The organism is Pseudoflavonifractor sp. BSD2780061688st1 E11 (genome assembly GCF_005844125.1).
In the GTDB taxonomy this organism is placed as follows: Bacteria; Bacillota; Clostridia; order Lachnospirales; family Lachnospiraceae; genus Sellimonas; species Sellimonas catena.
In genome coordinates this window covers 1-57671 of sequence record NZ_SPHM01000003.1, presented here as the reverse complement: position 1 = coordinate 57671, position 57671 = coordinate 1, and the positions used below count along the sequence as shown (strand labels likewise).

The 57671-nt window shown below is 47.3% G+C and carries 52 protein-coding genes and 1 pseudogene; 45 read left to right on the top strand and 8 right to left on the bottom strand.

What is annotated here, in order from left to right; all coding sequences use genetic code 11:
• The first annotated feature begins 156 nt into the window (after nucleotides 1-156).
• The gene (locus FGQ85_RS02120) at nucleotides 157-750 is read left to right on the top strand and encodes a TetR/AcrR family transcriptional regulator (RefSeq protein WP_087167260.1); all 594 of its coding nucleotides are present in this window, start codon (nucleotides 157-159) and stop codon (nucleotides 748-750) included.
• The gene (locus FGQ85_RS02115; protein WP_087167215.1) at nucleotides 747-1646 is read left to right on the top strand and encodes a DMT family transporter; all 900 of its coding nucleotides are present in this window, start codon (nucleotides 747-749) and stop codon (nucleotides 1644-1646) included. Before FGQ85_RS02120 ends, FGQ85_RS02115 begins: the two co-directional genes overlap by 4 nt.
• Nucleotides 1647-1743: 97 nt before the next feature.
• Here FGQ85_RS02115 and FGQ85_RS02110 read toward each other — a convergent pair whose 3' ends face one another.
• From FGQ85_RS02110 to FGQ85_RS02100, 3 genes are all read right to left on the bottom strand, one after another.
• Complete coding sequence (locus FGQ85_RS02110; protein ID WP_138372523.1) at nucleotides 1744-2301, bottom strand: biotin transporter BioY; 558 nt, start codon at nucleotides 2299-2301, stop codon at nucleotides 1744-1746.
• A 112-nt stretch (nucleotides 2302-2413) separates the two neighbouring features.
• Nucleotides 2414-3058: a DUF6198 family protein gene (locus FGQ85_RS02105; protein WP_138372522.1), complete on the bottom strand. Its 645-nt coding sequence runs from the start codon at nucleotides 3056-3058 to the stop codon at nucleotides 2414-2416.
• Nucleotides 3059-3081: 23 nt separating this feature from the next.
• Nucleotides 3082-3498, bottom strand: a complete 417-nt coding sequence (locus FGQ85_RS02100; protein WP_087167218.1) for a MarR family transcriptional regulator — start codon at nucleotides 3496-3498, stop codon at nucleotides 3082-3084.
• Between the two features lie 180 nt (nucleotides 3499-3678).
• Here FGQ85_RS02100 and FGQ85_RS02095 point away from each other — a divergent pair, with 180 nt between their 5' ends.
• The 10 genes from FGQ85_RS02095 to FGQ85_RS02050 all read left to right on the top strand — a co-directional run bounded on the left by FGQ85_RS02095 (nucleotide 3679) and on the right by FGQ85_RS02050 (nucleotide 16486).
• The gene (locus FGQ85_RS02095; RefSeq protein ID WP_087252670.1) at nucleotides 3679-4359 is read left to right on the top strand and encodes a response regulator transcription factor; all 681 of its coding nucleotides are present in this window, start codon (nucleotides 3679-3681) and stop codon (nucleotides 4357-4359) included.
• Nucleotides 4346-5344, top strand: coding sequence for a sensor histidine kinase (locus tag FGQ85_RS02090; protein WP_087167220.1), 999 nt, complete (start codon nucleotides 4346-4348; stop codon nucleotides 5342-5344). The genes FGQ85_RS02095 and FGQ85_RS02090 overlap by 14 nt, the downstream gene beginning before the upstream one ends.
• Before the next feature lie 121 nt (nucleotides 5345-5465).
• Entirely contained in the window at nucleotides 5466-6233 is a 768-nt protein-coding gene (locus FGQ85_RS02085) for an ABC transporter ATP-binding protein (protein ID WP_138372521.1), read from the top strand.
• On the top strand, nucleotides 6226-8226 hold the full coding sequence (locus FGQ85_RS02080) for an ABC transporter permease (RefSeq protein ID WP_138372520.1): 2001 nt from the start codon (nucleotides 6226-6228) through the stop codon (nucleotides 8224-8226). Before FGQ85_RS02085 ends, FGQ85_RS02080 begins: the two co-directional genes overlap by 8 nt.
• Before the next feature lie 114 nt (nucleotides 8227-8340).
• Nucleotides 8341-10590, top strand: a complete 2250-nt coding sequence (locus tag FGQ85_RS02075) for an alpha-galactosidase (protein WP_138372519.1) — start codon at nucleotides 8341-8343, stop codon at nucleotides 10588-10590.
• Between the two features lie 113 nt (nucleotides 10591-10703).
• Entirely contained in the window at nucleotides 10704-11915 is a 1212-nt protein-coding gene (gene coaBC, locus FGQ85_RS02070; RefSeq protein WP_087252679.1) for a bifunctional phosphopantothenoylcysteine decarboxylase/phosphopantothenate--cysteine ligase CoaBC, read from the top strand.
• Nucleotides 11916-11983: 68 nt separating this feature from the next.
• On the top strand, nucleotides 11984-12655 hold the full coding sequence (locus FGQ85_RS02065) for an ECF transporter S component (protein WP_242958968.1): 672 nt from the start codon (nucleotides 11984-11986) through the stop codon (nucleotides 12653-12655).
• A 3-nt stretch (nucleotides 12656-12658) separates the two neighbouring features.
• On the top strand, nucleotides 12659-13426 hold the full coding sequence (locus tag FGQ85_RS02060; RefSeq protein ID WP_138372518.1) for a type III pantothenate kinase: 768 nt from the start codon (nucleotides 12659-12661) through the stop codon (nucleotides 13424-13426).
• 73 nt (nucleotides 13427-13499) lie between these two features.
• On the top strand, nucleotides 13500-14873 hold the full coding sequence (locus tag FGQ85_RS02055) for an MATE family efflux transporter (protein ID WP_330616824.1): 1374 nt from the start codon (nucleotides 13500-13502) through the stop codon (nucleotides 14871-14873).
• Nucleotides 14874-14896: 23 nt separating this feature from the next.
• Nucleotides 14897-16486: a M1 family metallopeptidase gene (locus FGQ85_RS02050; protein WP_087167230.1), complete on the top strand. Its 1590-nt coding sequence runs from the start codon at nucleotides 14897-14899 to the stop codon at nucleotides 16484-16486.
• A gap of 67 nt (nucleotides 16487-16553) precedes the next feature.
• Here the strand turns inward: FGQ85_RS02050 and FGQ85_RS02045 are convergent, their stop codons facing one another.
• Nucleotides 16554-17933, bottom strand: a complete 1380-nt coding sequence (locus FGQ85_RS02045) for an MATE family efflux transporter (RefSeq protein ID WP_087167231.1) — start codon at nucleotides 17931-17933, stop codon at nucleotides 16554-16556.
• A gap of 259 nt (nucleotides 17934-18192) precedes the next feature.
• Here FGQ85_RS02045 and FGQ85_RS02040 point away from each other — a divergent pair, with 259 nt between their 5' ends.
• The 4 genes from FGQ85_RS02040 (at nucleotide 18193) to FGQ85_RS02025 (ending at nucleotide 23502) form a co-directional block, all read left to right on the top strand.
• On the top strand, nucleotides 18193-20907 hold the full coding sequence (locus FGQ85_RS02040; protein WP_138372517.1) for a TetM/TetW/TetO/TetS family tetracycline resistance ribosomal protection protein: 2715 nt from the start codon (nucleotides 18193-18195) through the stop codon (nucleotides 20905-20907).
• A gap of 329 nt (nucleotides 20908-21236) precedes the next feature.
• Nucleotides 21237-22154 (top strand): Rpn family recombination-promoting nuclease/putative transposase, encoded by a 918-nt coding sequence (locus FGQ85_RS02035; RefSeq protein WP_138372516.1) that lies wholly within the window; start codon nucleotides 21237-21239, stop codon nucleotides 22152-22154.
• Between the two features lie 140 nt (nucleotides 22155-22294).
• Entirely contained in the window at nucleotides 22295-22816 is a 522-nt protein-coding gene (gene msrA / locus FGQ85_RS02030) for a peptide-methionine (S)-S-oxide reductase MsrA (RefSeq protein ID WP_204229577.1), read from the top strand.
• Nucleotides 22810-23502, top strand: a complete 693-nt coding sequence (locus tag FGQ85_RS02025; protein ID WP_138372515.1) for an ARMT1-like domain-containing protein — start codon at nucleotides 22810-22812, stop codon at nucleotides 23500-23502. The genes msrA and FGQ85_RS02025 overlap by 7 nt, the downstream gene beginning before the upstream one ends.
• A 98-nt stretch (nucleotides 23503-23600) precedes the next feature.
• On the opposite strand, the gene FGQ85_RS02020 is transcribed toward FGQ85_RS02025, so the two are convergent.
• Nucleotides 23601-23936: an LPS biosynthesis protein gene (locus tag FGQ85_RS02020; protein WP_087252683.1), complete on the bottom strand. Its 336-nt coding sequence runs from the start codon at nucleotides 23934-23936 to the stop codon at nucleotides 23601-23603.
• A 39-nt stretch (nucleotides 23937-23975) separates the two neighbouring features.
• Nucleotides 23976-26081, bottom strand: a complete 2106-nt coding sequence (locus FGQ85_RS02015) for an ATP-binding domain-containing protein (protein WP_171027858.1) — start codon at nucleotides 26079-26081, stop codon at nucleotides 23976-23978.
• Between the two features lie 127 nt (nucleotides 26082-26208).
• Here FGQ85_RS02015 and FGQ85_RS02010 point away from each other — a divergent pair, with 127 nt between their 5' ends.
• Both FGQ85_RS02010 and FGQ85_RS02005 read left to right on the top strand, forming a co-directional pair.
• The gene (locus FGQ85_RS02010) at nucleotides 26209-26760 is read left to right on the top strand and encodes a sigma-70 family RNA polymerase sigma factor (protein ID WP_243128462.1); all 552 of its coding nucleotides are present in this window, start codon (nucleotides 26209-26211) and stop codon (nucleotides 26758-26760) included.
• Complete coding sequence (locus FGQ85_RS02005) at nucleotides 26720-27250, top strand: hypothetical protein (protein WP_087167237.1); 531 nt, start codon at nucleotides 26720-26722, stop codon at nucleotides 27248-27250. The genes FGQ85_RS02010 and FGQ85_RS02005 overlap by 41 nt, the downstream gene beginning before the upstream one ends.
• 92 nt (nucleotides 27251-27342) lie before the next feature.
• Here the strand turns inward: FGQ85_RS02005 and FGQ85_RS02000 are convergent, their stop codons facing one another.
• Nucleotides 27343-28239, bottom strand: a complete 897-nt coding sequence (locus FGQ85_RS02000; protein ID WP_138372513.1) for an AraC family transcriptional regulator — start codon at nucleotides 28237-28239, stop codon at nucleotides 27343-27345.
• A gap of 293 nt (nucleotides 28240-28532) precedes the next feature.
• Between FGQ85_RS02000 and FGQ85_RS01995 the strand changes: the two genes are divergently transcribed.
• The 8 genes and pseudogenes from FGQ85_RS01995 to FGQ85_RS19070 all read left to right on the top strand — a co-directional run bounded on the left by FGQ85_RS01995 (nucleotide 28533) and on the right by FGQ85_RS19070 (nucleotide 35739).
• Complete coding sequence (locus tag FGQ85_RS01995) at nucleotides 28533-30152, top strand: alpha-glucosidase (protein WP_138372512.1); 1620 nt, start codon at nucleotides 28533-28535, stop codon at nucleotides 30150-30152.
• A 74-nt stretch (nucleotides 30153-30226) separates the two neighbouring features.
• Nucleotides 30227-30844 carry a hypothetical protein gene (locus FGQ85_RS01990; protein WP_087252685.1) on the top strand — a complete coding sequence of 206 codons (618 nt, stop codon included), beginning with the start codon at nucleotides 30227-30229 and terminating at the stop codon, nucleotides 30842-30844.
• Between the two features lie 137 nt (nucleotides 30845-30981).
• The gene (locus tag FGQ85_RS01985) at nucleotides 30982-31500 is read left to right on the top strand and encodes a peptidylprolyl isomerase (protein WP_087168552.1); all 519 of its coding nucleotides are present in this window, start codon (nucleotides 30982-30984) and stop codon (nucleotides 31498-31500) included.
• An 18-nt stretch (nucleotides 31501-31518) separates the two neighbouring features.
• Nucleotides 31519-32196, top strand: a complete 678-nt coding sequence (locus FGQ85_RS01980; RefSeq protein ID WP_138372511.1) for a CatA-like O-acetyltransferase — start codon at nucleotides 31519-31521, stop codon at nucleotides 32194-32196.
• Nucleotides 32197-32317: 121 nt separating this feature from the next.
• Nucleotides 32318-33157, top strand: a pseudogene (locus FGQ85_RS19080) (energy-coupling factor transporter ATPase); the annotation flags it as partial.
• Nucleotides 33158-33205: 48 nt separating this feature from the next.
• Nucleotides 33206-34093 carry an energy-coupling factor transporter ATPase gene (locus FGQ85_RS19075; RefSeq protein ID WP_347563034.1) on the top strand — a complete coding sequence of 296 codons (888 nt, stop codon included), beginning with the start codon at nucleotides 33206-33208 and terminating at the stop codon, nucleotides 34091-34093.
• The gene (locus FGQ85_RS01970) at nucleotides 34090-34914 is read left to right on the top strand and encodes an energy-coupling factor transporter transmembrane component T (RefSeq protein WP_138372509.1); all 825 of its coding nucleotides are present in this window, start codon (nucleotides 34090-34092) and stop codon (nucleotides 34912-34914) included. Before FGQ85_RS19075 ends, FGQ85_RS01970 begins: the two co-directional genes overlap by 4 nt.
• Nucleotides 34915-35094: 180 nt before the next feature.
• Nucleotides 35095-35739: an MmcQ/YjbR family DNA-binding protein gene (locus tag FGQ85_RS19070; RefSeq protein WP_138372508.1), complete on the top strand. Its 645-nt coding sequence runs from the start codon at nucleotides 35095-35097 to the stop codon at nucleotides 35737-35739.
• A gap of 150 nt (nucleotides 35740-35889) precedes the next feature.
• On the opposite strand, the gene FGQ85_RS01960 is transcribed toward FGQ85_RS19070, so the two are convergent.
• Nucleotides 35890-37035, bottom strand: a complete 1146-nt coding sequence (locus FGQ85_RS01960; RefSeq protein ID WP_138372507.1) for a DUF4317 domain-containing protein — start codon at nucleotides 37033-37035, stop codon at nucleotides 35890-35892.
• A gap of 118 nt (nucleotides 37036-37153) precedes the next feature.
• Between FGQ85_RS01960 and truA the strand changes: the two genes are divergently transcribed.
• From truA to FGQ85_RS01865, 19 genes are all read left to right on the top strand, one after another.
• Nucleotides 37154-37933 (top strand): tRNA pseudouridine(38-40) synthase TruA, encoded by a 780-nt coding sequence (truA, locus tag FGQ85_RS01955; protein WP_138372506.1) that lies wholly within the window; start codon nucleotides 37154-37156, stop codon nucleotides 37931-37933.
• A 108-nt stretch (nucleotides 37934-38041) separates the two neighbouring features.
• Entirely contained in the window at nucleotides 38042-39208 is a 1167-nt protein-coding gene (locus FGQ85_RS01950) for an aminotransferase class V-fold PLP-dependent enzyme (RefSeq protein ID WP_138372505.1), read from the top strand.
• Nucleotides 39209-39368: 160 nt separating this feature from the next.
• Nucleotides 39369-40643, top strand: a complete 1275-nt coding sequence (locus tag FGQ85_RS01945; RefSeq protein WP_087252690.1) for a double-cubane-cluster-containing anaerobic reductase — start codon at nucleotides 39369-39371, stop codon at nucleotides 40641-40643.
• Between the two features lie 17 nt (nucleotides 40644-40660).
• A complete protein-coding gene (locus FGQ85_RS01940) occupies nucleotides 40661-40915 on the top strand; it encodes a DUF3343 domain-containing protein (protein WP_087168545.1) in 255 nt (84 codons plus the stop codon).
• A gap of 55 nt (nucleotides 40916-40970) precedes the next feature.
• Nucleotides 40971-41738: an acyl-CoA dehydratase activase gene (locus tag FGQ85_RS01935; protein ID WP_138372504.1), complete on the top strand. Its 768-nt coding sequence runs from the start codon at nucleotides 40971-40973 to the stop codon at nucleotides 41736-41738.
• Nucleotides 41739-41811: 73 nt separating this feature from the next.
• The gene (locus tag FGQ85_RS01930) at nucleotides 41812-42246 is read left to right on the top strand and encodes an RrF2 family transcriptional regulator (protein ID WP_138372503.1); all 435 of its coding nucleotides are present in this window, start codon (nucleotides 41812-41814) and stop codon (nucleotides 42244-42246) included.
• A gap of 263 nt (nucleotides 42247-42509) precedes the next feature.
• Nucleotides 42510-43439 (top strand): cysteine synthase A, encoded by a 930-nt coding sequence (gene cysK, locus FGQ85_RS01925; RefSeq protein ID WP_171027857.1) that lies wholly within the window; start codon nucleotides 42510-42512, stop codon nucleotides 43437-43439.
• A gap of 54 nt (nucleotides 43440-43493) precedes the next feature.
• Entirely contained in the window at nucleotides 43494-44804 is a 1311-nt protein-coding gene (locus FGQ85_RS01920) for an O-acetylhomoserine aminocarboxypropyltransferase/cysteine synthase family protein (RefSeq protein ID WP_138372501.1), read from the top strand.
• Between the two features lie 204 nt (nucleotides 44805-45008).
• On the top strand, nucleotides 45009-46133 hold the full coding sequence (locus tag FGQ85_RS01915; protein ID WP_138372500.1) for a carbohydrate kinase family protein: 1125 nt from the start codon (nucleotides 45009-45011) through the stop codon (nucleotides 46131-46133).
• Between the two features lie 13 nt (nucleotides 46134-46146).
• Nucleotides 46147-46980, top strand: a complete 834-nt coding sequence (locus tag FGQ85_RS01910; RefSeq protein WP_138372499.1) for a class II fructose-bisphosphate aldolase — start codon at nucleotides 46147-46149, stop codon at nucleotides 46978-46980.
• 13 nt (nucleotides 46981-46993) lie between these two features.
• Entirely contained in the window at nucleotides 46994-47674 is a 681-nt protein-coding gene (locus FGQ85_RS01905) for a D-lyxose/D-mannose family sugar isomerase (RefSeq protein ID WP_087168538.1), read from the top strand.
• 208 nt (nucleotides 47675-47882) lie between these two features.
• The gene (locus tag FGQ85_RS01900) at nucleotides 47883-48866 is read left to right on the top strand and encodes a sugar ABC transporter substrate-binding protein (protein WP_087252697.1); all 984 of its coding nucleotides are present in this window, start codon (nucleotides 47883-47885) and stop codon (nucleotides 48864-48866) included.
• A 103-nt stretch (nucleotides 48867-48969) separates the two neighbouring features.
• The gene (locus FGQ85_RS01895) at nucleotides 48970-50430 is read left to right on the top strand and encodes a sugar ABC transporter ATP-binding protein (protein WP_207738684.1); all 1461 of its coding nucleotides are present in this window, start codon (nucleotides 48970-48972) and stop codon (nucleotides 50428-50430) included.
• Between the two features lie 21 nt (nucleotides 50431-50451).
• Nucleotides 50452-51441, top strand: a complete 990-nt coding sequence (locus tag FGQ85_RS01890) for an ABC transporter permease (RefSeq protein ID WP_171027856.1) — start codon at nucleotides 50452-50454, stop codon at nucleotides 51439-51441.
• A gap of 138 nt (nucleotides 51442-51579) precedes the next feature.
• Complete coding sequence (locus tag FGQ85_RS01885) at nucleotides 51580-52506, top strand: sugar ABC transporter substrate-binding protein (RefSeq protein ID WP_138372498.1); 927 nt, start codon at nucleotides 51580-51582, stop codon at nucleotides 52504-52506.
• A 1-nt stretch (nucleotide 52507) separates the two neighbouring features.
• Nucleotides 52508-53809 (top strand): sensor histidine kinase, encoded by a 1302-nt coding sequence (locus FGQ85_RS01880; RefSeq protein ID WP_138372497.1) that lies wholly within the window; start codon nucleotides 52508-52510, stop codon nucleotides 53807-53809.
• Nucleotides 53802-54473 (top strand): response regulator transcription factor, encoded by a 672-nt coding sequence (locus tag FGQ85_RS01875; RefSeq protein ID WP_087168533.1) that lies wholly within the window; start codon nucleotides 53802-53804, stop codon nucleotides 54471-54473. The genes FGQ85_RS01880 and FGQ85_RS01875 overlap by 8 nt, the downstream gene beginning before the upstream one ends.
• A gap of 4 nt (nucleotides 54474-54477) precedes the next feature.
• Nucleotides 54478-55812 (top strand): extracellular solute-binding protein, encoded by a 1335-nt coding sequence (locus FGQ85_RS01870; RefSeq protein ID WP_138372496.1) that lies wholly within the window; start codon nucleotides 54478-54480, stop codon nucleotides 55810-55812.
• A gap of 337 nt (nucleotides 55813-56149) precedes the next feature.
• Nucleotides 56150-57301, top strand: coding sequence for a site-specific integrase (locus FGQ85_RS01865; RefSeq protein ID WP_138372495.1), 1152 nt, complete (start codon nucleotides 56150-56152; stop codon nucleotides 57299-57301).
• Nucleotides 57302-57671 lie beyond the last annotated feature (370 nt).

Genomic DNA, 57671 nt, shown 5'->3' with positions numbered 1-57671 from the left:
TATACTGTAAAAGTACAGAATTGAGACAGCTCAGTTGTCAAAGTACAGCTGAGCTGTTTTTGTTCTACCGGAAAATCAGGACAACATTCCGGCAGAGGAATAGAGGTGCGTGATCCGCACAGATACAATGCAGAAGGAAGGAGCAAAACGGCAGCAATGGAAAAGAAAAAGAAGAGTGTAAAAGACAGAATTGTGTCGGCAGCCTGGGAATTGTTCTATGAGAAAGGATATGACTCGACAACAGTAGATGACATTATCAGACTGTCTGACACATCCAAGGGATCATTCTATTACTATTTTGACGGGAAAGATGCTCTCTTAAACACGTTGTCATCGGTGCTGGATGATCTGTATCTGACTTTGAAAGAAGAGATGGATCCTTACATGGACAGCTTTGAGAAACTGATGTTTTTAAATTACCGTTCTCATACGTTCATGGAAAAGACAATTAAAGTTGATCTGCTTGCGTCTTTGTATTCGACACAGTTGATTTCCAAAGGGGAGAGAAGCCTTCTGGATCAGAACAGGGAATATTATAAGCTGATTGCGTCCGTCATCGAAGAAGGACAAAAGCGGGGGGAAATCAACAGAAGAAAAAGCATTGCGGAGGTTGTGAAGTATTACTCCCTCTGTGAGCGGGCACTTGTCACAGACTGGTGTCTGAATAAGGGAAGTTATTCTCTTGGGGAATACAGTAAGGAATATATGCCGATTATGATGGAAAGTTTCAGAGGAAAACAGTTGTCATGAATCAAATGGAGAAGAGAGAGGCGATGCGAGGCGCGTGCATTGCCGTAATCGGGGGAATTTTCTGGGGACTGGCAGGAGTTTTCGGGCAGTATCTGTTTACGTACAAGGGCCTGAATGCGCGCTGGCTGGTCAGCGTCCGGCTTGTACTGGCCGGGCTTCTTCTGCTTACGACCGTACTGGCAAAGCAGAAAAACGATATGTGGCGGATATGGAAGAAGAAACAGGATGTTTTCTGGCTTGTGCTGTTCGCGATTTTCGGAATGGCGGGATGCCAGCTGACCTACTATTCTGCTGTGGAAATGTCAAATGCCGGGACTGCGACCGTACTGCAATACACAGCTCCGGCCATTATTATGCTTTATACTGCCCTGCGGGCAAAGAAGATGCCGGGGATTCTGGAGATCGGAGCGTTGATTCTTGCGTTGTTTGGAACGTTTGTCCTGGCGACCCACGGGAATATTCATTCTCTGGCCATTTCCAGGGAGGCGCTGGTCTGGGGGCTGACTTCGGCGGTGATGATGGCGGTCTACAATCTGCTGCCGCTGAAACTGATGAAAGAGTACGGGACATTTTGTGTTATCGGCTGGGGCATGCTGCTTGGAGGAATTCTTATGTGCTTGTTTACGAGACCGTGGCATGTGATCGGGACATGGGATCTTCAGGCGGTAGGAGCCATGGCGGTTGTCGTGGTGGTAGGTACCGTGCTGTCGTTCTCGTTTTATATGGAAGGAGTCCGGATGATCGGAGCATCCAGAGCAAGTCTCTTTGCATCGGTAGAACCGGTGACAGCAACGGCAGCGACCGTACTGATGATGCACGCCACATTTACGCTTTCGGACTTTTTCGGAATTCTCTGCATTATGGTGGCAGTACTGATTCTGTCGATACGGAAATAGAACAAAACGATCCCGTGATGATCGAAGACTTTGAAGGTCTTGGTTTTCACGGGATCGTTTTATTTATGAGGTTCAGGTTTCGGTGACGGTTCCCCGGTTATATGAGGGGAAGCCGTCTGCGAAGCTGCGGCCCAAGAAGAAGAGCCAGAATGATTTTCAGAGCATCTCCCGGAAGATATGGGATGACACCGGCAAACAGCCCCTGCACAAAAGTCAGATTCATCTGTTGAGAAAGCCAGATGGTTCCGAAGAGGTAGGTGACCAGGCTTCCGAGAATCAGACCCGTAAGAGCAAAGACAATTCCGCGGTGTCCTTCTCCTTTTTGCAGAAAAACTCCGCCGATCAGGATCAGAAAGAGAAATCCGATCAGATATCCTCCGGTCGGTCCGGCAAGCTTACCGATGCCTCCGGAAAATCCGGAAAAAACCGGGAGACCGCAAAGGCCCAGCAGCATATATACGATGTAGCTTACAAACAGCTGGCGCCATGGCAGGATAAACAGACCGATATAAAGGACCAGATTGGTCAGTGTGACTGGCACCGGACTTACCGGAATGGGAATGGAAAGCGGTGCCAGAATACAGATGACAGCTGTCATCAGTGCTGTAAGTACAAGATAACGGGTTGAAACGGAAGATGTTGATGTATGATTCATGAAAGTTCTCCTTTTCTGTATGTGTAGGATTTTATATGTATAGGAGAAGTATACCGTTAGATACATCAATTGTCAACCAAAATAAAAAGAATGGGTTTACGATTGGAACGGTTCAGGAATTCCGTAACTTTATGGAATGCATCTGACATGCAAGTTTCCGGCCGAACAGGCGGGCAATAAATCCGACCAGCAGGGCGGCTATGATGGTACCTTCCCTGATCCCATCCAGTCTGCGGGCAAACAGAAGGGAGAGAATGCCGGCAATCACTGCGAGTGATACATCAAAAGCCACTTTCGTAGAGCCGAATTCCGTCTTCCACGTAGAAGAAACTGCACGGACAAAAGATTCTCCCGGAAGCATGGCCACATTAGCAAGCACTTCGGTGTAGACACCAAACCCCAGTATGACACATCCGATTAACAGATAAATGACAGAAGCCATATAGGTCTGAGGATGAATGAAGAAGAGCAGTTCCATGGTCAGATCGATAAAGTATCCAAACAGAATGGAGATCGGGATCTGCAGCAGATGTTCTGCCTTAAAATTCCGGCGGAGAATGGCAAGCTGAATCAGAATCAGAAGCAGACTGAAGGCGATTGTGAACTGCCCTAGTGTCAACGGAAAGTTCAGGCTGAGTACATAGGGAATCGACGAAATCGGTGATGTCCCGAGATCTGCCTTTGTAATCAGACTGACTCCCAGTGAATTAATAAAAAGTCCAATTAGAAATACAGCATATCGTTTCAATTTTTCCATGATTTGATGACCTCCTCTGAATATCAAGATACCGTATTCTCATAAATACGCTGAAAGATCCGTAAAAATTTTTCCCTGTCTTCCGATGAAATATCGCGAAATGCCTGCTCTTCCAGATCAGAAAACGCATGATCGACCTGCCGGGACAAAAGGCTGCCCTTTTCGGTCAGAAACACATACAGGCTTCTCCGGTTGCCATGCAGCATGCGGCGCTCAACGAGTCCGGCTTCTTCCATCCGGTTTAATAGTGTAGTAAGTGTGCCCGGCTCGATATGACACCCTTTGGCAATCTCTTTCTGGCTTATGCCGTTATGATCTTTCAGGTAATCAAGAATTTTCGGCTGTCCGATTGTCAGGCCGGTGTCCCTGAGTCTGGAGAGAAGTTCTTTTTGGAAGGTTGAGTGCTCGGCCATAATCAGATAATGAAATGAATAAGGCATTTGAAATAGTCTCCTTTCGTTTTTCGTATACTTACACAAAAAAGTTTTGAATTGAAATAGTTTGAATTCAAATAAAACATACCTATTATATAAGGAACGGGAAAGGATTGTCAAGTCCTGCATTGTAAAGCAGAAGTGGCTATGTTATAGTAAAAACGCACGAAGAAGGGAGGAGAATGTATGAAATACCGTATTCTGCTTGTGGAAGATGATGAGATGATGGTGGAAATCCTGAAGAGAAATCTGGAAAAATGGGGATATCTTGCCCGGGGGATTACTGATTTTCAAAATGTCATGGATGAATTTCAATCATTTGAACCGCAGCTTGTCCTGATGGATATCTCCCTTCCGTTTTATAACGGATATTACTGGTGCGGGGAAATCCGGAAAGTGAGTCAGGTGCCGGTGATTTTTCTGTCCTCCTCCGGCGATGATATGAATCTTGTGATGGCAATTCAACTGGGGGCGGATGATTTTGTCGCAAAACCGTTCCGGATGGATGTATTGACGGCAAAGATTCAGGCCGTGCTCAGGAGGGCATACACATTCGGGGTGTCCAGCCCGGAGGTGTTGGCCCACAAAGGAGTGACCCTGAACCTGGATTCGCAGATACTTGCTTTCGGGGATCAGAAACTGGAACTCGGAAAGAATGAATTCGGGATTCTGCGGACGCTTCTGGAACATCCGGGGAAGATCATAGAGCGGACAGAACTGATCCGAAATCTCTGGGAGACAGAAAGTTATATCGATGACAATACGTTGACTGTAAATGTGACAAGACTTCGGAGAAGGCTGGAAGAGATCGGCCTGAAAGACTATATTCTCACGAAGAAAGGTGTGGGATATTATGTGGAAGAATAACTGCTTTGTCTCGTACCTGCATGCCGCGCGCAGGACAGAAGCTTTCTTTTTCGGAATTTTGATTCTGGAGTGGGCGGTCTATTCCCTCTACGGACTTCCGTGGGGACCGGCCGTCTATACGATGCTTCTTTCCACCGCATTCTTTCTTCTGGTCTGGGGAGCAGGATTTTTTGCTTACAGGAAAAAATGGAGATGGATGAAGCAGCTGGAAGAAACAATAGAGATGGAAAGCGTGGAATTCCCGCGGGCGTGGAACGGGGTGGAAGCGCAGTATCAGGAGATTATCAGGAAGCGGGAGTGGTTCTGGCGGGAACACGAAAGCAGGGAACAGGCAAAGCGGAAACAAGAGGATGCCTACTATACACGCTGGAGCCACCAGATCAAGACGCCGGTATCTGTGATGGGGCTTTTGCTGCAGGAAGAGGAGCCGGACAAGGAGGCCATGCGCCATGAGATGTTACAGATCGAGCAGTATATTGCCATGGCTCTGCACTACCAGAAACTGGAAAAGGGCGGAAACGATTTGCGGTTCAGCCATTACCGGGCCGGGGATCTGGTAAAACAGGCGGTCCGGAATACCTCGGAACTGTTTATACATAAGAAGATTTCCCTTCAGATCGGGGAAAATCTGGATTTTGATGTTCTGACGGACGAGAAGTGGTTTGTGTTTATTCTGGAGCAGATTTTGACGAATGCAGTAAAATATACGAAGCAGGGTGGCGTTTCCGTTTTTCGGGAAGGAGAAGGCACTCTGGTGGTTCGGGATACCGGAATCGGAATTCTGCCGGAGGATCTTCCGCGGGTATTCGAGTGGGGATATACCGGATATAATGGAAGACTCGATAAACGTTCCACCGGCATCGGACTGTCCCTTGTGAAATCCGCAGCCGATCTTCTCGGACATCCGGTCCGGATCACTTCCGAAGCAGGAAAAGGGACGACCGTCCGGATCGATACAAAAAGAGTTCAGCTGGATACGGTGTGACAGAAATCTTACACCGGTGTAAGAATAGAAAGAGAAAGTGTAAGCCCGATCGATGGCATCCACTTTCTTTTTTTCTTATAATAATGGCAGAAAAGAAAAAGAAGAAAGGGAGAGGATGGATATGGCATTACTGGAAGTCAGACATCTGAAAAAAACATATACAAACCGGTTCGGGACCAATCAGGTGCAGGCATTAAGAGATGTATCCTTTACGATAGAAGAAGGAGAATTCACTGCGGTGATGGGGGAATCCGGATCTGGAAAGACGACGCTGTTAAATCTGCTGGCCTCCTTTGACCGGCCGACGGGCGGGGAAATCATTTTAAACGGACTTTCCTTTCAGAATATCCGGGAAAAGGATCTGGCGTCTTACCGGAGAAAAAATCTGGGATTTGTCTTTCAGGACTTTAATCTTCTGGACACTCTTTCTGTCAAAGACAATATTTTTTTGCCGTTGGTATTGGCAGGAGTCAAGCCGGAAGAAATGAAAAAACGGGTGATGCCTCTTGCGAAAGTACTGCGGATTGACGATCTGATGGAAAAATTTCCATATGAAATTTCGGGAGGACAAAAACAGAGAACTGCAATTGCAAGGGCACTGATTACAGAACCGAGGCTCGTGCTTGCGGATGAACCGACCGGGGCACTGGATTCCCGGGCATCTAATGAACTTTTAAACATGTTCGAACAGATTAACCGGGCAGGCCAGACGATTCTCATGGTGACCCACAGTACAAAAGCGGCAAGCCACGCCGGAAGGGTACTCTTTATCAAAGACGGCATCGTATATCATCAGATTTACAGAGGAGATAAGAGCAGGGAGGAGATGTTCAAAAGCATTTCCGAAACATTGACCGTGATGGCGTCGGGAGGGAAAACACATGCGTAATTCCTTATATTTCAAACTGGCACGATCAAACCTCAAAAAGAACCGCCAGATTTATTTTCCGTATACGCTGGCAAATATACTGATTGTCAGCATGTATTATATTTTAAAAAGCATCCGCTCCATGATGCTGAAATACGAGACGACACAAGGATCCAATTCGGATATGATTTTAAATTTCTGCACGATTGTGGCCGTGATTATGGCATGCATTATTCTGTTCTATGTGAACAGCTTTGTCATCCGGCAGAGAAAAAAGGAAATCGGGCTGTACTGCGTTTTGGGCATGGAAAAACGCCATCTGTCCACGATGATGTTCTGGGAAGTCCTGATTACAGCTCTGCGCGGACTTGTTGGCGGCATGATCGCCGGAGCATTGCTCAGCCAGCTTGTCTTCCTGATCTTTTTGTCCATGCTTCGCATTCCGTCAGACCTTCGGTTTGAAATCCCGATCGATGCAGTAGGAAGCACCTGCCGGACCTTCGGAATTCTGTATCTGATTGTTCTGATTTATAATATTTTATCTGTTGTAAGAACGAACCCGATCGAATTTCTGCAGGGGGCAAAAGAAGGGGAAAAAGAACCAAAAGTACGGAAACTGCCGGCAATCCTCGGTGTTGTCCTCCTTGCGGCAGGGTATACATTTGCTATCGGAGCACAGGGAGTCTATGAGACACTCAAAATATTTCTGCCGGCTGTCGTACTGGTGATTGCAGCTACCTACCTGCTGTTTCTTGCGGGAAGCATTGCATTCCTGAAATGGATGAAAAAACAGGAGAGACTTTATTACCGGCCGAGAAATTTTATCACGATTTCAGGAATGATTTACCGAATGAAACAAAATGCCGCAGGACTTGCAACGATCTGTATTTTATCTACAGCCGTGATTGTATCCATCTCCACAAGCTTCAGCCTGTATCTAGGCGAAGAAGACATTCTGGAAAAACGCTTTCCAAGAGATTACATGAGCAGCTGTATCCTTGACGGACAGGAAAGTAATGGTACGGTACTGCAGGAGGCTGTCCAGAAACATGCTGACAGAACCGGTGTCAAGGTAACGGAAGGATTCGGGTACAAGCAGCTGTGGATGGCAGGATTTCAGGAAGCAAACGGAACATTTACACTGTCCGACGGAGAACAGGCAGATGCCTCAAAACTTTATGTATTTGCATTCCTGACACAGGACGATTACAGCAAAAACACAGGAGAAAAACTGGACCTGGCGAAGGGAGAGGCGGCTGTTTATGAAAAAAACAAAAACCAGGTTTCAGAAACGCTGACACTGGATCAATTAAGCTGGAACGTCAGAACCACCGTTGACGATCCCGGCATCTGGAACGAGGCACTTTACCTGTCAGACGCAAACTTCATGGCTGTCATTCTGCCTGATCTGAAATCGATGGAAACAGTCCTGAACGCTTACAATGAACGCTATGCAGACACCAGGGCGGGAAGCAGAGAAATTACCTACGAATACTACTATAATATAGAAGGGACAGATGCAGAGAAAGATACCTTTTTCAAAACATTAAGAGAAAATCTCGTTGAAGACGTAGAGCGCCTGATGACAGTCGACAACATTGACCAGGCAAGGGCACACTATTACGAACAATACGGCACCTTTCTGTTCATTGGAATCTTCCTCTCCATCCTCTTCCTGATCGCAGCATCACTTATCATTTACTACAAACAGATTACAGAAGGATTCGACGACAGAGAACGATACCAGATCATGAAAAAAGTCGGCATGACCAACGACGAAATCCGCTCCACCATCCGAAGACAGATCCTGCAGGTCTTCTTCCTGCCACTTTTGATGGCAGCAATGCACACTGCAGCCGCCTTCCCGGCACTCGTCGATATCATGCGCGCACTGAACCTTATCAACCAGACCATCTTCGCACAATGCACCATAGCCGTCACACTCACCTTCGCGGCCATATACTTTATCATTTACACAATCACCTCACGCACGTACTACCGCATTGTACAGTAAAAATCGTAAATATTGTGTAAACATTTTTGAGAAGGCAGAGGGAATCTTTTCTAGTAAAAGGTTCCCTCTTTTGATAAAATAAAGAAAAATGGGAATAGGAAAAAGGAGAATGAAATGGCGATTCAATTTCACCAAACTTCAAAAGAATTTCATCTTTACAATGAACAGATCAGTTATATTATCAAAGTTCTGGAAAATGGCCAGTTAGGCCATGTATATTTCGGGAAACATCTCACAGACAGGGAAGATTTTGGCTATCTGGTGGAGTATGCAACAAGAGATATGGCTCCGTACCCGTTTGAAGGGAGAAGTAATTTTTCCCTGGAACATCTGAAACAGGAATATCCAACCTTTGGCTCCGGCGATACAAGATATCCGGCTTTTGAACTGGAAAGTGCGGATGGAAGCAGGGTCGCAGATTTTAAATATAAAACACACGAAATTTATTCTGGAAAGAAAGGAATTCAGGGACTCCCGGCTGTCTATGTGGAAGATGACAGCGAGGCTGACACTCTGGAAATTGTTCTGGAAGATACATTCTTAAAGACAGAAATCGTGCTGTCCTACACGATTTTCAATGGACGCCCGGTGATTACAAGGCATGCACGTTTTGCGTGCGGAAATGAGAATGGAATTACGCTTTTAAACTGTATGAGCGGCTGCCTTGACCTGCCGGACAAAGAATATGAGATGGTCGAACTTGCAGGGACATGGAACCGGGAGCGTCATCCGCATACGAGAAAACTGTGTTACGGTACCCAGGGAGTATACAGTATGCGTGGATGCAGCAGCCATCAGTTCAACCCGTTTTTGATGCTGAAGCGAAAAGAGGCAGATGAATTTTCCGGAGAAGTGATTGGGTTCAGTCTTGTCTACAGTGGAGATTTTCTTGCGCAGGTCGAGGTCGACAACTTCGACGTGACAAGAGTGGTAATGGGAATCCATCCAAATGAATTCCGCTGGGAACTGGAAAAGGGCGAATCCTTCCAGACTCCGGAGATGGTGATGGTATACTCTGAACACGGGATGAATGGAATGAGTCAGACCTACCATGAACTGTACCGTACCAGACTTGCAAGAGGAAAGTGGAGAGATCAGGCAAGACCGATCCTGATCAATAACTGGGAAGCAACCTATTTTGACTTTAATGAAGAAAAGATACTGAATATCGCCCGGAAGGCAAAAGAGATTGGTATAGAGCTTTTTGTTCTGGATGACGGATGGTTCGGGAAGCGGAACTGGGACAATGCGTCTCTTGGAGACTGGTATCCGAATCTGGAAAAACTGCCGGAGGGCATTACAGGACTTGCCGGAAAAATCGAAGATCTGGGCATGAAATTCGGTCTGTGGTTTGAGCCGGAGATGACAAACAAGGACAGTGACCTGTTCCGGGAGCATCCGGACTGGCTTCTGGCGGATATCCGGCGGAACTACTGCCACAGCAGAAATCAGTATGTACTGGATTTTTCCAAACCGGAAGTGGTGGATCACATCCACGGACAGATGAGAAAGATCCTGCAAGATGCGCCGGTTTCCTATGTGAAGTGGGATATGAACCGTGCATTTTCCGAGGTATTCTCCAATGGAAATTCCAAAAGTTATCAGGGAAAAGTACGGCATAAATATATTCTTGGAGTATACAGCCTGTATGAACGGCTGATTCAGGAATTTCCGGAGATCCTGTTTGAATCCTGTGCAAGCGGCGGGGCCAGATTTGATCCGGGAATGCTTTATTACGCGCCGCAGGCGTGGACGTCGGATGACACGGATGCGGTAGAACGGATCAAAATTCAGTACGGAACGTCTTATGTATACCCGATCAGCAGCATTGGAAGCCACGTATCCGCTTCTCCGAACCATCAGGTATTCCGGAATACATCTCTGGAAATGCGGGGAAATGTGGCGTACTTTGGAACATTCGGCTATGAGCTGGATATCACAAAGCTTCCGGAGGAAGAGCTGGAACAGATGAAAGAACAGATTGCGTTTATGAAGAAGTATCGGGATCTGATCCAGAAGGGCGTCTTTTACCGGCTCAAGAGTCCGTTCGAGGGCAACCACTCAGCCTGGGAAGTGATTGCGGATGACAGAAGCGAAGGTCTTATGGCCTACTTCCGCGTGATGCAGCCGCCGCAGGGCAAATTTGAACGGATCTGCTTCAAAGGGCTGGATGAAACGGCAGCCTACTCTGTACAGGAATGTTTCGGTGCAAAAATGGACTGCGGTGTACATTACGGGGATGAGCTGATGTATGCAGGATTAAGTGTTTCCGACTGCTCTTCCGGCCTCGCAGGCGTAGCAAGAGAGCAGCAGGGGGACTATTTCTCCAGACTGTTCCATATCAAAAAAACAGATGTCATGTAAATGTACGAAAAAAGAAACAAGGCAAAGAAAGCAAGCCGTAAGAAACGGTTTGCTTTTTTATGTGTTAGAAATTATAATAATACAGGAACATTGGAAAAGAAAGGGGAAAGACTATGCTGAAAGGAAAGACAGTGATACTTGCCGTGACCGGAAGTATCGCGGCCTATAAAATCGCGTCCCTGGCAAGCGCACTGAAAAAGCTTCAGGCAGATGTGCATGTACTGATGACAGAAAATGCAACGAACTTTATCAATCCGATTACATTTGAGACGTTGACTGGCAATAAGTGTCTGATCGATACATTTGACCGGAATTTCCAGTACAGTGTGGAGCATGTGTCTCTGGCAAAACAGGCGGATGTGGTAATGGCGGCACCTGCCAGCGCCAATGTGATCGGAAAGATTGCAAACGGGATCGCGGACGATATGCTGACAACGACTATCATGGCATGCCGGTGCAGGAAGATCATCGTTCCGGCGATGAATACGAATATGTTCCTCAATCCGATTGTGCAGGACAACCTGGACAAGCTCCGCCGTTTCGGGTATGAAGTAGTGGACCCGGCCAGTGGCTATCTGGCGTGCGGGGATACTGGCCAGGGCAAGATGCCGGAGCCGGAGCTTCTGCTGGAATATATCCTGCGTGAGATTCAGTATGAGAAAGATCTTGCGGGGAAGAAGGTACTTATCACAGCAGGACCGACACAGGAATCCATCGATCCGGTGCGTTATATCACCAACCATTCCACCGGGAAGATGGGATATGCCCTTGCAACAGTCTGTATGCGCCGGGGCGCGGACGTCACGCTGGTGACCGGACCGACGGAGACGAAGAAGCCGGAGTTTGTGAACATCCTTACGGTAACCACGGCCCGGGAGATGTTTGAGGCGGTCACCGCTCATGCACCGGAGCAGGACATCATCATCAAGGCAGCCGCGGTGGCGGACTACCGGCCGAAGTACGTCAGCGATGAGAAGGTTAAAAAGAAAGATGGAGCACTTTCCATCGAAATGGAGCGGACCGATGATATTCTCCAGTATCTCGGAGAACATAAAAGAGAGGATCAGTACCTCTGCGGATTTTCCATGGAGACCGAACATATGCTGGAAAATTCACGAAAGAAACTGAAAAAGAAACATCTGGATATGGTCGTGGCGAACAACCTGAAAGTAGAAGGCGCCGGATTCGGCGGCAATACGAATGTGGTGACCATGATCACAGACGATGAGGAAATCTCACTCGAAAAGATGACAAAAGAGGAGACAGCCGTGCACATCGTCGACCGGATCTTAAAAGAACAGAAAAAGAAACAAACAAAAGAATAAGGTAAACAGAAGCTATTCTGTGCCAAACGTATTGTATCTCAGAAGAGAATGATAACAAGGAGGCAATTATGAATCAAAGAGCAGACAGCAGAAACGCAGGCACGTCCATGAGCGTGCGCAGCATGATCCAGGTGGCATTATTCGGAGCAATTATCGTGATTTTGGCATTCACCCCTTTCCTCGGATACATCCCGCTTGGATTTACGAGAGCGACCATCATCCACATCCCGGTGATTATCGGATCCATTCTGATGGGGCCGAAAAAGGGAGCGGTACTTGGATTTGTTTTCGGTGTGACCAGTTTTATCAACAACACGATGAACCCGACGGTGACATCGTTTGTATTCACACCGTTTTATAACCTCGGAGAATTCAGCGGAGGGATCGGCAGCCTGATCATCTGCTTTATCCCGAGAGTTCTGGTCGGAGTGGTTCCATATTATGTATATAAAGGAGTGAAAGCTTTGACCAGAAGTGAGAAAGTATCATCACCGGGACTGATTCTGGCAGGCATGTCCGGAGCACTGGTTAACACGCTGCTTGTGATGAATCTGATTTTTGTATTTTTCCGTGACGCCTATGCAAAGGCAAACGGCGTAGCAGAGAGCACGGTATACACATTTATTCTGTCCGTGATCGGAATCAACGGGGTGCCGGAGGCCATTGTGGCGGCGGTCTTTACCCTTGGAATCGGAAAGATTCTGATGAAGAAAAATATCAGAGACAGACTGGGAGTTTAGAGTATGATTTTAGCGATTGATATAGGAAATACAAATATCGTCATCGGATGTATGGAGGGAAACCGCTGCAGCTTTATCGAGCGGCTCTCCACCGTCCGGACGAAGACGGAACTGGAATATGCGATTGATATTAAAAATGTCCTGGACATCTACCATATCAATCCGCACGAGCTGGAAGGCGGAATCATTTCATCCGTGGTTCCTCAGATTACAAAGTCCTTCCGGCTTGCGGCCGAGAAGATCCTGAAGAAGGAGATTATGATTGTGGGAGCCGGCATCAGGACCGGACTGAATATCCGGATGGACAATCCGGCGTCTCTTGGGGGCGATCTGGTTGTGGACGCGGTGGCCGGTCTTCAGGAATATAAACCTCCGATGCTGATCTTTGACATGGGGACGGCGACAACGGTCAGCGTCATCGATGAGAACCGCTGCTATCAGGGCGGCATGATTTATCCGGGCGTGGGGGTATCACTGGATTCCCTGACGGCAAGGGCGGCACAGCTGTCCGGCATCAGTCTGAAAGCGCCGGAGCATCTGATCGGGAAAAATACGATCGAATGCATGAAGAGCGGGATTATCTACAGCAGTGCAGCGGCCATCGACGGAATCATCGACCGGATGAAAGAAGAGCTTGGCTCCGATGTGACAGTCATTGCTACAGGCGGACTTGCAAAAAAGATCGTGCCCCACTGCAGAAGAGAGGTCATTCTGGATGACGATCTGCTCTTGAAGGGGCTGTCGATTCTGTATCAGAAAAACAAGAAATAAATCAGGGAAGCCGCGGTCAAAAGACCGCGGCAGTATTATGGAATGAGACATCATCAAAAAGGGGGAACGGACTTTGAAGAAAAACAAATATGAAATTGACATGTGCAATGGCTCCATTATGGACAAGCTGGTGACTTTTGCCTTTCCGCTGATGCTGACCAGCATTCTGCAGCTTATGTTTAATGCAGTAGATATCATTGTAGTGGGAAGATTCAGCGGAAGCCAGGCTCTGGCGGCAGTAGGCTCCACGTCCGCACTGATTAATATTTTCACGAACCTGTTTATTGGAATTTCGCTGGGCGCCAACGTACTGGCAGCCCGTTATTATGCGGCCGGGAAAGACCGGGAAATGTCAGAAGCAGTACACACAGCTATTACTCTGGCCCTGATCAGCGGAATCGTTATGGCATTTGTAGGAGTGGCAGCGTCCAGACTTGCGCTTTCCCTGATGGGAACGCCGGACGACGTTATTGACCAGTCGGTACTGTATATGAAGATTTACTTCATGGGCATGCCGTTTTTTATGCTTTACAACTACGGCGCCTCCATCCTCCGGGCTGTGGGAGACACAAGAAGACCGCTGTATTTTCTGATTGCGGCCGGGCTGACCAATGTGGTGCTGGATCTTCTTCTGGTTATCGTAATCCCGCTGGATGTGGCAGGCGTTGCCATCGGTACGGTGGCTTCCCAGATGATTTCCTGTATTCTGGTTATCCGGTGCCTGCATCAGTCCGACGGAAGCTACCAACTGCGGTTTTCCAGACTGACGGTGAAAAAGGAGCATCTTGTGCGGATCCTTCAGGTGGGAATTCCTGCCGGAATCCAGAGTACCGTCATCAACTTTTCCAACGCCCTGCTGCAGTCCTCGGTCAATTCATTCGGATCCACTGCCATGGCAGGGTACACGGCGGCAAACAACATCATCGGATTTTTGTATTCCGCAGTCAATGCAGTAACCCAGGCATGCATGAGCTTTACAAGCCAGAACTACAGTGTCGGTAAGCAAAAACGGATGGACAGGGTTCTTCTGGACTGCATCATTTTGACAGTCAGCGTATCCGCGCTCATGGGAATCGGGGCCTACGTTTTCGGAGGACAGCTTCTTCAGATCTATACGGCAGAGCCGGAAGTCATTCAGTGCGGCCTGGAAGTACTGTCCATCACAACGGTACCTTATTTTCTCTGCGGCATCATGGACCTGTTCCCGGGAGCCCTGCGGGGAATGGGACACTCGGCGGTGCCGATGATCTTATCCGTCATCGGAACGGTGGGAACACGAATCGTCTGGATTTACCTGTTCTTCCCGCACCACAGATCTCTGTACTTTCTGTTCATTTCCTATCCGGCATCCTGGATTCTGACTATCATCATGCAGGCAGTCTGTTTCTATTTTGTGAGGAAACAGTGTAAGCTGGAGATGCATTTAAACAGTGCGGAAGAAGTATAAAGAAATTTTTGGAGAAAAAGTGTATGAAAAAGAATATAAAAAAGTATCTGGCAATCGTTTTGGCGGTGTTATTCCTGGGAGAACAGCTTGCAGGCTGTGTCCAAAGTGAGCAGACGGAACAGGAGACAAAGCTGGAGAGCCGGACGGTTGATGAGATCGAACTGGAGCCGTATGAGGCAGAAGAACTGCCGCCTGCCGGGGAGAGAAAGACATGCAGGGCAGAACAGTATGAAATGGAGATTACACTGGATACCGTCAAGCAGCAGATTCGGGGAAACAGCACCATGACCATCACGAATCAGACAGAAGATACACTCGGACAGATCTGTGTGAGAAACTATGCGGCTTCGATCCTGAAGGAGAAAGGAACGGGAACATCCACCATTTCCAATGCAAGAATCGCAGGTACGGATCAGATGCTTGTGACGGAAACAAAAGAAGATTCCTCAGTCATTTATCTGCAGTTGGGAGAGCGGGAGCTGAAGCCAAAGGATACCATTACCATCTCTCTTGATTTTGTGACTGACATACCAGAACAGAAAGAAAAGTTCGGATACTGGGAAGAAGGAGAGAACCGGGTGTATCAGTTATCATTTTGTTTTCCGGTTACTGCCATGTACGAAAACGGAAAATGGAATGAAAATCCATATGTATTTTCCGGCGAGTCCAACTATCACAGTCCGGCTGTATTTCGCTGTACGTTCACAGCGCCTGAAGAATATACAGTGGCGGCCACCGGAGAGGAGAAGACATCCGGTAAAGTGACGGAGATTTATGCGGAAAGCATCCGGGAACTGGCGGTTGTGGCATCTGACCGTATGAAGAAGGAGTGTGTAGATGCCGAAGGTGTCGAAGTTAATCACTATTATCTGGATTATAAGGGAAACACAGAATATAATAAGTTGTCCTTAATGGCTGCAAGGGATTCAGTACTTTTATTTTCCAGGTTCATCGGTGAGTATCCGTATAAAGAGCTGGACATTGTACAGACGGCGCTTTCAAACGGGATGGAGTTTCCGGGGCTTGTGATGGCCGCAATGCCGGATGTTGAGAACATTCAGAAACTGGATCAGAGTGCCTCCTATACATCGGCCTGCAGTATGATTGCCCATGAAACGGCACATCAGTGGTTCTATGGCGGAGTGGGAAATGACCCGTATGAAGAAGCGTGGCTGGATGAAGGTTTTGCCGAGTACTGCGAGGATGTGCTGTATCAGCAGAGCAGGCTGGCGAGTGCAGTGGAAGCGGTAAAACGGGATCAAGAACGGCTTGGAAGCAGCGAAATCTGGGGAACGATGTCAGACGAGGAATTTCACCGGGATATGGAAAGTCAGATTGAGCAGATCGTGGGAGAGCGCTTTATTATCAACCGCACTTATGAACAGTACCAACAGGAAGTGGATACGTATTCCGAGTATGTCTATACTGGAGGCTCCTGCTTTTTGTATGAACTGCAGAATGCCATGGGTGATGGAAAATTTTTCTCCATGCTCCAGCAGTATTACAGAAACTGGTGTATGAAAGAAGCGAGGACAGAAGATTTTCTGCAGGCAGTCAGAGCATATGATAACTCGGAAGAGGTGAATCAGATCATAACAAAGTATATTGCATAAATACCGGATTTGCGGGAAAGATATGAGAAAAAAGAGGAAAACGGATATAACCGGTTTCCTCTTTTATTTAATGGGAAGAAGCGTATTCTTTTGTATCCTGATAGGTCCGGAAAATGTGCCGGAGCATCAGGATTGCACAGATGCAGAGAATGAATTCCGCTGTACACTGCGCGTAAGCCAGTCCGTAGAGCGGGAAAATCATATTCAGGATAAGAAGTGCCGGAATTTCCAGGATCAGCTTCCGCATGACCGCAAACAGAAGAGCATATCTTCCGAATCCCAGTGCCTGGAAGACACCCACTGCCAGGAAGTCTACGCTGATAAAGCAGATGCCAAGTCCGAATCCATGGAGGAACCGGGTTCCGTATGCGATGATCGCTTCATTGTTCATAAACAGGCTGATGAGCCGTCCGGCATTGATATAATAAAGAACCGTCACTACTGCAAGGACCGGGACGATCAGCTTCAAGGCAAAGAGAATGGTATCTTTCATCCTTCTCCGGTTGCCGGAAGCAAAGTTATAGCTTACAAGCGGCATGATTCCCTGGGAGAATCCCATTGCCACCTGCATCGGAACCATGTAGATCTTGTAGGCGATTCCCATGGCGGCCACGGCGTCCGCCCCGTAGGCGGAAGTAAAATTGTTCAGGACCGTCATCCCGGTCACGTTGAGCAGGTTCTGGATGGAAGCCGGGATGCCGACACCGCAGACCTCCCTGATGATCTGGCGCTTGATCCGGAATTTCTTTGGATTGATGCAGACAAAGGTATTTCCCCGTTTTACATAAAGAAGAACGAAAAAATACAGGCAGGCCACACAGTTGGAAATACAGGTGGCAAGTCCGGCACCTGCCGCACCCATGTGGAAGCCCCACGGAAGAATGAAAATCGGGTCCAGAATCATATTCAGGATACATCCGCTCATCGTCCCGATGCTGGCATGAAGGGCCGCACCTTCCGAGCGGACCAGATAGGCCATGACGACATTCAAAATGGAAGGGGCTGCTCCAAGATAAACTGTCCAGAACATATATCCCTGAGTGGCGGCACGTGTCGTCTCATCCGCCCCGATCAGGGTCAGTAAAGGTCCGTGAAACAGTCCGCACAGCAGACCGAATAGCACTCCGCAGATCAAAGAGCAGTAAAATCCAAAAGCTGAACTTTCCGATACCACCTCATAGTCCTTTCGTCCAAGCGCCCGGCTCATCATGCTGGATGTTCCAACGCCAAACAGGTTGTTGATGGCATTAAACGCAAGCAGCACCGGAGCGGCAAGGGAAACTGCGGCATTTTCCACCGGATTGTTGAGCATTCCCACGAAATAGGTGTCCGCCATGTTGTAGAGCACCATGACAAGAGAACTGAAAATCATGGGAACCGACAGCTTGGCAACCGCCGAGGGGATTGATGCCTTTTCAAACAGCACAATCTTTTCATTTTCTTCCATTTCAAAAACCTCCTCATATCTTTTGTACCTTATCGAAGCAAGGTATTTCATTCCACAAAAAAGAATCCTGTCTGAAGGATTCTCTGCGCACAGCCGCTTCCATTCCCCTGGAAAACGGGTGACATATACCCAGTATATCATACTGAGGGAAAAAGAAAAAGGATTCGGAGGTGAAAAAGCGGGAGAATTCCCTTTATAGACGTCCCCTTTCTGTGTTATGATAGTATCTGTACTATCGAACAGAAAGGGGTATTTTCATATGGAAGATACGTCTGGAAATAAAGACAAACAGATTTGTCTCGGTCTGGTCGCCCATGTGGATTCGGGAAAGACGACGCTGGCCGAGAGTATTTTATATCAGAGCGGACAAATCCGGACGCTTGGAAGAGTCGATCATAAAGATGCGTTTCTGGATACCTACGAGCTGGAAAAGGACCGCGGCATTACGATTTTTTCCAAACAGGCACAGACCGTGATCGGGGACAGGCAGGTGACGCTCCTGGATACGCCGGGCCACGCAGATTTTTCCGCGGAGATGGAACGAACCCTTCAGGTACTGGATTATGCGGTGCTGGTGATCAGCGGGGCGGACGGCGTCCAGGGACAGGTGCGCACCCTCTGGACCCTGCTGGACCGGTATGAGATTCCGGTTTTTCTTTTTGTAAACAAGATGGACCAGCCGGGGACGGACCGGACGGCCCTTCTGCAGGAACTAAAGAAAGAGCTGGACGAGCGGTGTGTGGACTTTGGCAAAGACCAGAGCCGGGAGGAACTGTTGGAAAATATCGCAGTGTGCGAAGAATCTCTTCTGGAATATTATCTGGAGACCGGAGAGATCGAGGATGAGGCGGTAAGGACTCTGATCCGGGAGAGAAAGCTGTTCCCGTGCTGCTTTGGATCTGCATTGAAGATGCAGGGAGTGGAGGAATTCCTTCAGGTATTTGACACCTTTACAACCGCACCATCCTATCTGGATGTCTTCGGGGCAAAGGTCTACAAGATTGCAAGAGATCCGTCCGGGACCCGCCTGACCTATCTGAAAATCACCGGCGGGACACTGAAAGTCAAGGACATTTTAAGGGGCAGAAAACAGCAGGACCCGGAAGAGACCTGGGAGGAAAAGGTTCATCAGATCCGGATTTACTCCGGTGCCTCCTATCAGGCGGTGGAGGAGGCTTCCGCCGGGATGGTCTGCGCCGTGGCGGGACTGGATTCCAGCTGGTCCGGGGAAGGACTTGGAATGGAGGAGGACGCCCAGGTGCCGATGCTGGAGCCGGTGCTCTCCTATCAGATCCTTTTCCCGGACGGGGAGGACGTTCACCTGATGCTTCTGAAACTCCGGCAGCTGGAGGAGGAAGTACCGGAACTGCACATCGTATGGAATGAGCAGGCCGAAGAGATCCATGTCCAGGTGATGGGCGAGGTTCAGATCGAAATCCTGAAAAGCATGATTGAAGAGCGGTTCGGCGTCCGTGCCGAATTTGGCTCCGGAAGCATTGTATACAAGGAAACCATTACGAAGAAAGTAGAAGGGGTGGGCCACTTTGAGCCCCTCCGCCACTATGCGGAAGTCCATCTGATTCTGGAACCGGGTGAGCGGGGCAGCGGACTCGTTCTCGACAATCAGTGCAGCGACGATGTGCTGGATAAGAACTGGCAGCGTCTGATCCTGACCCATCTGGCAGAGCGGAAGCATCCAGGAGTTCTGACCGGATCGGAAATCACCGATCTGAAAATCACCCTGGCATCCGGAAGAGCCCACCAGAAACATACAGAAGGCGGAGACTTCCGGCAGGCGACGTACCGCGCTGTCCGGCAGGGACTGATGAAGGCGGAAAGTATCCTGCTGGAACCGGTCTACGACTTTATTCTGGAAGTCCCGCAGGAATCCATCGGGCGAGCTATGACGGACATCCAGAAGATGGGCGGCTCCTTTGCGCCTCCGGAGCAGGAGATGGACCGCGCCGTCCTGCGCGGCAGCGTTCCCGTATCGGAGCTTCAGGGATACCAGATGGAAGTCATTGCCTATACGAAAGGGCTTGGAAGGATGTCCTGCACTCTGAAAGGGTACGAGCCATGCCACAATGCGGAGGAAATCATCGAGGCGGCAGGATACCGGCCGCAGCTGGATGCGGACAACCCGGCGGGATCCGTATTCTGTGCCCATGGTGCCGGATTTTATGTGGAGTGGGATCAGGTAGAAGACTATATGCATCTGGAAAGCTGCTTGAAAGAAGAAAAGCCCCGGGAAGAAGCGGCCGCACCCCGTTCCTATACCCTGACCTCCAGTTACGGCTGGGGAGACGAAAAAGAACTGGAAGAGATCTTCAACCGTACCTACGGGTCCGGCCAGGAACGAAAATACGGATACCAGAAACAGAAAACCAAAACCCCTTCCAGGGCGCCGAAGACCGTCTACGCGAAAAAGAAGGAGGAGGAAGAATACCTCCTTGTAGACGGCTATAACATTATCTTTGCGTGGGAGGAATTAAAAGAGCTGTCCAAAATCAATATCCAGGCGGCAAGAGATAAACTAATGGATATCCTGAGCAATTATCAGGGGTTCAAAAAGCAGACTCTGATCCTTGTATTTGACGCCTACAAAGTGGAAGGACATCCGGGTGAGGTACAGAAGTACCACAATATCTATGTCGTCTACACAAAAGAAGCTGAGACAGCGGATCAGTATATCGAAAAGACGGTACATAAAATCGGTCGTACCCACCAGGTGACTGTCGCCACATCGGACGGACTGGAGCAGATCATCATCATGGGACAGGGCGCAAGAAGGCTTTCTGCAAAAGGACTGAAGGAAGAAATCGAACAGGCCAGTATCGAGATCAGGGAAACGTATCTGGACCACAAAGACACAAAAGGGAAAACCTATCTCTTCGACCAGCTCTCCGAAGAGATGACCGATTTCATGGAGGAGATCCGGCAGGGAAGGAAAGCCGCCAGAAAAGAAACGCCATAGGTCTATTGAAAAGACGGAACAAGGGACAGCCCGTTCCGTCTTTTCATACATGAACACGTAGAATATTTTAAAAAGTTTAGAAAGAATTCTCCGATTTTTTATGGAGTTATCCAGGTCACTGTGATAAGATAACACTATCTGAAAAGCATTCTGCTTTTCTCATTCAACGGCGTTCGCCGGATTATCCAATCAATCAAACTGAATACGGCAGAGACATCTGTCAGAAAAGAACAGACCTTTTCGGCTTTCACGGATTATGGTACACTGTAGAAAGAAGAACAGTTCCTTATCAGGCAGATGCAAAAGCCATCTCAGAAAGGAGACTGTCTATGAGAACAAATGAAACCAATCAAAAAATCACAAACGGCCAGGAAGAATTTATCATGAAACCCTATGTGGACTGGTGTTTCAAAGAGCTGATGCGCAATCCAAAGACGAGACAGGGATTTATTGCAGTGCTGCTGAAAGTCCCACCAGAAGAAATCGGCGAGACGATTCTGCTGAAAAATGAGCTTTCCCGGCGGTCCGAAGAGGAAAAACAGGGCATTCTGGATGTACACGTCCTTTTGCGGAACGGAATTCAGATCGACATGGAGATGCAGGTTGCCTATGTGGATTACTGGGACGAGCGGCAGATGTTTTATCTGTGCAAGATGTTTGCCGATCAGCTGAAAAAAGGAGAAGGGTATGAGAAACTTCAGAAGTGCATCCAGGTCGGAATCCTGAATTTCACATATTTCCATGATGATGACATCAGTTACCACGTGATCAATTTTCGGGATAACAAGACCATGAAGCTGTACAGCGATAAGATGGAGATTCAGATTCTGGAACTGCCCAAGATACCGGAAGGTTATCAGGATCCGGACGGGATTGTAGCATGGATGAAATTCTTCCGGGGGCCGGACAAAAAGGAGATGGAAGAATTGGCAAAAGAAAATCCATATTTGGAAGAGGCATACGAAGACCTGTTGGAAATGAGCCAGGATGAAGAAAAAAGGCGCGAATATGAAGCGAGGGAACGGGCGATCCGCGACTATGAGCATTTCAAACATGCGGCAGAGCGTGCAGCAGAGCGCGCACTCAAGGAGGGACACGAAAAAGGAATGCGCCAGGGAATTCAGCAGGGAATTCAACAGGGAATTCAACAGACATTAATTGATTTGTATCGGAAGCAGGTGCTGACCGTGGAACAGGCGGCCGTGGAATGTGGAATGACGGTGGAGGAATTCCAAAAACTTCTTTAAAATTGGTTTGGACGGATCAGGAACAGAACGAAGAGTTTATTATACCGGATGTGGTTTTGATGGGGAGTCCGAATACACCTTATCCGCTCTCCTGGAAAAAGCATCAGGAAGAGAACAATTTGCATAAGGAGGACATAAATATGAAAACAATCTATTTTGCTGGAGGGTGCTTCTGGGGAATGGAAGCATTTATGAAAAAGCTGCCGGGTGTTGCAGAGACGACGGCCGGATATGCCAATGGCAGAACGGAGAATCCGACGTATCAGGAGGTCTGCAGCAATACGACAGGGCACGCGGAGACGGTGAAGGTCGTGTATGATCCGGAACAGATTTCCCTGGAACTGTTATTAAAAGCCTTTTTCAAGGTTGTGGATCCGACGGAGCTCAACCGGCAGGGCGGTGACGTTGGGGAACAGTACCGGAACGGCATCTATTATGTGGATGTAGAGGACCGGCCCGTGATTGAGGCGGCAATCGAGAAGGAGAAGCAGAAGTATGCAAATCCGGTTGTGACAGAATGCATGCCCCTTGCCTGCTTTTATGATGCAGAAGAATACCATCAGGATTACCTGGATAAGAATCCGGCCGGCTACTGCCATATCAACCTGCTGGATGCGGACGAATTCATTGCAGAAGAAATGGGAGAGGAAAGTATATGTTAATGCATCATGCGTGTATGCTCAGTAATTTAAATCAGGTGTATCGTGTGATCCGTCTGCTGGATATGGATGAGGAGGAAGAACTTCGCTTGTCGGTGAAGCGCTCAGAAGACCCGCTTTGTGGTGCCCTGCGTCTGGCAGCCGCTGGAAATCAGATTGATTTTGCAGGGAGCAGAGAAGTCCGTTTTGTGATGGAAGAAGTATACCATCGGATGAATGGAATGCTGGCGGTGGATGACAGCGGGCAGCTCTTTAAAGATTTGAAAGATGCAAAAAGTGTGTTGTATATAGGGGATAACTGCGGAGAAATTGTGTTGGATAAACTGTTTATAGAAGAAATCCGGAAGCAGTATCCAGATCTTTCCGTTACATATGGAGTCAGAGGAGAACCGATTGTCAATGATGTGACGATTCTGGATGCCCGCATGACAGGAATGGAAAGAGTGGCAGAGGTGATCGAGAACGGAAGCGGAGCCCTTGGTACGGTACTGTCAGATACTTCTTTGCAATTTCGGAATGTGTTTGAAAAGGTGGATGTTATTATCAGCAAAGGTCAGGGCAATTTTGAAAGTCTCAGTGAATGCACCGACAAGAACATTTACCATTTGATGATGGTAAAATGTGAGAGAATCGCCGGGATTTTGAAGGCTCCAGTTGGAGAATTGATCTGCTGTCATGGAGTCCGGTGACAAAGAGAGCTTATCAAGTCTGTTTCGGACGTCTATTAAAGAATCAGAAAAGATACCCCATACTGCAACTATAACAAAGCTGCAGCATGGGGCTGTTTTTATTTCTGAACTTCTTTCCTCAGCACTTCTTTTGGCGGCTCAATTTCCAGAGCGATCGTGTGCTCGGTGAGCTCGGAAAGTGCCCGGATTTTCTTATTTAGGAGCGGGCGCATGCAATTCGGTACATGTTCCTGATGAGCCCGGTGGATGGCTACACATTCCTTGCAGTTGCCGTGGTAGCGGCAGGCTTTCTGGCAAGGGCAGTGATCCTTGTCCTTATATTCTTCCCGGAATGCGGAGGCAAACTCCTCCTGAAGCCGCAGTCCTTCGGCGCGGTCGCCACGGTGAAAGGCTTCCATTGCTTCTTTTTGTTTTGGATTTCCTTCGATGATCATAGGTATCCCTCCCTGAGTCCTGTTTCCATTTGTACGACCTTATTTTAGCACACTTTCGCTGCCTGTGGAAGTCAAAAGGAGAGGAGTAAGCGGCCGGTCCGTCAGAAGATAGAGTTCGTGGAGGGCACGGGTGATGGCCACATAGAGGAGCTTTGCGTTCTTTGGATGATCCTGATAGTGGTCTTCGTCCGGCTTCCAGAGGATGACACAGTCAAACTCCAGACCTTTGGTCAGAGAGACCGGAAGTACCATGACGCCGTTGTGGAAGCTGTTGTCGTCCTCTTCCAGAGGGATGCCAAGGCCGGATTTCAGCTCTGCGGCCTCTTCCGGCGTCCGGCAGATGACGGCGATGGTTTCAAACTTCTTTTCCCGGACGTGCCGGAGAGTCTCCTGCAGCTGGTAGAAGAGTCCGGAAGGCTCTGCCTGCAGAATGGATACCGGCTGACCATGGCGGATCACCGGATCGATCTGGTAGCCGCCCTGGGAAGCCCGCTGAAGGACCTGCCCTGCAAAGCGGGAAATTTCTATGGTATTCCGGTAACTTTTCAGCAGAAGGTAGAAGCTGTCCTTTGGAGAATCAAACATGGCTTCTTTGAGCTGTTCCCAGTCGTTCATGCCGGTCTCGTAGCGGATGTTCTGGGAGACGTCCCCCATAATGGTAAAGTAACAGTCATGAAGCATCTGCTTGAGGACATAATAGACGGTTTCACCGAAATCCTGAGCCTCATCGATAAAGATCTGGCTGAATACATCCTGATCCTGTTTTTGGAAGATCCGGCGGTAAATGAGGCCAAAGGCGGCCGCATCGTAAACATCGGTTTTCCCTTTTGAAACACCGGCTTTTGTCGCAGAAAAATCAAGAGAGGAATCCTGTTCTTCCAATTCGGTGAGAAATGCAAGGTAAAGTCCCGGAACCGTCCATTTGCGGACGGAAGAGTCAAAATACTTCCGGAATGCCTGGCGTTTGGCTTTCTTAAAATCGGATGACCGCTCGGTGCAGAGAAATTTCAGCCGGGAGAGAATCCGTTCATTTAAGTGTTTCTCGAACTGATAGAGAGAATCTTCCGGGTGATAGCTTTTTGCCTCCAGCATGCTCTCCAGAGAGAGCACTACGCCCAGATCCGGATCCGTGATATCCGAAAGGTTCAGTGCTTCCTCGGTAAGTTCTGTCAGAAACCGGTCCAGTGCCCGGATAAAAGGCAGATGGCTCTTGATTTCCGCCTCCGGATAATCCGGCACGATTTGATACTGCTTTTTCCAGGCTTTCTCCATCAGATACGGGAAGATTTCATCCATCCGCATTTCGTGGATATGGTAGACATCCAGCTCCGGCAGACCGCTCCGGATATAGTGCAGGAGCATGTCGCTGCTTCCGATGATGCAGAACTCGGAGGGCTTGTAGAGATCTTCGTAGTTGTACAGAAGGTACGAGATCCGGTGGAGGGCCACCGTTGTTTTTCCGCTGCCGGCCACACCCTGGACGATGATATTTTTGCTGGGCAGATCCCGGATGATGGTATTCTGCTCCTTCTGGATGGTGGCGATGATATCCCCCAGCACGGCGTCCTTATTCTGAGAAAGATATTTCACCAGCAGGTCGTCATTGGCGGCGATATCATCATCGTAGTAGCCGTGCAGCGTGCCGTCGGAAATGTCGTAGGTCCGTTTCTGGTGGAGATCGATTTCCACATCGCTGGATCCGGGAACGGCGTAATGTCCGTTTCCCAGACTGTTTTCATAGTACACATTGGCCACCGGAGCCCGCCAGTCCACGACAATCACGTCGGTCTGATTTTTCGAAATGCCGTTTTTCCCGATATAGCAGCATTCCGAGGCCTCGTAGGTCAGATCGTCGTAGACAATCCGCCCGAAATACGGCTGATGCAGCGCCGATCTGTTTTTGCGGAGGGTATTTTGCACATGCTCCAGAATATTCTGGCTTGCGACCAGCTGACCGTAGGAATCCCCCTCCCCCTTGCGGACAGCCTGAAACAACGCTGTAACCTCTTTTCGCGAGGCCTGTTCTCTGGCCTCATACAGCCGGATATTTTCCTGAATCACGGAAAGACAGCTTTCCAGATGCAGGAGTTCTTCTTGATAATCCTGATTCATCATGATCATTCCTTTCTTTTCCGGCCATCCCAAACACTGTCTTTCCATTATAGCAGGAGAACGATCGAAAGAAAATCCGAAAAAGTGGGATTTTTCCACTTTTTTTCAGGTATGATAAGTGAAAAGCTTTTCAGAAAATATGTTTCGGCGGAGGAAGACAGTGGACAACGAACGATATAACGAAATTGTGACAACATACAGCCCGATGGTGTACCGGATTGCCCTCCACGACTGCAGAAATCATGCCGATGCAGAGGACGTCATGCAGAATGTATTTCTTCGGCTGTACCGGTTCGCACCGGAATTTCAAAGTGAGGAGCACCTGCGCAGATGGCTGATTCAGGTGACCGTCCGGGAATCCAGGCGACTGTTTGCAAAGCCCTTCCGGAAACGGGAAGCACTTCTGGAAGAACTGCATCCGGGAGCGGACACATTGGTATCCGGAAGTCCGGCGGATCTGACGACAGAGGAGGGAGTTCTGGCGGATGTACTTTTGCTCCCAAGAAAATACAGAGTCGTCATTTATCTTTATTATTACGAAGAATATTCCATCAGAGAGATTGCAGGAATGCTTGGGAAAAAGGAATCCACCATTCAGACTCAGCTTGCGAGGGCGAGGAAGAAGTTAAAGCAGACATGGGAAATGGCGGATGGAAAGGAGAGATTACGTTATGAATCAGACAGACGGGTTCAGAGAAATGGAAATTTATAAAATGGCATGCACCAGGCTCAGGCCGGATCAACATGCAGTGAACAAGGTGATGCAGAGGAAGCGGGCGGCCAGAAGGCCGGCCCGGAGAAAGGCAGTGGTTCTTGCGGCGGCCTGCATTGGAATGTTTGCCTGCTCGATCGTAGGCACAGCGGCGGCCAGACAGTTTCAGGTGGAATTTTTTGCAGACGGGAAAGTCCTTCAGATTGGAGCCGGACTGGAGAAAAAAGGGGATCAGTATGTGATCCATATGGAAGAAGGAACCAGGACCAGCAGAGAAATGACAGAAGCAGAGAAACTTGGCGTGTCTGTGGTACGGCATGAAGATCAGCAGACTATCGGACTGGTTCTTGGGGAAGAAGAGCGGGATATTACGGAGGAAATCCGAAGGGATGGACAGTACGAAACCATCTGGGAGAAGGATGGGAAGACGTACCGCATTCAGGTGACGGACGCAGAACCGGAGCCAAACGTTACCATTACAGAAGAATAAAGAGCCAGGATGGATACAAAAGACGCCGGGAGGCGCCCGATTCGATCCGACAGGATCGCTTTTGAAGGGCAGACTTCCGGCGTCCGGTTTCGTTATTCCACTTGGGTTAAGGCCTCCTTTGGCGTCATATGGTACTTTTTCTTAAAGACCCGATAAAAATAAGAAAGGTTGTGAAATCCACTGGAAAAGGCAGCATCAATGACAGAATACCTGCCGCTTTGCAGCAGCTGCCAGGCCCTTTCCAGGCGGAGCGCATTGATGTACTCCGTACAGGTCATTCCCACATGGGTCTTAAAAAACCGCATAAAATGCGATTCACTGAAACAGCAGATTTCAGCAAGCGTGGAAATAGCAATGGGAGATTCCAGATGGAGATCAATGTAGTCCAGCACCAGCTTCAGCTTCTCACTTTGCTCCCTGGAAGAGACGGACACTGTCTTTTGAAGACGGAACGGCCAGATCCGGTAAAATAACTCCAGAAACAAGGACTTCATCAAAAGCTCATAGCCCTCCTCCTGGGACTCATACAACTTGCTCAGACGGGACATCAGATCCCGCAGATGCGGATTCACAGAATGGCCGGAAGAAAACACATACGGAAACTGCACCTCCCGGTTTGCAAACGGACGAAGATATTTCATACTGCAGAGATCCGAACCACCCGCACCCGGAAAATTCATATGAAACACAAAGGACTCCGAAACCATCCGGCTCTCCGGGAACGAACCCGCAGAATGCAGCACACGCGGCGGCAGCAAAATCACATCCCCCTCCCCAACCGGATAATCACACAAATCAATATGATACACACACGAACCAGACCGGATCCAGGTAAACTCCGCCTCCTCATGCCAGTGCGCCGGCACCAGAGGAAACTCCTCCGACAACACCACATCATACTTCTCAAGCGGAAACAGCCGGTCCCCATGCCGCACACCCTCACGCTTCATCAAAAACGAACGATCACGAAGATCCATATCAGCACACATCCAATACACCTCCCAACCTGTTGAGCACTTATAGGTTTTTTTAGGGCTTATAGGACCTGAAAAGCAGAATCGTACAAAATAGTAAGATAATAATACAAGAAAAAAATAAAAAATGCAAGTATAATACAGTTAACCCTTTTGTTGGGGACGTGTACCGATGCAACGGAACCTGTCCCCAATGAAAAATTTCAGAATAGAGCGAGTTTTTAATATTGTATGAGAAAATGTGACAGTTCTAGGCGGCGATTTGGAGATGCCAGGGTACTGAAAAAAGTCAAAGGAGGAGTTTTGTTATGGCAAGAAAGTGGTGGCAGGATAAGGTAGTATATCAGATTTATCCAAGGAGTTTTCAGGATAGTAACGGGGATGGAATCGGTGATCTTCCGGGTATTATTTCTAGATTGGATTATCTGGCGGATCTTGGAGTGGACGCACTCTGGCTTTCGCCGGTGTGTCAGTCTCCGCAGGACGACAATGGGTACGACATTTCGGACTATCAAAATATTGATCCGATGTTTGGAACACTGGACGACATGGAGCAGTTGATTGCGGAAGCAAAAAAAAGAAATATCAAAATTATTATGGATCTGGTGCTGAACCATTCTTCCGATGAACACCGTTGGTTTCAGGAGGCGAAGAAAAGCAAGGATAATCCGTACCACGACTACTATGTCTGGCGTGATGGTGAGGAAGGAGTGCTCCCGAATGAGATGAAGGCATCCTTTGGCGGTTCGGCCTGGGAATGGGTACCGGAGCTTGGTCAGTATTATTTCCATCAGTTTTCTGTAAAACAGCCTGACTTGAACTGGGAAAATCCAAAGGTCAGACGGGAGATTTACGATATGATTCTTTGGTGGATGGACAAAGGTGTTGGAGGATTCCGTCTGGATGTCATCGATCAGATTGCCAAAGAACCAGATAAGAAAATCACGACAAACGGTCCAAAACTGCATGAATTTCTGCGGGAGTTAAGTAAAGAAACATTCCAGAAGGCAGATCTGATTACGGTCGGTGAAACATGGGGCGCGGACCCGGAACGGGCAAAACGTTACAGCAATCCGGACGGCAGCGAATTTTCCATGGTATTCCAGTTTGAGCACGTGATGCTGGATCAGGAAGAAGGAAAAGAAAAATGGGACCTCAGCCCGCTTCCATTTGTGGAACTGAAGAAAAACTTTGCAAAATGGCAGAAAGAACTGCACGGAAGCGGCTGGAACAGCCTGTTTTGGAACAACCATGACCTTCCAAGAATCGTATCCAGATGGGGAAATGACAAAGAATACCGCGTAGAATCCGCCAAAATGCTTGCAACCATTCTACACGGAATGCAGGGAACTCCATATATTTATCAGGGAGAAGAACTGGGAATGACAAACGTAAGATTCCCGGATATTACCCATTACCGCGATATCGAGACACTCCACATGTACGAGGAGCGGCTCGAAGCAGGATACAAAAAAGAAGATATTATGAAATCCATTTACGCAAAAAGCCGCGATAACGCACGGACACCAATGCAGTGGAACGACAGCACAAACGCAGGATTTACCACAGGAACCCCATGGATCGAAGTCAATCCAAACTACACAGAAATCAATGCAGAAAATGAAACCAAAGATCCAGATTCTATTTACAACTACTATAAAAAGCTGATAAAATTACGGAAGGCAAACGAAATCTTCACAGAAGGAGAATTCCATCTCCTGCTTGAAGAAGACTCACAGATTTTTGCATACACACGCACAACTGAAACAGAAACAATGTGCGTCATCGCAAACTTTACAGCTACACCGGCACCATGCAGACTGATAGAAAAATGGAATAAAACAGAAAAACTGATACATAACTATAACACAGAAAACACAGACGGAATATTACGTCCGTACGAAGCAATAATCTATATTGACAGATAATTAAAAAACAACTGTATTTTGGGGACGTGTTCCGGTGCATCGGAACACGTCCCCGTAAAAGGGTGATGGTAACTATGTTGGAGCTGGATTATTTTGGGATTGATGGTGCTGTTGGAGGGAATCAGGACTGGTTTTCGAATGTAGTGATGCATATTGGTGGCTGTGCAGCAGCGGCGGCTTGTGATACGTGTATTTATTTTGGAAAGAGATTTGGAAATACAGGATGGTATCCGTTTGACATTGAAAATCTGAATAAGGATGACTATGTTGTGTTCAGCCAGATGATGAAGCCGTATATCAAGCCGCGGGTTGGAGGCGTGAAGAATCCGGAGTGGTTTGTGGATGGTTTTTCACGGTATCTTGAGGATCATCCGGATCCGGAAAGGCCGAAACTTCGGATGGAGATTTTGTGGGGCGGAGAGCCGGAAGGAAAAGCGAAGGAGGCTTTGAAGGAGCGGATGGATAGAGGGTATCCGGTGCCGTTTCTGCTTTTACGTCATCAAAACCGGGAGGTGTTTGAGGATTATATCTGGCACTGGTTTATGGTGATAGGCTATGAGGAGACGGAGAAGGATTTTCTGATTCAGACGGCGACTTACGGAGAGAAGAAGGCTTTTTCCTTTCACGAGATCTGGAATACGGGCTGTGAGGAGAAGGGCGGTATGATTTTGTATGAGCTGTCCGAAAAGTAATGGCCGGAATTATGCAGGCCGAACCTTCCGGATTGTATTACAGAAAAGAGGTTGACGTCAGAGTGTGGCGGCTTGCCTGCCGCAGAGGAGTGTGTTACAATCGTTTTAGCCTAATAAAGATAAAGGAGAGAAATGATATGGCAAATCCAGTAGTTACGTTTGAGATGGAGAACGGGGATATCATCAAGGCGGAGTTATATCCGGAAATTGCCCCGAATACAGTTCGAAATTTTGTGTCTCTTGCAGGAAAGGGATTTTATGATGGATTGATTTTCCACAGAGTTATCCGTGGATTTATGATTCAGGGAGGATGCCCGAATGGTACAGGTATGGGCGGCCCTGGTTATTCCATTAAGGGTGAGTTTGCGCAGAATGGTGTGACAAATGATCTGAAGCATACGCCGGGTGTGCTTTCCATGGCACGTGCGATGCATCCGGATTCTGCGGGAAGCCAGTTTTTTATTATGCATGAAGCGGCTCCGCATCTGGACGGCGCTTACGCAGCATTTGGAAAGGTGACAGAGGGAATGGACGTGGTCAATAAGATTGCTGAGACAGCGACAGACTACAGTGACCGTCCGCTGGAAACCCAGAGAATGAAAAAAGTTACGGTGGAGACATTCGGCGAAGAATATCCGGAACCGGAAACGATCTAGGTTAAAAGGAACAGGAAGATGAAAAAGAAAATCGACTATGAAAACTGGAATCGAAAAGAGATTTATGAATTGTTTCACGGCTATCTTTTTTATCTGACAGTTGAGATTGATATTACGGAATTCCTGGAGACGATTCATAAACATCAATGGAAATTTTATCCTTCTATCTGTTATTGTATTACCAAGACAGTCAATTTGGATGAAAGATACCGGTATGCAAAAGTGGACGGTCAAGTCTGTGTATGGGATCATGTGAATACTCATTATACTTTGATGCGCAAGAACACGGATCATCTTTTTACACATCAACGGACAGGATACCAGGAGGATTTCCAGAAGTTCTATGAGGCGTTTTTAAAGGATAAGAAAGAAGCGGAAAAATGCAGCAGCCTGTATGCCTATCAGCAAAAGGCGATGGATGACGTGCATATTTCCACGATGCCGAATACTGTTTACACGAGTCTTTCGTACGCCAAGCCGAATTCTTTTACAAAGTATGGAACGGACAATGTCAGTTACATTCCTTTTGTGATGATTGGAAAGTATCATGAGGAAAACGGACGGATGAAAATGCCTGTAACAGTAGAGTTTCACCATGCGGTAAATGACGGGTGGCATGCAGAGAATTTTTTCCGGCTGCTAGAAGAGTGCTGCAGAGGTTTTCAGCAAGAAAAGGAAGACGAAATGCACGATTAGAGAGAGATGTGAGCTGTTGCTGGTTCTGGCGGCAGCTCTTTTTCCATTTTACTAATGACCGGGAATGTGGTACACTATACGAAATATGGTGAAAAATGAAGAAGTAAGAGGTTGACTGCAGATGAGTATGGTAAAAACCGACAAGCTTGTATTTGAATATGAGAAACGAGACGAGGAAGGAAATGTCATCGGGAAGCAGCGGGCCATTGATGAGGTAGATCTGGAGATTGAAAAGGGGCAGTTTATTGCCATTTTGGGACACAATGGTTCCGGAAAATCCACGTTTGCAAAGCATATCAATGCGCTTTTAATTCCGGGAGGCGGCACGATGTGGGTCGGCGGCCGGGATACCAAAGATGAGGATGAGCTGTGGAACATCCGCCAGAGTGCGGGGATGGTGTTCCAGAATCCAGACAATCAGATCATTGCCACGGTGGTGGAAGAGGATGTTGGATTCGGCCCGGAGAATCTGGGGGTGCCGTCAAAGGAGATCTGGAAAAGAGTAGAGGATGCGCTGGAAAAAGTAGGTATGCTGGAATATCGTTACAGTTCGCCGAACAAGCTTTCCGGCGGACAGAAGCAGCGGGTGGCAATTGCAGGTGTGGTTGCCATGCGGCCGGAGTGTATTGTGCTGGATGAGCCGACGGCGATGCTGGATCCGAATGGCCGGAAGGAAGTGATCCGGACGGTCCGGGATCTGCAGCGGCAGGAGAAGGTGACGGTCATTTTGATCACCCATTATATGGAAGAGGTGACGGATGCCGACTATATTTATGTAATGGATAAAGGGAAAGTCGTCATGCAGGGAAATCCAACGCAGATCTTCTCGCAGGTGGATCTGTTAAAGCATTACCGCCTGGATGTGCCGCAGGCGACAGCAGTGGCGGATGCGCTGATTAAAAAAGGATTTCCGGTTTCCGCGGGAACGCTGACGAGACAGAAGCTTTGTCAGGAGGTTTGTGTCCTTGCAAAGGAGAGAGGAGTTCTTCAGAATTCCCTGCCGCCGGAAGTGGTCAAAGATCACGCGCGTACCCGACCGGACGGGGAGCCGATTTTAAGTCTTCGCGGGCTGAATTATGTCTACAGTCCGGGAACTGCCTACGAAAAGCAGGCCATGAAGGATGTCAATCTGGATATCTGGCAGGGCGAATTTATCGGCATCATCGGACATACCGGATCCGGGAAATCTACGCTGATCCAGCATCTGGACGGTCTGATCCGTGCTACCAGCGGAGAATTGTATTTTGACGGTGAAAATATTTATAAAGAGGGTTACTCTATGAAAGCTCTCCGGCAGCAGGTGGGACTGGTGTTCCAGTATCCGGAGCATCAGCTCTTTGAAGCGGATGTATTGAGCGATGTCTGCTTCGGCCCGAAAAATCAGGGGCTTTCCGAGGAGGAATGTAAGAAGAGAGCAAAAGAGGCACTGGAGATGGTTGGTTTTCCAGAGTCTTTATACAATGCATCTCCGTTCGATCTTTCCGGAGGACAAAAGAGAAGGGCGGCCATTGCAGGTGTCCTTGCCATGCGCCCGAAGGTGCTGGTACTGGACGAGCCGACAGCGGGACTGGACCCGAAAGGACGGGATGACATTCTGGATCAGATTGCACTGCTCCAGAAGACCACCCATATGACAGTAATTCTGGTTTCCCACAGTATGGAGGACGTTGCCAAATATGTGGACCGGATCATTGTCATGAATCACGGAGAAAAGATTTTTGATGACACACCGAAACAGGTTTTCCTACATTATAAACGGCTGGAGGAAGTGGGACTTGCCGCACCGGAAGTGACATATCTTATGCACGAACTGCGTGAAGCAGGCGTCCCGGTTTCCACAGATATCACCCTTGTGGAGGAAGCAGCCGATGAAATAGAAAGGGTATTAAAACAATGATACGAGATATTACAATAGGCCAGTATTATCCGGCGAAGAGCCCTGTTCATAAACTGGACCCGCGTGTAAAGATTGTCAGTACACTGTTGTATCTGATTTCGCTATTTTTATTCCGGAGTATTCCGGGCTATCTGATTGCCACGATCTTTCTCTTTGGATGCATCAAATTGTCCAAAGTTCCGGTAAAATATATTCTCAAAGGATTGAAGCCGATCTTCATTCTGCTGCTGATTACGATTCTCTTCAATCTGTTTTTGACAACCGGTGGCAGAACTCTGGTTCACATCTGGATGTTCCGGGTGACGGAAGAAGGGCTTCGGACAGCAGTTTACATGGCAATCCGTCTGATTTATCTGATCATGGGCGCATCTTTGATGACGTTCACGACAACGCCGACGGCACTGACCGATGCCATCGAAAGTCTCTTGCGTCTGCTGAATCATCTGCATGTGCCGGTACATGAAATCGCAATGATGATGTCCATTGCACTTCGGTTCATTCCGATTCTTCTGGAGGAGACAGACAAGATTATGAAAGCCCAGATCGCAAGGGGAGCGGATCTGGACAGCGGAAATATTATCCAGAAGGCCAAGGCCATGATTCCGATTCTCGTGCCGCTGTTCGTTTCAGCGTTCCGGAGAGCCAATGACCTTGCCATGGCAATGGAGTCCAGGTGCTATCGTGGCGGCGAAGGCAGAACAAAGATGAAGCCGCTTGTCTACAGTAGTCAGGATATCCGCGCGTATGTGATCGTAATCGTATACATGGTCGTTGCGGTGGGAGCAGGAAGATTTCTTCCGTTTCATATCTGGATTTTTTAATGGAAAAGAAAGCACTCTCAGTGGAAGTGTGCAAAACAAGAATAAAACTTATATATCAGAAAAAGAATCTTTTTACCGGCAAAACGGTAAAACAGATTCTTTTTTTTGATACAATGGAAACATGATAGACAGGTGTCATGTTTTGTGTGCTATAGTCAAGGAAAAAGAGGAGGAGACAAGATGAGATATGAGTGGATGGATGCGTACTTGTTAAAAAAGCGGGGCGTGACGAAAGATTATCAGCCGGTCTGGAACTGGATCCGATACCATGTGGGCGGAAAAATGTTTGCAGCCATCTGTCTGGATCAGGAGAAGCGCCCTTATTATATTAATCTGAAGCTGGAACCGGTAAAAGGTGAGGTATTCCGAAGCCAGTACGAAGACATTTTGCCGGGATACTATTCCGACAAAATCAACTGGAACTCGATCCGCCCGGACGGGGAGGTGCCGGATGACCTGATGAAAGACATGCTGGATGAGTCGTACCGCCTGGTACTGGAAGGATTCAGCCGGAAACGGCAGCGGGAAATTCTGGGTATCACCTGTTGTGGTGCAGACTGCCATGCGTGCAGCTGTTATGGCTCCATCTGCCGGGGATGCAATGAGCTTTCCGGAAAAGTATTCCACGCTCCGGAAGGAAAGGCCTGCCCGATTTACCGGTGCGCCGTTTACAAAAAGTACCGTACCAGCTGTGCCGGATGTGAGGATCTGCCGTGTGAAATCTGGAGGACAACAAAGGACCCGGAATTGGATGAGGCAGAATTTGAAGCTGATATCCGTCAGAGGATGGAGAATCTGAAAAGAGCATACGAAGATGGCATTTGATTATAAGAAAGAATGCAAAAAATTCTACCTTCCGACAGACGATCAGGAAAGCAGAAGAACGCTTAAACCAGTAAAAAGGCGCCGGTCCTGCCAAGGCAGAAGGGAATTTCTGACCTCAGCAGAACTGGCACCTTTGTTATGTATGTGTCTTTATTCGGAAATAGATCCGGACGGTCGGTTGGAAACCGGAATGCCGTTGACTTCCACACTGTCACTGAGCTGAATGACAAGGTATGGGATGCCGTCAATCAATTTTGTTTCCACCAGATCAGTCCGGTCCGGATTTACCTTGATGACCACATCCGGAGTCTTGACCTCGAAGGTTCGGGTGTTGGCCACGTTGGACGCCAGAAGAGACGGCGTGTCCCCGGCAGCAGCATCAAATTCCCGGTCAAACTGTTCCAGATTTTCCTCCCTGGCGCCGCTTCGCTCCAGAAGTTTCTTCACATCCGTCTTGTCCAGACGCAGCGGCTCCGGCTCATCTTTATGCTCTTCAATCATCTCCGTAAGGTTATCATGCAGTGTCTTGACGGTGTCAAAATTGCAAGAATCCCCAAGGGTATCACTGACCAGATACTGGAAGGTGGATTTCTGATCCCCTGCAGGCATCGGCACATGACAGCCAAGGACATTGTCAATCAGATCATCCTGAAATTCTTTTGCGTTTTTCGAATAATACAGAAGACTGTGGATGTCCGTGGAGCGGTCGTTAAAGGCCGGGAACAAAAATCCGATATCCGGCATTTCCACGATCCAGTCACGGATCCGGTCCTCAATATGATTGGTCTCCGAATTATAGCAGAGCCCTGCCTTGGAAAGCTTCACCGGGCAGATGCTGCAAAGGAGAAATTCATATACTTCGTCTGAAGCATCAAACATTTCTTCCCCGTCGGAAGATTTCCCGGGCACATCGTAGTTTGCGTGAATCAGAATAATATAATAATTTTCCCCATAGTTATAAAAATCGATAATTTTCTGGTAAAACTCATCCAGAAGCGAATCGTCCTGAAGCTTACTGTCCCGAAGTCTCAGAAGAAACTCCTGGGTGCCGCCGGAAGTTTCCTGCTCCAGCGGGAACTCCATATCCATCAGATTTTTCCCGATTCCTCCGGAAAGCGTCTTCTTAAACAGATCAAAATATTTAAACATTTCCTCCTCCGGGAGAGAAAGGAACGCATCTTTTGATTTCGTCTTTATCGTCTTTTCCCCGTCTACATAACAGCCACAGATCCGCGTAATGGCACAGTTGGCAGGAGAAAACTGCTTTTTAATTTCTGCGATTTCTTTTTTATTCATGTTCGTTCACCTCGCAGATTATCTTATCATGGATGAAGAAAATGTACAAGAAAAAGGCAGATTCTTTGGCCGCGGTGTGTTAAAATGAAGAAAGCAAACAGACGAAGGGGATCAGAACGTGAAACGAATCAAACTGACCGTCGCATACGACGGCACCAACTACTGCGGCTGGCAGGTACAGCCAAACGGAATCACAATTGAAGAAGTACTGAATAAAAAACTCAGCAAACTTACCGGAGAAGATATTCACATCATCGGAGCAAGCAGAACCGACTCCGGCGTCCACGCCCTTGGAAATGTGGCAGTTTTTGATACAACAAGTACAATTCCACCGGAACGGTTTGCCTATGCCATCAACCAGAGACTGCCCGAGGACATTGTAGTCACACAGTCCGAGGAAGTTCCTATGGATTGGCACCCAAGGTATCAGGACTGCATAAAATACTACGAATACCACATTCTCAACAGATCACTCCCGGATCCGCTGAAACGCCTGACCACAAGCCACGTCTCCTTCCCGCTGGATGAAGCTAGAATGCAGGAGGCGGCCAATTACCTCATCGGTACACACGATTTCAAAAGCTTCTGCAATATCCGCACAAACACGGACGACACCGTACGCACCATTTACAGTCTCGACGTTGTCCGGGACGGAGAAGAAATCACCATCTACATCAGCGGAAACGGCTTCCTCTACAACATGGTACGCATCATCGCCGGCACACTCATCCGCGTCGGCCGGGGATTCTATCAGCCAGAACAAGTCAAAGAAATCCTCGAAACAAAAGAACGAACTGAAGCCGGCGTCACCGCACCACCACAAGGCCTCAGACTTGCAAAAATACAATATTCATCGGGGACGTGTTCCGATTCAAAGGTACACGACGTAAATGAGTAAAAAATGGCCTTCAGCCCAGTAAAATCAAGGGCTGGAGCCAATTGTCAGATAATTTTCACTGGGGACGTGTTCCGGTGCATCGGAACACGTCCCCGGAAAGGAGGAGCGATGGGGAAGATCTATTTTGATAATGGAAGTACGTCGTTTCCGAAGGCGCCGGGTGTGGCTCGTGCGATGGCGGAGTTTCTGGAGCGGGGTGCGTTTAATATTAATCGTGGCGGCTACGAGGGGGCTTATGAGCTGGCGGGCCGGGTGCTGGATACGCGTGAGATGCTTGCGAAGCTGTTTCATGCGGAAAGTTCCAGACAGGTGATTTTTACCCCGGGAATCACATGGTCTTTGAACATGTTTTTAAATGGATTTTTGAGGGAGAGGGATCATGTGGTGGTCTCCGGCATGGAGCATAATGGTGTGATGCGTCCGCTGGAACAGCTGAGGAAGACGAAGGGAATTTCTTATGATGTGGCAAGGACGTCGTCAGAGGGCGAGGTGACAGCTGAGGCCGTGGAGGAGAAGATCGGTCCGAAGACAAGGCTGGTGCTTGTGCTGCATGCTTCCAATGTGTGCGGAACGGTGCTTCCGATTGAAGAGATCGGGGAGGTCTGCAAACGGCATGATGTCTTTTTTGCGGTGGATACGGCTCAGAGTGCGGGGGCACTTTCCATTGACATGCAGAAGGCAAACATCGATTTTCTGGGATTTACCGGGCATAAGGGGCTCAAAGGCCCGCAGGGGATCGGCGGCTTTTTGATTTCGCCGGAGCTGGATGCCTGTGTCCGGCCGGTGATTCTCGGCGGAACGGGAAGTCATTCGGATCTGCTGTCCCAGCCGGAAGAACTGCCGGATAAGTACGAGAGCGGAACGATGAATCTTCCGGGAATCATCGGGCTCCATGCGGCTCTTTCCTATCTGGAAGAAACGGGAATCGATGTGATCCGCAGGAAAAAGGAACAGCTGACCGCCCGGTTTCTGGATGGAGTCAGAGAGATCCCGGGTGTGCGTGTGATCGGAAAGCAGACGATGGAGCACCGGATGGCGGTGGTCTCTCTTGATTTTCCAGAAATGGATAATGCGATCGCGGCATTTCTTCTGGAACAGGAGTACGGGATTATGACGCGGGTCGGCCTGCACTGTGCGCCGCTGGCCCATCAGAGTCTTGGAACTTTTCCAAAAGGAACGGTGCGGTTTTCGTTCAGTGAGGAAAATACGGAAGAAGAAATTTCCAGAGGAATCGAAGCGGTCAAGCGGATTACTGAAAATAGAGATTATCTATAAACAATTATAATTATGTGAAAAAACGATAGAATAATCTGCCGGGCGAAATTGAAGCAGTTCCGGAAACATGTTACCCTTAACGTAAGAGAATCATTGACAGACAAAAGGCGCGGCTTACCAGCAGCCGTGTCTTTGTTTCGTGACAAAGGAGGAAAAAGAAATGGCAGATTATCATCAGATGTGGAAAGATCTTGGAATGGACGTAGAGACCCACGATCAGCTCTGCGAAGTGCTTCCGCAGGCGTTTGGAGATGTGTATCTTTCTCAGGAAAACAGACCGGAAGGAATGGATTATTATAATTTTGTTGTTGCGGAAATTCACGGCGTTCGTCCGGCAGAACTGATTGAGCATCAGAAAAAAGGCGGAAAAGTGTTTGGAACATTTTGCGTCTATGTACCGGATGAAATTGTGTTTGCGGCAGACGCAATTGCAACGGGACTGTGCGGTGGTTCCCAGTTCTGGGTTCCGGGCGGTGAGAAGGTGCTGCCGACCAATACCTGTCCGCTGATCAAGGCATCCGTAGGGGCAAGACTGGACCGGACCTGTCCGTTCTTCCGGATTGCGGACATGTATGTCGGTGAGACGACCTGCGACGGAAAGAAGAAAGCATGGGAAATTCTGGCGGAAGATGTGCCGGTCCATGTCATGGATCTTCCGCAGATGAAGCGGGAAAAGGACATCAAAGCATGGGCAGATGAGATCCGTATTTTCCGGGGCGTAGTTGAAGAGATGACAGGCAATCAGGTGACGGCAGAATCTCTGCACAATGCCATTGTTCTGATCAATAATAAGAGACGGGCACTTTCCAGACTGTATGATTTAAGAAAAAATGAAAAACTTCCGATCAGCGGAAAGGATGCCCTTTTGATTTCCCAGATTGCATTCTATGATGATCCGACCCGGTTTACCGAGATGACAAACAAGCTTTGCGATGAGCTGGATCAGAGAGTCAAAGACGGCGTCAGCGTATTCCCGGAAGGAACAAAGAGAATCATGCTGACAGGTACTCCGCTTGCGATTCCGAACTGGAAGCTTCACAACCTGGTAGAAACAAGCGGCGGTGCGGTAGTCTGTGAAGAAATGTGTACAGGTACCCGGTACTTTGAACGTCTTGTGGACGAAGCAGAGGGAACGGTGGATGAGCAGATCGACCATCTGGCAGAGCGGTATATGGGCATCAACTGTGCATGCTTTACACCGAACTCCGCACGAATCGACGATATTATCCGTCTTGCAAAAGAATACAAGGTAGACGGAATTATTGACGTGAACCTGAAATTCTGCAGCCTGTATGACTGTGAAGGCTACCATGTAGAAAAAGCGCTGAAAGAGGCAGGTATCCCGGTACTTGGCATTGAAACGGATTATACGGACAGTGACGCGCAGCAGCTTCGTACCAGAATCAGCGCATTTATTGAAATGTTAAACAGCTAAAGAAAGCTGGTGCAGGAATGATTTCATATTATGTGCTTTTTCCCAATCACGATAATGGGATGCGGCTTTACCGGGAAATGAAAGAAAACGGCCTGAAATGTACGATTGCTCCGACTCCGCGCGAGGCGAGCAAGTGCTGCGGCATTTCACTTCTTGTAAAAAAAGAAGATCTGGATCAGATCAGGCAGATTGTGAAAGAAAAACAGATTGAAATTCTTCAGATTGCAGAAATCAAAAAGGATATCGATCCCAACAGGGACCGGTATTGCTGAAAAACAGGCGGGGACGCAAATAAGCGTCCCCAAATCATGGTGGAGGGAATGAAACATGAATTACGTAGGAATCGACATCGGATCAACTGCTTCCAAGGTTGTGGTAAGAGGGGATGCAAATGCGCATTTCGTACTTCCGACCGGATGGAGCAGTAAGGAGACGACGAAGAAGATAAAAGAACATTTAAAAGAGCTGGGAGCAGACGTGGAAAACGACGACACCCGCGTTGTTGCTACCGGATACGGCCGTGTGGCTGTGGATTTTGCAGATCATGTGATCACAGAGATCACATGCCATGCAAGAGGAGGACGGGAACTGGCACACGGAGACTGTGCAGTCATTGATGTGGGCGGACAGGACACGAAAGTCATCATGGTGGAACAGGGCATGGTCGTGGACTTCCTGATGAATGACAAATGTTCGGCGGGAACCGGGAAATTTCTGGAGATTATGGCTAACCGTCTGGGCGTGACCATCGACGAACTGTTTGAGATGGCTGCAGCAGGGGAGGTCCTCCCGATCAGTTCCCTGTGCACGGTATTCGCTGAATCCGAGGTCATTAACTACATTGGTGAAGGGCAGAAACGGGAAAATATCGCTGCCGGAGTCGTAGATTCGGTGGCTGCAAAAGTAGCCCAGCTGGCACAGAGAAAGGACCTTCCTGATCACATCATCCTGACCGGAGGACTGAGCCACAGCATCTATTTCACAGATATTCTCAGTAAAAAAATCGGCAAAAAAGTAGAACCGACGGAAAATGGACGCTACGCAGGCGCACTCGGCGCATCTTATCTGGCGGAAGAAAAAAAGAAAAGAGTATAAAGATCACGGGTCTGTACTTGACGAATTCCCTCGACAACAGGTATGATAACAGAGAAGATTGGGAGGGAATTGCATGAAAATTTCAACAAAAGGAAGATATGCACTCAGGCTGATGCTGGATCTGGCTCTCCATGATCAGGAAAAACCAATCCGGCTCAAAGGCGTAGCCGCACGGCAGGGAATTTCTGTCAAATATCTGGAAAGCATTGCAGGGGTACTCGCAAAAGCAGGGTACATCCGAAGCCTTCGGGGAGCACAGGGCGGCTATTTTCTCAAATACAGTGCAGAACAATATAAAGTCGGCGACATTCTGAGACTGACAGAAGGAAGCATGGCACCGGTAGACTGCCTCGAAACAGAAGAAAACCACTGCCCGCGCGCAGAAACGTGCACCACACTCCGTCTCTGGAAAGAACTCGACACCGCAGTCAAAAGCGTAATCGATCACTACACACTCGCCGATCTCGTAACATGGGAAAAACAAAAAGGAAACGAATACATTATCTAACAGAAAGAAACAAAGCCCACGACGACAAGCAAAGTCCAAGGTGGGAAAAATAAAACAGAAGATACAGAAGATAAATAAGGCAAAAGGAAAAGGGGACAAATGTCCTCTTTTTCTTTTGCCTATCCCCATAAAAACAACAAAAACCCCTTGACAAAGAGAAACATATCTCATATAATTCCTATAAAATTTATAGGAAATCAACTCATTGGGGACAGGTTCCGATGCATCGGAACACGTCCCCGAAATAGAAAGAAGGGATTTACATGACTGTTTTTAGTAGTGTTTTGGATATGGTTGGTGGTACTCCGCTTCTTGAGGCGGGAAATCTTGAGAGGGAGTTTGGTCTGAAGGCGAAGATCCTGATGAAGCTTGAGTATTTGAATCCGGCTGGAAGTGTGAAGGATCGGATTGCGAGGGCGATGATTCTGGATGCCAGAGAGAAAGGGCTTTTGAAGGAGGGGGCTACGTTAATTGAGCCGACTTCTGGAAATACGGGCATTGGTCTTGCTTCGATGGCGGCGTCTCTTGGATATCGGCTGATTTTGACAATGCCGGAGACAATGAGTGTTGAGCGGAGAAATATCCTGAAGGCGTACGGGGCTGAGATTGTTTTGACAGATGGTGCCCGTGGAATGACAGGGGCAATTGAGAAAGCAAAGGAGCTTGCGCAGGAGATTTCGGACAGTTTTATTCCGGGGCAGTTTGAGAATCCGGTGAATCCAAAGGCACACATTGAGACTACAGGGCCTGAGATCTGGGAGGATACGCAAGGACAGGTTGATATTTTTGTAGCAGGTGTTGGAACAGGCGGAACCATCACAGGTGTGGGTACCTATCTGAAAGAGAAAAATCCGAATGTGAAGATTGTGGCGATGGAGCCTTCGGATTCGCCGGTGCTTTCCGGAGGAAAGCCGGGCCCGCACAAACTGCAGGGAATCGGTGCGGGATTCATCCCGGATACGCTGGATACGGAAATTTATGATGAGATTCTTACCATCGGTTCAGAGGAAGCGTTTTCCGGTGCGCGCCAGATTGCGCAGAAGGAAGGCGTTCTGGTGGGAATTTCTTCCGGTGCGGCTTTTGCGGCGGCAGTGAAGCTTGCGAAACGGCCGGAAAATGAAGGAAAGATGATTGTTGTCCTGCTTCCGGATTCAGGAGACCGGTACTACTCCACTCCGTTGTTTACTGCATAGAGAATCCGAATAACAGGCCAGAAAATAAAAAAGCAGCGAAAGGAAAGACAGAGTATGGAAAAAAATTTGACAAGAGACAAAAGAAACCTGAAATTTGAAACATTGCAGCTTCATGTTGGACAGGAGCAGGCGGATCCGGCTACAGACGCAAGGGCAGTGCCGATTTACCAGACAACCTCCTACGTGTTTCATGACTGCCGGGATGCAGAGGATCGTTTCAGCCTGAAAGCAGAAGGAAATATTTACGGCCGTCTGACCAATCCGACCCAGGCAGTGTTTGAGCAGAGAATGGCTGCTCTGGAAGGCGGTTCGGCAGCGCTTGCGGTTGCATCCGGTGCGGCAGCGATCTGCTATACGTTTCAGGGCCTTGCCGGACAGGGGGATCACATCGTGGCGGCAAAAAATATTTACGGCGGAACATACAATCTGCTGGCCCATACTCTGCCGGAATATGGAATCACAACGACATTTGTAGATCCATTTCAAACAGGAGCGTTTGAAGATGCGATTCAGGAAAATACAAAGGCCGTTTTTATTGAAACTCTGGGAAATCCAAACTCGGACATCACGGATATTAAGGCGGCGGCAGAGGCGGCTCATGCCCATGGGATTCCGCTTGTGATTGACAATACGTTCGGAACGCCGTATCTGATTCGGCCGATTGAACACGGAGCAAATATTGTAGTTCATTCGGCGACAAAATTTATCGGAGGCCACGGGACAAGCCTTGGCGGAATTATCGTGGAGAGCGGAGCATTTGACTGGGAAGCATCCGGAAAATTCCCGTCTCTGACAGAGCCAAACGCAAGTTATCATGGCGTGGTATTTTCCAAAGCCGCGCCGCAGGCGGCGTTTATCACAAAACTTCGTGCTATTGTTCTGCGTGATATGGGAGCAGCAATTTCTCCATTTAACGCCTTTTTACTGCTTCAGGGACTGGAAACCTTGTCTCTCCGTGTGGAACGTCATGTGGAGAATGCCCTGCAGGTTGTACGGTATCTGAATCAGCATCCGATGGTGGAATGTGTCCATCATCCTGCTGTGACGGAAGAGGAAGATCAGAAACAGTTGTATAAAGCCTACTTCCCGAAAGGCGGCGCTTCGATCTTCACTTTTGAAATCAAAGGCGGCGCAGAAGAAGCAAGGAAATTTATCGACAGCCTGGAAATTTTCTCCCTCCTTGCAAATGTGGCGGATGTGAAATCACTGGCAATCCATCCGGCTTCCACAACACATTCACAGCTGAATGAGGAAGAATTAAAAGAACAGGGTATCCGTCCGAATACCATCCGTCTTTCCATTGGAACGGAGCATATTGATGATATTATCGAAGATCTGGAGACGGCATTTGAGAGAATAAAATAGGAAAATAAGTATAGGAAGAGTTTTGGACAAGAAAGTTCGGAACTCTTCTTTTTGTATTCAAACAGCAGGATGAAAATTGTGAAAAATGTATATTACAAATGTCACAACTTGAATGATAATTGTAATAAGCTTACAAAAGCGAATTGACTTTTAGTATTCCAATGATATGATAAAGATAGTATTCAGACGGAAAAGGAGGGCTTTATGAAAAAGAAAAAAATCATGGTAGCAGGACATATTTCCCTCGATATTACTCCAGAATTCCACAATTCCGGAACACAAAAATTTTCGGAAATTCTAAGACAGGGGAAGCTTGTCAATGTGGGGCCTGCCCAGATGACATTGGGAGGTGCGGTTTCCAATACCGGACTTGCTTTGCAGAAGCTGGGGGCGGATGTGATTCTGACAGCAAAAATCGGGACAGATCTTTTCGGGGATATCATGATGAAAAAGCTGGAGGAGTACGGATGCCCGATGCATTTGATCCGGGATGAAGAGGGAGCCACTTCTTATACGATTGTGCTTGCTCCAAAAGGAAGCGACAGGGCATTTCTGCATGATCCAGGCAGTAATCACACGTTCTGTGCAGACGACCTGGACTGGGAGGAAGTAAAAAAGGTGGATTATTTTCACTTTGGGTATCCGACTTTGATGCGCCGGTTTTATGAAAATGATGGGGCAGGACTGGTAAAGCTGTATAAAGCGGTAAAGTCCGCAGGTCTTACTTCTTCTTTGGACCTCGCAGCTGTTGACCCGGAATCCGAATCGGGACAGTGTGACTGGGAAAGTATCTTAAAACAAGTGCTTCCATATGTGGACTTTTTCGTCCCGAGTATCGAAGAGCTTGCTTATATGGTGGATCGTGAAAAATATCAGGAATGGCAGGAAAGAGCAGAAGGCGAGGATATTGTATCGATTCTTTCTCTTAGCAAAGATGTCCGGCCTCTAGCTGAGAAAGTACTGTCCTATGGATGCGGTGCTGTCTTGTTAAAATGCGGTGCGGCAGGTATGTACTTAAAGACTTCGGGAAAAGAGAGAATGAGGAACGTGGATGCTGACTTGGAAGGCTGGGAAAATACAGAACTTTTTGAAGACAGCTTCGTCCCTGAACGGATTTTGTCCGGAACCGGAGCGGGCGACACCAGTATTTCGGCATTTCTGTATGCTGCCATGCAGGGATGTACACCAAAAGAAAGTATTGAATATGCCGCGGCGACCGGTGCGTGCTGCGTATCAACATACGATACGATCAGCGGCTTAAAGTCTTTCGCGGAATTAAGGGAAAAGATACAAAATGGCTGGAAAAAGCAGAAGATTATGAAAGAATAGGAGGAAAATAACAATGATTGTATCCATGAAAACCGTCTTAGACATAGCGGATGCAGAAAATATGGCGATTGGGGCCTTCAATGTTACAGAACTGGAAGGAATCCAGGCAGTATTAGGGGCAGCAGAAGAGCTGGGACAACCGGTAATTCTTCAATTTGCTCCGGTACATGAAGAGTATATCTCTTTGAAAACGATCGGACCGATTATGGTATTGATGGCTGACAAGGCAAAAGTACCGGTATGCGTTCATCTGGATCACTGCGACAATTTTGATATGATCCGGGAGGCGCTGGATATGGGATTTTCCTCTGTCATGTATGACGGATCCATGCTGCCGTATGAGAAAAACTGTGCATATACGAAAGCTGCAGTGGAAATCGCCCAAATGTACGGTGCGTCTGTGGAGGCTGAAATCGGCGCAATGAACAGTGAAGATGGAAAGGCACAGAATGACTGCTATACAGATCCGAAAGAGGCGGGAAATTTTGTCAAAGCGACTGGCATCGATGCGCTTGCATGTTCCTTCGGAACCGTCCACGGCTTATATACAGCGGAACCGAAGCTGGATTTTGACCGGATTGAGAAAATCCGGGAGACGATTGGAATTCCGATTGTCATGCACGGCGGAAGCGGAGTCAGCGATGAGGATTTCAGAAAATGCATTGACCGGGGTGTAAGAAAAATAAATTATTATACTTATCGCGCAAAAGCAGGCGGTGAATATGTAAAACAGAAATGCATGGAAACAGATGGACCGGTATTTTTCCATGATATCACATGCTGGGCAAGAGACTGCATGAAAGAGGATGTTCTTCATGCCATGCGTGTTTTTTCCGGATGCAAATAGGAGGGATAAAGAAATGAAACGTTCCGAAATTAATCAGGCATTAAAAAATATGGAAGAGATGATCAGAAAATGCGGTTTCCATCTTCCGCCATTCTGTGACTTTACACCGGATGAATGGAAAGAAAAAGGACATGAATATGATGAAATCCGTGATAATATGCTGGGATGGGATATCACAGACTATGGCCTTGGAAATTTCAAGAAGATCGGATTTTCTCTGATCACTCTCAGAAATGGAAATACGCATATGGATAAATATAAAAAAACATATGCGGAAAAGCTTCTTTATCTGGAAGAAGATCAGTCCGCAACGATGCATTTCCACTGGACAAAAATGGAAGACATCATAAACCGTGGAGGTGGAAATGTTCTGATCCGTGTTTATAATTCCAAAGAGGATGGATCTTTTGATGATACCGATGTTACCATCCATAGTGACGGAAGGGAATATACCGTTCCGGCGGGAACACAGATCAGGCTGACCCCGGGCGAAAGCATTACGGTATATCCGTATATGTACCATGACTTTGAAGTGGAGAAAGGAAGCGGGGCAGTTCTGTTAGGAGAAGTTTCCATGTGCAATGACGATAACACGGATAATCGTTTCTACGAGCCGATGGGAAGATTCCCGGAGATCGAAGAGGATGAAGCTCCTTACCGGCTGCTGTGCAATGAATATCCGCCGGCACCGTAAAAATACAGACAAATCAGCGCTGTGCAAAGCAGACAACCTGGAAAGATGTCTGACGCACAGCGCTATTTTTGTCGAGAATATATTACATTTGTCATTTAAAACATTGCAAATGTCATGTGGAAATCGTTACATTGTACACCTGCACAAAAAATCACGTTTTGCTATGATGAATCTATCAAAAATACACAAAGCAAAAGGAGGAAAGATTATGAAAAGAAAAGTGTTAAGTGTATTGCTTGTGGCAGCGATGGCAGGAACCATGTTAATGGGATGTAACAGCGGAGACAGTGGTTCCGGCGGATCGGACAATGGCGGATCATCCGACGACGGCGGCAAACACTACAAATTCGCCTATACCTGTATGGACGGAACAAACCCGTTCTTTGTGACAATCGAAGACAAGATCAAAGAACTGGTAGAGGCAAACGGCGATGAACTGATTTCTACAGACCCGGCTAATGATGTTTCTCTTCAGATTACCCAGGTAGAAGATATGGTATCCCAGAACATCGATGGTATCTTCTTAAATCCGGTTGAAGCAGAAGGAATTTTGCCGGCACTTGACGCACTGAAAAGCGCAGAAGTACCGATCGTAAACTTCGACACAGAAGTAGCGGATATGTCTTATGTAGCGTCTTATACAGGATCGGATAACTACAACGCAGGAAAAGTTTGTGGAGAAGACCTCGTAAAGAAATGTCCGGACGGCGGGAAAATCATCGTACTGGATTCCCCGACAATGAACTCCGTTACAGACAGAACAAATGGATTCCTGGATGCGATCGAAGGACACGGATTTGAAATCGTAGCACAGCAGGATGCAAAGGGAAATCTGGAAGTATCCATGGGTATCGCAGAAGACCTTCTGCAGGGCAACAGCGACGTTGTAGCAATCTTCGGTGGAAATGACCCTACAGCACTTGGCGCATTAGCAGCAGCAAACGCAGCAGGCCTTGAAGATGTATTAATTTACGGCGTAGACGGTTCACCGGATGTGAAATCCGAACTGGCATCAGGAGATTCTCTGATGGAAGGTACCGGAGCACAGTCCCCGATCGCGATCGCAGAAAAAGCAGTAGAAATCATGTATGACATCATGGAAGGAAAAGAGGTAGAAGACCGTTATCCGGTTGATACTTTCCTGATCACTGCTGACAATGTAGAAGAATACGGCACAGACGGCTGGCAGTAAGAAGAATGTATTTCAGGGGAACGGACGATTGTCTGTTCCCCGGACTTGAGGAAAAGCAAAACAGGAAGTAGGTGAAAGCGTGAGCAAAAATGTGCTGTTGGAAATGAAACATATACATAAGCGCTTTGCAGGGGTGCATGCGCTTAATGATATCAGCCTGGAACTGCACGCAGGAGAAGTACATGCCCTCCTTGGGGAAAACGGAGCCGGAAAGTCGACACTGATCAAAGTCCTCGGAGGGATTTATTCTGCGGATGAGGGAGAAATATGGATTGATGGGAAAAAAGTAGAAATCAAAGGCGTAAAAGATGCCCAGGACAATGGGATCGCGATCATCCATCAGGAGCTGGTATTGGTTCCGCACATGACAGTAGCGGAAAATATTTTTCTCGGAAGAGAATTTGGAAGCGGTTTCCTTATTAACCGGGCGAAGATGAACGAGGAAGCGCAGAAGCTTCTCGATGCCAATCAGGTGCATATTAAAGCCGATACTCTGGTAGGTAAGCTGACAATAGCACAGCAGCAGATGGTAGAAATTGTAAAAGCAATTTCGTACAATTCGAGAATTCTTGTCATGGATGAGCCGACCTCTTCGATTGCAGATAAAGAAGTGGAATTCCTGTTTGAGACGATGAGGAAACTGGCAAAACAAGGCGTTGGAATTATCTATATATCGCACAAAATGAGCGAGCTCGAAGAAATTTGTGACAGAGTAACCGTCATGAGAGATGGTGAGTATGTCGGAACCAAAGTGGTAAAAGAGACAAACAAAGATGAGCTGATTGCCATGATGGTAGGTCGTGAACTGACAAGCTATTACACAAGAGAGTATCAGGAACCGGGGGAAGAAATACTCCGGTGTGAACATATTTCTGACGGTAATATGGTACGTGATGTCAGCTTCAATCTGCACAAAGGAGAAATCATCGGCTTTGCCGGACTGGTGGGGGCTGGAAGAAGTGAAACAATGAAAGCCATTTTCGGTCTGACCAAAGGAGCCAAAGGAGATATCTACCTGAAAGGGAAAAAAACAAAGATCTCGTCACCTGTAGAAGCAATGAAAAACGGCATTGCCCTTGTCCCGGAAAACAGAAAAGAGGAAGGGCTCTATAAGGTACAAAGTGTGCGGTTTAATATGACCATTGAAATTATGGATCAATTCATAAAAGGAATCCGGGTTAATGAAAAGAAAGAAATCGAAATCACACAGAAATACATTGACATGATGTCTACAAAAACTCCGACACAATTACAGAAAATCGGAAACCTTTCCGGCGGAAATCAGCAGAAAGTTATCATCGGAAGATGGCTTGCCACCAATCCGGATGTATTAATTATGGATGAGCCGACCAGAGGAGTGGATGTAGGAGCGAAATCCGAAATTTATGTGATCATGAATGAACTGGTGAAAAAAGGCATGTCCATCATTATGATTTCCTCCGAACTTCCGGAAATCATCAACATGAGCGATCGGATTTATGTCATGTCAGAAGGCCGTGTTACAGGATGTCTTTCCCATGAGGAAGTCACTCAGGAAGCTGTGATGCAGCTGGCGGCGAAGTAGAAGGAAAAGGGGGAACGAAACATGGCTCAGACAAAAGGAAATAAAGCAAAACTGCCCGCTACAGAAAATAAAGCAGCAGTATTTTTGAGGGAGAACCTGGGAATTATTATAGCACTTCTGGTGCTATGTGTTCTTCTTGCGGTTTTGCCGGCAACAAGCAGTTCATTTTTATCGACCCAGAATATGTTTAATATTCTGCGGCAGATTTCGACCAATATGCTGATTGCGTGTGCAATGACCATGGTAATTATTCTGGGAGGAATCGATCTTTCTGTTGGATCGATCATTGCTCTTTCCGGAGTAATCGCGGCAGGATGCGTATCAAGATACGAGCTTCCGATTGCTGTAGCACTCATAGCGGGAGCCCTGGTTGGTGTTGTAATCGGTGTTTTCAACGGATTTGTAATCTGTAAGACAACCATTCCGCCATTCATTGTTACACTGGCTACCATGAATATCGCCAGAGGACTTGCAAAAGTATATACCGGCGGTTCTCCGGTGCGTGTTGTTACAAAAGAATGGCAGTTTATCGGTGCAGGCTATATCGGACCGGTTCCGGTTCCTGTTATCATTATGATTATTGCCATCATTATTACAGCATTGATGATGAATAAGACCAAACTTGGACGTCATATCTATGCGGTAGGTGGAAACACACAGGCAGCAGAGTTTTCTGGAATCAAGGTAGCAAGAGTCAAATTTATTGTACACGCTTATGCGGGACTTATGGCAGGACTTGCCGGAATTATTCTGGCATCCAGAATGTATTCCGGACAGCCGACGGCAGGAGAAGGCGCTGAGATGGATGCCATTGCAGCCGTTGTAGTAGGTGGAACATCCATGGCAGGAGGTTCCGGTAAAATTGGAGGTACGATTATCGGTGCTCTGATTATCGGTGTACTGAACAATGGTCTGAACCTGATGAATGTAAATTCATTCTGGCAGGACGTAGTAAAAGGTGTCGTTATTCTCCTGGCGGTATTTATTGACTATATCCGAAACAGAAAATAATAAGAAATATCATAAAAAGGAGACTGGTGCGTCATTTTTTCGCAGCGGTCTCTTTATAATAAAGACGCTTGATAAAATAGACTAAAAGTTATACCATGATAGATAAGTATTGTGACGAAGAAGTGAACGGAGCAGAGAATGAAAAGAACAAAATGGATTGCGGCAGCACTGTGCATTGCACTCTTCTTCAGCGGATGCGCAAAAGAACAAGATCAGGAAAAACACATCTTTGGGGCTACTTACATGACAAGAAACAACCCCTATTTCGATGTCCTGAACGATGAGATTGCCGAGGGAATAGAAGCGAACGGGGACAAACTGATTGTCCGGGATCCGCTTCAGGACCAGGAAAAGCAGAATCAGCAGATCCTCGATATGATCGATGAAGGAATAGAAATTCTTTTTCTCAATCCCGTAGACAAAGTAAAAGTCAAACCGGCATTAAAGGCATGTCAGGAAGCCGGCGTTGAAATTATCAATATTGATACCCAGGTGGATGATACGGACTATGTTCTGTCCACGATCGAGACGGATAATTATCAGGCAGGACAGGAATGTGCAAAAGATATGATGAAACGGGTGGATTCGGCCAGAATTATCATTCTGGATAATCCGATGCAGGATTCGATTGTCCAGAGAGTCCAGGGATTTTTGGATACCATCGAAGGACATCCGGAATATCAGGTGGTACAGCAGATTTTCAGCGGCGGAGAAATTGAAATCTCAGCAGAAGTAGTATCCGGACTTCTGGACGAAGATTTTAATGTTGTATTTGGCGGTAACGATCCGTCTGCACTTGGCGCCCTTGCGGCTCTTCAGAAAGCAGGGAGAGAGGAAGGAATTCTGATTTACGGAGTAGACGGCTCCCCTGATTTTAAAGCCATGCTGGATCTGGGGTATGTAACCGGGACAAGCAGTCAGAGCCCGGAGACGATCGGGAAGATGGCGACGGAAATGGCATATCAGGCAATGGATGGAAAAGAAGTGGAGAAATATGTCAAGCTTCCAAGCAGGCTGATTACAAAAGAAAACCTGATGAATTACGACATAGATGGGTGGCAGTAGGATGAAAAGAAAAGCAATGAGTATTATTAAACTGCTCTTTTTTCTGATTAACATGGTACAGGCAGGCGGAATCAGCCTTTTTATCTATATGACGACAAAGAAAATCTGTGAGGATGATCAGGCCAGAGTATTTCTGGGGCAGGTAGATGCCATTCCCAAATATCCGGAAATGATTGTCTGGAGTGCACTGCTTCTCATTGCTCTTCTTGGATGCGACATGCTGATCCGGGAGACGCGGAAAGAACAAAGCGGGAAAATCATTGCGATTACACTGGGAATAGATCTGGTGTGCAGCATCGTTCTTGTCTGGATTCTGGACTTTAATTATAATGGTGTGATTTTGCTTGTCTTCGCCAATATTCTTGTATTTGTCAATGATACAAAGATAAAATACCTTCTGATCGGTATTGCGACACTTGGATATCTGGTGGCGGACTACGATTTGATTTCTGTATCCAATCATCTGTTTTCCGTCAGGGATTACATACAGTATTACAACGAGACACAGCAGCAGCTGTTGTTTTCCGTCTACAATATACTGGGATCATTGAATATTATGATTTTCATTCTGTATTGTATTAACATCATTAATGAACAGCGAAATACCATTCAGGAAGTGAATGAATGGTCCAGACAGCTTCAATATGCAAATGACCGGCTGAAGGATTACAATGAAATGACAGAAAAAATGGCTGAAACAAGGGAAAGAAACCGGGTGGCCAGAGAAATCCATGATACGCTGGGTCATACTTTGACCGGTTTGTCTGCCGGAGTTGATGCCTGCATTGCGCTGGTCGACATTGACCCTGGACAGACGAAAAAACAGCTGGAAGTAATTGCAAAGGCGGTACGAGGAGGGATTAAAGATGTCCGCAGTTCTGTTTCCGAACTGCGTGCAGATGCGCTGGAACATTTTCAGCTGGATGAAGCCATAAGCGATATGATCGCAGAAATGAATTCACTTGCGGGGGTGGAAGTAGTGTTTCATTCAGAAGTGAAACCATTCCGGTTTAGTGAAGATGAAGAAAATGTTGTTTACCGAATCATACAGGAAGGCATTACAAACGCCCTGCGTCACGGGAAAGCAACAAGAATACAGATTGACGCCAGAAAAATTGATGGAGTACTGCATCTGACAATTCAGGACAATGGATGTGGATGCAAAGAGATAAAGAAGGGATTCGGAACAAAACATATGAAAGAACGGGTTGCCATGCTGGGCGGCTCGATCCACTTCTCAGGAGAAAATGGATTCTTGATTGATGCCCGGATTCCGATAAGATGGGGTGAAGAGTATGATTAAAGTACTGATTGCAGATGACCAGGAGCTGATTCGGCAGAGTCTGCAGATTGTTTTAAACAGCAAACAGGACATTGAGGTATCAGATGTGGCTGCAAATGGCCAGGAAGTGATTCAGTGTATTCGGAAAAATAAGCCGGATATTATACTGATGGATATCCGGATGCCTAAAATGGACGGGGTCCAGTGTACAAAAATTATTAAGGAAAATTATCCGCAGATTAAGATCATCATTCTGACAACCTTTGATGATGACGAGTATGTATTTAACGCTCTGAAATATGGGGCAAGCGGATATCTTCTGAAAGGTGTCTCCATGGATGAACTGAGTGATGCAATACGCACTGTTTATAGCGGACGTGCAATGATCAATCCTGACATTGCGGCAAAAGTGCTGAGACTGTTTTCACAGATGGCGCAAACCAACTATACCATTCCTGTTGAGGAAAAAGATATCCGCCAGCTGACAAAAACAGAATGGAGAATCATTGCACAGGTAGAAAAAGGAGCAAGCAACAAGGAAATTGCAGATACACTGAGCCTTTCCGAGGGAACGATCCGTAATTACTTAAGTACGATTCTGAACAAGCTGAATCTAAGAGACCGGACGCAGCTTGCAATCTGGGCAGTACAGACGAACGCACACAAGAATATGACTGAAGAATAGGAAGATGAGATTGTACAGGAAATGGATAACAAGAATGATACAGGCAGCGGCAGCACTGCTCTTTCTGACAGGAATGTATTTCTGGAGCAGACCGCAGGCACAGACACAGGAGCTGGAGTTTGGCATGTTTACCGGAAGCAACTGGGGCGTGGAAAACGCAGACGCTTTCGTTATTATCGACAGGGCGATTGAGCGTTTTGAAGAAAGCCATCCAGGAGTAACGGTCCGCTATACTTCGGGAATTGAAAAAAAGGATTACTCCGAGTGGTGTGCAAAGCGCCTTCTGGAAGGAGAAATGCCGGATGTCTTTATGGTTCTGGATACGGACTTTAACCAGTACTGTTCCCTTGGAATTTTGCAGGAACTGAATACGTTTATAGAATCAGATCCGGAGTTTCAAAGCGAAGAGATTTTCCAGACAGCGATGGATATCGGAAAGGGCATGGAAGAAATCCAGTATGCACTTCCATATGAAGTAGTTCCAACGATGCTGTTTGTCAATAAGACACTGCTTCGGCAGGAAGGAATTGAAATGCCCCAGCAGGATTGGACCTGGGATGATTTTTTGGAAATCTGCAGAAAAGTGACAAAAGATACAGATGGTGACGGCCGGATTGACCAGTTCGGAACTTATAATTATTCCTGGCAGGATGCGATGTATACAAGCGGCGGAAGCGCGTTTGATAATGAAAAACAAAATGTAGACTTTTCCAATCAGTATGTGATTGAGTCGGTGAAATTTATGAAAGAACTACTGGCTCTGAATCAGGGCGAAAATGTGACACAGGAAGACTTTGATGCAGGAAAAGTCGCCTTCATGCCTCTGACGTTTGCAGAATACCGGACATACAAAACTTATCCATACAAAATCAAGAAGTATTCCAATTTCCAATGGGACTGCACGACATTTCCAGGCCGTACCCACGGAGAGAATATTTCCAAGGTGGACGCACTTCTGATAGGAATCAATCATGATAGTACGGAGAAAGAACTGGCGTGGGAATTTTTGAAAGAACTTGTCTGTGGATACGAAAGCCAGCTCGATATTTTCCGCTACTCACAAGGCGTATCCGTCCTGGAATCTGTAGCAAGATCTGAGAAAACGGCCTCGATTATTCAGGAAGATATGGATAAGGAAGAACAGGTTATCAGTGGAGAACTGTTGTGTGATGTCATTGAACACGGAACGATCACACCGAAATATTATCAATATGAGACGTACGAACAGATGATCAGTCTGGCAAACACCGAAATTACAGAGATCTTCGAAAAGAATAAGAATATAGAAAGCAGTATGAAGATTTTTCAGAGGGAAATCCGAAAATATCTGAATCAGTAAAAATAAGAAGCCCGGATACGATTGCGAGAAGAACAGAGTCTTCCCAAGTATCCGGGCTTTTTCCAGTAGAAACCACTTCAAGCGGCCCCGGCTTTATGTAATAATGAAAAGGATATGATAAAACGTGCTGTATTTCGCTGACATGCATATCCATCAGCCGGATTCCTACCAAAAAGCTCAGTGACAGAAATCAAATTCCGGAGCTGGAATACAGGGAAGATACAGCACACAAGCAAAGAAGAGGAGGGAGGAACAAGGTCAGTCCTGAGCGATAAAAGCCCGATTGAAATATGAAAGAATACGATCGGAAGCATCGCAAAAGAGAAAGGAAAGGGACATGGCAAGAAAAGGAGAAAATATTTACAGAAGGAAAGACGGACGCTGGGAAGGCAGATACATTGCAGACAGATCAAAAGACGGCAAAGCAGTATACCGTTCTGTCTACGCAAAAACCTATACCCAGGCCAAACAGAAACTGCAGGAAGCAAAAGAAACAAGTCAAAAAGAAATAGAGAAGAAATATCTTCCTGATTCGGAAAAAGAATTTTCGGAATTTCTCTATCGGTGGCTCGAATATATCCGGCCCCGCATCAAAGAATCTTCTTATGTAAAGTATGCAAATCTGATTGAACTTCATATTGACAAAGAAATCGGAGCAATCAAACTTGGCAGTCTGAATACTGCCATCATTGACGAGTTTATCAATACCCTTCTGGAGGGAACAGAAGAAATAGCTCCCCTTTCAGCAAAAACCGTTACAGACATTCTGGGAGTCGTCCGAAACGTGATCCGCTACATCAATGGACGATTCCAGAGAGTCGACTGTGATCTATCCCAGATCACCATAAAAAAGGAAGAAACCCGGATGCGGATTTTAAGCAGAGAAGAGCAGGAACAGCTGATCCGGTATCTGCGGGAGTATCCGTCACCAATGAACTGCGGCATCTTCCTGACCTTATTTACCGGACTTCGGATCGGGGAGCTCTGTGCGCTGACATGGGAGGATATTCATCTGCGCGAAAAAGAAGTGTTTATTCGGAAAACAATGCAGCGCATTCAGAATAAAAGACCGGAGAAACCACGGCTGGAGTGGGGAAGCAGGACCAGAATTATCATCACTCCGCCAAAAAGCAGCAAGTCAATCCGGCATATCCCGATCCCGGAAAGTGTAGCGGAAGTACTTGGGGAATACCAGAGATACGGAAACGAATATCTCCTGACGGGAAAAGAAAACAGTTACGTCGAGCCCCGCACCCTCCAGTATCATTTTAAAAAGGTTTTGAAGAAATCAAGCATCGAGGAGGCAAATTACCATGCGCTGCGCCATACTTTCGCGACGAGATGTATTGAACTTGGCTTTGACATCAAAAGCCTCAGCGAGATTCTGGGCCATGCCAGCGTTAATATCACGTTGAATCGGTATGTGCATCCATCTATGGAATTAAAGCGGGATAATATGGAAAAACTCTCCGGGCTGATTGCGGAATAACCAGTCCATATTACATTCAACGGTAAAAACAGCAGGAAATAACGGTAGAATAATAAAAAAATCGCAGAGTGTGATACTCTGCGAACCCGTTATTTTTGTATACGAAATAGTGAAAACTTTAAGGCTGTTTTCACCTCCCTAATTATAACACAACAAACTGAAAATGCAATTCTATCATACTGGAAGATGTCGTAAAAGACGGGATTCCTTCGTGAGGACAGAAAAGTGGACAGCCTTTTTTCTTTAAGATTCATTTTTCGACTTGTAGAGTTTTCAAAATTATGCGTCAAATCCCCGACTTTGCCACTTTATAAAAAGTAAATCTTCCAAAAACATCGTATTTATCAATGTTTTTGGAAGATTGATTCAA

Coding starts and splice junctions, on each gene's coding strand:
- FGQ85_RS02120 (WP_087167260.1), top strand. CDS start 157: ATGGAAAAGAAAAAGAAGAGTGTAAAAGACAGAATTGTGTCGGCAGCC.
- FGQ85_RS02115 (WP_087167215.1), top strand. CDS start 747: ATGAATCAAATGGAGAAGAGAGAGGCGATGCGAGGCGCGTGCATTGCC.
- FGQ85_RS02110 (WP_138372523.1), bottom strand. CDS start 2,301: ATGAATCATACATCAACATCTTCCGTTTCAACCCGTTATCTTGTACTT.
- FGQ85_RS02105 (WP_138372522.1), bottom strand. CDS start 3,058: ATGGAAAAATTGAAACGATATGCTGTATTTCTAATTGGACTTTTTATT.
- FGQ85_RS02100 (WP_087167218.1), bottom strand. CDS start 3,498: ATGCCTTATTCATTTCATTATCTGATTATGGCCGAGCACTCAACCTTC.
- FGQ85_RS02095 (WP_087252670.1), top strand. CDS start 3,679: ATGAAATACCGTATTCTGCTTGTGGAAGATGATGAGATGATGGTGGAA.
- FGQ85_RS02090 (WP_087167220.1), top strand. CDS start 4,346: ATGTGGAAGAATAACTGCTTTGTCTCGTACCTGCATGCCGCGCGCAGG.
- FGQ85_RS02085 (WP_138372521.1), top strand. CDS start 5,466: ATGGCATTACTGGAAGTCAGACATCTGAAAAAAACATATACAAACCGG.
- FGQ85_RS02080 (WP_138372520.1), top strand. CDS start 6,226: ATGCGTAATTCCTTATATTTCAAACTGGCACGATCAAACCTCAAAAAG.
- FGQ85_RS02075 (WP_138372519.1), top strand. CDS start 8,341: ATGGCGATTCAATTTCACCAAACTTCAAAAGAATTTCATCTTTACAAT.
- coaBC (WP_087252679.1), top strand. CDS start 10,704: ATGCTGAAAGGAAAGACAGTGATACTTGCCGTGACCGGAAGTATCGCG.
- FGQ85_RS02065 (WP_242958968.1), top strand. CDS start 11,984: ATGAATCAAAGAGCAGACAGCAGAAACGCAGGCACGTCCATGAGCGTG.
- FGQ85_RS02060 (WP_138372518.1), top strand. CDS start 12,659: ATGATTTTAGCGATTGATATAGGAAATACAAATATCGTCATCGGATGT.
- FGQ85_RS02050 (WP_087167230.1), top strand. CDS start 14,897: ATGAAAAAGAATATAAAAAAGTATCTGGCAATCGTTTTGGCGGTGTTA.
- FGQ85_RS02045 (WP_087167231.1), bottom strand. CDS start 17,933: ATGGAAGAAAATGAAAAGATTGTGCTGTTTGAAAAGGCATCAATCCCC.
- FGQ85_RS02040 (WP_138372517.1), top strand. CDS start 18,193: ATGGAAGATACGTCTGGAAATAAAGACAAACAGATTTGTCTCGGTCTG.
- FGQ85_RS02035 (WP_138372516.1), top strand. CDS start 21,237: ATGAGAACAAATGAAACCAATCAAAAAATCACAAACGGCCAGGAAGAA.
- msrA (WP_204229577.1), top strand. CDS start 22,295: ATGAAAACAATCTATTTTGCTGGAGGGTGCTTCTGGGGAATGGAAGCA.
- FGQ85_RS02025 (WP_138372515.1), top strand. CDS start 22,810: ATGTTAATGCATCATGCGTGTATGCTCAGTAATTTAAATCAGGTGTAT.
- FGQ85_RS02020 (WP_087252683.1), bottom strand. CDS start 23,936: ATGATCATCGAAGGAAATCCAAAACAAAAAGAAGCAATGGAAGCCTTT.
- FGQ85_RS02005 (WP_087167237.1), top strand. CDS start 26,720: ATGAATCAGACAGACGGGTTCAGAGAAATGGAAATTTATAAAATGGCA.
- FGQ85_RS02000 (WP_138372513.1), bottom strand. CDS start 28,239: ATGTGTGCTGATATGGATCTTCGTGATCGTTCGTTTTTGATGAAGCGT.
- FGQ85_RS01995 (WP_138372512.1), top strand. CDS start 28,533: ATGGCAAGAAAGTGGTGGCAGGATAAGGTAGTATATCAGATTTATCCA.
- FGQ85_RS01990 (WP_087252685.1), top strand. CDS start 30,227: ATGTTGGAGCTGGATTATTTTGGGATTGATGGTGCTGTTGGAGGGAAT.
- FGQ85_RS01985 (WP_087168552.1), top strand. CDS start 30,982: ATGGCAAATCCAGTAGTTACGTTTGAGATGGAGAACGGGGATATCATC.
- FGQ85_RS01980 (WP_138372511.1), top strand. CDS start 31,519: ATGAAAAAGAAAATCGACTATGAAAACTGGAATCGAAAAGAGATTTAT.
- FGQ85_RS01970 (WP_138372509.1), top strand. CDS start 34,090: ATGATACGAGATATTACAATAGGCCAGTATTATCCGGCGAAGAGCCCT.
- FGQ85_RS19070 (WP_138372508.1), top strand. CDS start 35,095: ATGAGATATGAGTGGATGGATGCGTACTTGTTAAAAAAGCGGGGCGTG.
- FGQ85_RS01960 (WP_138372507.1), bottom strand. CDS start 37,035: ATGAATAAAAAAGAAATCGCAGAAATTAAAAAGCAGTTTTCTCCTGCC.
- FGQ85_RS01950 (WP_138372505.1), top strand. CDS start 38,042: ATGGGGAAGATCTATTTTGATAATGGAAGTACGTCGTTTCCGAAGGCG.
- FGQ85_RS01945 (WP_087252690.1), top strand. CDS start 39,369: ATGGCAGATTATCATCAGATGTGGAAAGATCTTGGAATGGACGTAGAG.
- FGQ85_RS01940 (WP_087168545.1), top strand. CDS start 40,661: ATGATTTCATATTATGTGCTTTTTCCCAATCACGATAATGGGATGCGG.
- FGQ85_RS01935 (WP_138372504.1), top strand. CDS start 40,971: ATGAATTACGTAGGAATCGACATCGGATCAACTGCTTCCAAGGTTGTG.
- FGQ85_RS01930 (WP_138372503.1), top strand. CDS start 41,812: ATGAAAATTTCAACAAAAGGAAGATATGCACTCAGGCTGATGCTGGAT.
- cysK (WP_171027857.1), top strand. CDS start 42,510: ATGACTGTTTTTAGTAGTGTTTTGGATATGGTTGGTGGTACTCCGCTT.
- FGQ85_RS01920 (WP_138372501.1), top strand. CDS start 43,494: ATGGAAAAAAATTTGACAAGAGACAAAAGAAACCTGAAATTTGAAACA.
- FGQ85_RS01915 (WP_138372500.1), top strand. CDS start 45,009: ATGAAAAAGAAAAAAATCATGGTAGCAGGACATATTTCCCTCGATATT.
- FGQ85_RS01910 (WP_138372499.1), top strand. CDS start 46,147: ATGATTGTATCCATGAAAACCGTCTTAGACATAGCGGATGCAGAAAAT.
- FGQ85_RS01905 (WP_087168538.1), top strand. CDS start 46,994: ATGAAACGTTCCGAAATTAATCAGGCATTAAAAAATATGGAAGAGATG.
- FGQ85_RS01900 (WP_087252697.1), top strand. CDS start 47,883: ATGAAAAGAAAAGTGTTAAGTGTATTGCTTGTGGCAGCGATGGCAGGA.
- FGQ85_RS01895 (WP_207738684.1), top strand. CDS start 48,970: ATGAAACATATACATAAGCGCTTTGCAGGGGTGCATGCGCTTAATGAT.
- FGQ85_RS01890 (WP_171027856.1), top strand. CDS start 50,452: ATGGCTCAGACAAAAGGAAATAAAGCAAAACTGCCCGCTACAGAAAAT.
- FGQ85_RS01885 (WP_138372498.1), top strand. CDS start 51,580: ATGAAAAGAACAAAATGGATTGCGGCAGCACTGTGCATTGCACTCTTC.
- FGQ85_RS01880 (WP_138372497.1), top strand. CDS start 52,508: ATGAAAAGAAAAGCAATGAGTATTATTAAACTGCTCTTTTTTCTGATT.
- FGQ85_RS01875 (WP_087168533.1), top strand. CDS start 53,802: ATGATTAAAGTACTGATTGCAGATGACCAGGAGCTGATTCGGCAGAGT.
- FGQ85_RS01870 (WP_138372496.1), top strand. CDS start 54,478: ATGAGATTGTACAGGAAATGGATAACAAGAATGATACAGGCAGCGGCA.
- FGQ85_RS01865 (WP_138372495.1), top strand. CDS start 56,150: ATGGCAAGAAAAGGAGAAAATATTTACAGAAGGAAAGACGGACGCTGG.